The sequence below is a fragment of the Sphingorhabdus sp. genome, from assembly GCF_044239665.1.
In the GTDB taxonomy this organism is placed as follows: Bacteria; Pseudomonadota; Alphaproteobacteria; order Sphingomonadales; family Sphingomonadaceae; genus Sphingorhabdus_B.
In genome coordinates, this window is record NZ_JBIIBA010000004.1 from 1 (window position 1) to 55,160 (window position 55,160).

Annotated in this window: 63 protein-coding genes (1 of these 63 running past the window's edge); 34 read left to right on the forward strand and 29 right to left on the reverse strand. The window is 54.8% G+C overall.

Translation table 11 applies throughout. The features are described 5' to 3' along the window. The first annotated feature begins 29 nt into the window (after positions 1-29). From rpsH to rplQ, 15 genes are all read left to right on the forward strand, one after another. Positions 30-425, forward strand: coding sequence for a 30S ribosomal protein S8 (rpsH, locus tag ACILP3_RS01890; RefSeq protein ID WP_125229593.1), 396 nt, complete (start codon positions 30-32; stop codon positions 423-425). Beyond that, positions 425-958, forward strand: a complete 534-nt coding sequence (gene rplF / locus ACILP3_RS01895) for a 50S ribosomal protein L6 (RefSeq protein ID WP_395614983.1) — start codon at positions 425-427, stop codon at positions 956-958. Before rpsH ends, rplF begins: the two co-directional genes overlap by 1 nt. Then, complete coding sequence (rplR, locus tag ACILP3_RS01900; protein ID WP_395614984.1) at positions 958-1,311, forward strand: 50S ribosomal protein L18; 354 nt, start codon at positions 958-960, stop codon at positions 1,309-1,311. The genes rplF and rplR overlap by 1 nt, the downstream gene beginning before the upstream one ends. Beyond that, a complete protein-coding gene (gene rpsE, locus ACILP3_RS01905; RefSeq protein ID WP_395614985.1) occupies positions 1,311-2,012 on the forward strand; it encodes a 30S ribosomal protein S5 in 702 nt (233 codons plus the stop codon). Before rplR ends, rpsE begins: the two co-directional genes overlap by 1 nt. A 5-nt stretch (positions 2,013-2,017) precedes the next feature. Continuing rightward, positions 2,018-2,194, forward strand: a complete 177-nt coding sequence (gene rpmD / locus ACILP3_RS01910) for a 50S ribosomal protein L30 (protein WP_125229596.1) — start codon at positions 2,018-2,020, stop codon at positions 2,192-2,194. Between the two features lie 39 nt (positions 2,195-2,233). Continuing rightward, positions 2,234-2,770, forward strand: a complete 537-nt coding sequence (gene rplO / locus ACILP3_RS01915) for a 50S ribosomal protein L15 (protein WP_395614986.1) — start codon at positions 2,234-2,236, stop codon at positions 2,768-2,770. A gap of 172 nt (positions 2,771-2,942) precedes the next feature. Then, the gene (gene secY, locus ACILP3_RS01920) at positions 2,943-4,319 is read left to right on the forward strand and encodes a preprotein translocase subunit SecY (RefSeq protein ID WP_395614987.1); all 1,377 of its coding nucleotides are present in this window, start codon (positions 2,943-2,945) and stop codon (positions 4,317-4,319) included. Positions 4,320-4,355: 36 nt separating this feature from the next. Continuing rightward, the gene (locus tag ACILP3_RS01925; protein ID WP_395614988.1) at positions 4,356-5,000 is read left to right on the forward strand and encodes an adenylate kinase; all 645 of its coding nucleotides are present in this window, start codon (positions 4,356-4,358) and stop codon (positions 4,998-5,000) included. Between the two features lie 118 nt (positions 5,001-5,118). Next, positions 5,119-5,817: a hypothetical protein gene (locus ACILP3_RS01930; protein ID WP_395614989.1), complete on the forward strand. Its 699-nt coding sequence runs from the start codon at positions 5,119-5,121 to the stop codon at positions 5,815-5,817. Beyond that, positions 5,818-6,294: an ATP-dependent zinc protease gene (locus tag ACILP3_RS01935; protein WP_395614990.1), complete on the forward strand. Its 477-nt coding sequence runs from the start codon at positions 5,818-5,820 to the stop codon at positions 6,292-6,294. After that, entirely contained in the window at positions 6,291-7,196 is a 906-nt protein-coding gene (gene rimK, locus ACILP3_RS01940) for a 30S ribosomal protein S6--L-glutamate ligase (RefSeq protein WP_395614991.1), read from the forward strand. The genes ACILP3_RS01935 and rimK overlap by 4 nt, the downstream gene beginning before the upstream one ends. Positions 7,197-7,372: 176 nt before the next feature. Further along, positions 7,373-7,741: a 30S ribosomal protein S13 gene (gene rpsM / locus ACILP3_RS01945; protein ID WP_125229603.1), complete on the forward strand. Its 369-nt coding sequence runs from the start codon at positions 7,373-7,375 to the stop codon at positions 7,739-7,741. A gap of 57 nt (positions 7,742-7,798) precedes the next feature. Next, positions 7,799-8,188: a 30S ribosomal protein S11 gene (gene rpsK / locus ACILP3_RS01950; protein WP_125229604.1), complete on the forward strand. Its 390-nt coding sequence runs from the start codon at positions 7,799-7,801 to the stop codon at positions 8,186-8,188. A gap of 100 nt (positions 8,189-8,288) precedes the next feature. Continuing rightward, positions 8,289-9,350 carry a DNA-directed RNA polymerase subunit alpha gene (locus tag ACILP3_RS01955; protein WP_295489958.1) on the forward strand — a complete coding sequence of 354 codons (1,062 nt, stop codon included), beginning with the start codon at positions 8,289-8,291 and terminating at the stop codon, positions 9,348-9,350. A 168-nt stretch (positions 9,351-9,518) separates the two neighbouring features. Beyond that, complete coding sequence (gene rplQ, locus ACILP3_RS01960; protein ID WP_395614992.1) at positions 9,519-9,932, forward strand: 50S ribosomal protein L17; 414 nt, start codon at positions 9,519-9,521, stop codon at positions 9,930-9,932. Positions 9,933-9,997: 65 nt separating this feature from the next. On the opposite strand, the gene ACILP3_RS01965 is transcribed toward rplQ, so the two are convergent. Next, positions 9,998-10,558 (reverse strand): hypothetical protein, encoded by a 561-nt coding sequence (locus ACILP3_RS01965; protein ID WP_395614993.1) that lies wholly within the window; start codon positions 10,556-10,558, stop codon positions 9,998-10,000. 88 nt (positions 10,559-10,646) lie between these two features. Between ACILP3_RS01965 and ACILP3_RS01970 the strand changes: the two genes are divergently transcribed. The 4 genes from ACILP3_RS01970 (at position 10,647) to rarD (ending at position 15,278) form a co-directional block, all read left to right on the forward strand. Further along, complete coding sequence (locus ACILP3_RS01970; protein ID WP_395614994.1) at positions 10,647-11,705, forward strand: transcriptional regulator; 1,059 nt, start codon at positions 10,647-10,649, stop codon at positions 11,703-11,705. A gap of 111 nt (positions 11,706-11,816) precedes the next feature. Further along, on the forward strand, positions 11,817-13,973 hold the full coding sequence (locus ACILP3_RS01975; RefSeq protein WP_395614995.1) for a prolyl oligopeptidase family protein: 2,157 nt from the start codon (positions 11,817-11,819) through the stop codon (positions 13,971-13,973). Between the two features lie 157 nt (positions 13,974-14,130). Further along, a complete protein-coding gene (locus ACILP3_RS01980; protein WP_395614996.1) occupies positions 14,131-14,352 on the forward strand; it encodes a hypothetical protein in 222 nt (73 codons plus the stop codon). A gap of 29 nt (positions 14,353-14,381) precedes the next feature. Then, positions 14,382-15,278 carry an EamA family transporter RarD gene (gene rarD / locus ACILP3_RS01985; protein ID WP_395614997.1) on the forward strand — a complete coding sequence of 299 codons (897 nt, stop codon included), beginning with the start codon at positions 14,382-14,384 and terminating at the stop codon, positions 15,276-15,278. A gap of 9 nt (positions 15,279-15,287) precedes the next feature. Here the strand turns inward: rarD and pyrC are convergent, their stop codons facing one another. Beyond that, positions 15,288-16,331, reverse strand: a complete 1,044-nt coding sequence (gene pyrC / locus ACILP3_RS01990) for a dihydroorotase (protein WP_395614998.1) — start codon at positions 16,329-16,331, stop codon at positions 15,288-15,290. A 38-nt stretch (positions 16,332-16,369) separates the two neighbouring features. Between pyrC and ACILP3_RS01995 the strand changes: the two genes are divergently transcribed. Beyond that, positions 16,370-17,092 (forward strand): YgfZ/GcvT domain-containing protein, encoded by a 723-nt coding sequence (locus tag ACILP3_RS01995; protein ID WP_395614999.1) that lies wholly within the window; start codon positions 16,370-16,372, stop codon positions 17,090-17,092. On the opposite strand, the gene ACILP3_RS02000 is transcribed toward ACILP3_RS01995, so the two are convergent. Both ACILP3_RS02000 and gyrB read right to left on the reverse strand, forming a co-directional pair. Then, a complete protein-coding gene (locus ACILP3_RS02000) occupies positions 17,085-17,474 on the reverse strand; it encodes a septal ring lytic transglycosylase RlpA family protein (protein ID WP_395615000.1) in 390 nt (129 codons plus the stop codon). The genes ACILP3_RS01995 and ACILP3_RS02000 overlap by 8 nt on opposite strands. 107 nt (positions 17,475-17,581) lie before the next feature. Next, positions 17,582-20,158 (reverse strand): DNA topoisomerase (ATP-hydrolyzing) subunit B, encoded by a 2,577-nt coding sequence (gyrB, locus tag ACILP3_RS02005; RefSeq protein WP_395615001.1) that lies wholly within the window; start codon positions 20,156-20,158, stop codon positions 17,582-17,584. A 193-nt stretch (positions 20,159-20,351) separates the two neighbouring features. Between gyrB and ACILP3_RS02010 the strand changes: the two genes are divergently transcribed. Then, the gene (locus tag ACILP3_RS02010) at positions 20,352-21,908 is read left to right on the forward strand and encodes an AMP-binding protein (protein WP_395615002.1); all 1,557 of its coding nucleotides are present in this window, start codon (positions 20,352-20,354) and stop codon (positions 21,906-21,908) included. 535 nt (positions 21,909-22,443) lie between these two features. On the opposite strand, the gene coaD is transcribed toward ACILP3_RS02010, so the two are convergent. The 6 genes from coaD to ACILP3_RS02040 form a co-directional block, all read right to left on the reverse strand. Then, entirely contained in the window at positions 22,444-22,953 is a 510-nt protein-coding gene (gene coaD / locus ACILP3_RS02015; RefSeq protein ID WP_395615003.1) for a pantetheine-phosphate adenylyltransferase, read from the reverse strand. Beyond that, on the reverse strand, positions 22,954-23,853 hold the full coding sequence (locus ACILP3_RS02020; RefSeq protein WP_395615004.1) for a polyprenyl synthetase family protein: 900 nt from the start codon (positions 23,851-23,853) through the stop codon (positions 22,954-22,956). A 5-nt stretch (positions 23,854-23,858) separates the two neighbouring features. Continuing rightward, a complete protein-coding gene (locus ACILP3_RS02025; protein ID WP_395615005.1) occupies positions 23,859-24,098 on the reverse strand; it encodes an exodeoxyribonuclease VII small subunit in 240 nt (79 codons plus the stop codon). Between the two features lie 169 nt (positions 24,099-24,267). After that, positions 24,268-25,143, reverse strand: coding sequence for a LysR substrate-binding domain-containing protein (locus tag ACILP3_RS02030; protein WP_395615006.1), 876 nt, complete (start codon positions 25,141-25,143; stop codon positions 24,268-24,270). A gap of 356 nt (positions 25,144-25,499) precedes the next feature. Further along, positions 25,500-26,804, reverse strand: coding sequence for an MFS transporter (locus tag ACILP3_RS02035; RefSeq protein ID WP_395615007.1), 1,305 nt, complete (start codon positions 26,802-26,804; stop codon positions 25,500-25,502). Continuing rightward, positions 26,801-27,124, reverse strand: coding sequence for an antibiotic biosynthesis monooxygenase family protein (locus ACILP3_RS02040; protein WP_395615008.1), 324 nt, complete (start codon positions 27,122-27,124; stop codon positions 26,801-26,803). The genes ACILP3_RS02035 and ACILP3_RS02040 overlap by 4 nt, the downstream gene beginning before the upstream one ends. 131 nt (positions 27,125-27,255) lie before the next feature. Between ACILP3_RS02040 and ACILP3_RS02045 the strand changes: the two genes are divergently transcribed. Further along, a complete protein-coding gene (locus tag ACILP3_RS02045; protein WP_395615009.1) occupies positions 27,256-27,882 on the forward strand; it encodes a class I SAM-dependent methyltransferase in 627 nt (208 codons plus the stop codon). Here the strand turns inward: ACILP3_RS02045 and ACILP3_RS02050 are convergent, their stop codons facing one another. Beyond that, positions 27,883-29,124 (reverse strand): phosphatidylserine/phosphatidylglycerophosphate/cardiolipin synthase family protein, encoded by a 1,242-nt coding sequence (locus ACILP3_RS02050; protein WP_395615010.1) that lies wholly within the window; start codon positions 29,122-29,124, stop codon positions 27,883-27,885. Between the two features lie 61 nt (positions 29,125-29,185). Between ACILP3_RS02050 and rpoZ the strand changes: the two genes are divergently transcribed. Then, positions 29,186-29,530: a DNA-directed RNA polymerase subunit omega gene (rpoZ, locus tag ACILP3_RS02055; RefSeq protein WP_295489915.1), complete on the forward strand. Its 345-nt coding sequence runs from the start codon at positions 29,186-29,188 to the stop codon at positions 29,528-29,530. Between the two features lie 87 nt (positions 29,531-29,617). After that, complete coding sequence (locus tag ACILP3_RS02060) at positions 29,618-30,706, forward strand: DUF3667 domain-containing protein (RefSeq protein WP_395615011.1); 1,089 nt, start codon at positions 29,618-29,620, stop codon at positions 30,704-30,706. 79 nt (positions 30,707-30,785) lie between these two features. On the opposite strand, the gene ACILP3_RS02065 is transcribed toward ACILP3_RS02060, so the two are convergent. The 7 genes from ACILP3_RS02065 to ACILP3_RS02095 form a co-directional block, all read right to left on the reverse strand. Further along, a complete protein-coding gene (locus tag ACILP3_RS02065) occupies positions 30,786-31,145 on the reverse strand; it encodes a hypothetical protein (RefSeq protein WP_395615012.1) in 360 nt (119 codons plus the stop codon). 64 nt (positions 31,146-31,209) lie between these two features. Then, complete coding sequence (gene ftsH / locus ACILP3_RS02070) at positions 31,210-33,156, reverse strand: ATP-dependent zinc metalloprotease FtsH (protein WP_395615013.1); 1,947 nt, start codon at positions 33,154-33,156, stop codon at positions 31,210-31,212. A gap of 112 nt (positions 33,157-33,268) precedes the next feature. Beyond that, positions 33,269-34,216, reverse strand: a complete 948-nt coding sequence (tilS, locus tag ACILP3_RS02075; RefSeq protein WP_395615014.1) for a tRNA lysidine(34) synthetase TilS — start codon at positions 34,214-34,216, stop codon at positions 33,269-33,271. Next, complete coding sequence (locus ACILP3_RS02080) at positions 34,207-35,109, reverse strand: tol-pal system YbgF family protein (protein WP_395615015.1); 903 nt, start codon at positions 35,107-35,109, stop codon at positions 34,207-34,209. Before ACILP3_RS02080 ends, tilS begins: the two co-directional genes overlap by 10 nt. A 129-nt stretch (positions 35,110-35,238) precedes the next feature. Then, a complete protein-coding gene (locus tag ACILP3_RS02085; RefSeq protein ID WP_395615016.1) occupies positions 35,239-35,895 on the reverse strand; it encodes a helix-turn-helix domain-containing protein in 657 nt (218 codons plus the stop codon). A gap of 39 nt (positions 35,896-35,934) precedes the next feature. Beyond that, positions 35,935-38,199, reverse strand: a complete 2,265-nt coding sequence (ptsP, locus tag ACILP3_RS02090; protein WP_395615017.1) for a phosphoenolpyruvate--protein phosphotransferase — start codon at positions 38,197-38,199, stop codon at positions 35,935-35,937. Positions 38,200-38,340: 141 nt separating this feature from the next. After that, positions 38,341-38,511 carry a YdcH family protein gene (locus tag ACILP3_RS02095; protein ID WP_395615018.1) on the reverse strand — a complete coding sequence of 57 codons (171 nt, stop codon included), beginning with the start codon at positions 38,509-38,511 and terminating at the stop codon, positions 38,341-38,343. A 147-nt stretch (positions 38,512-38,658) separates the two neighbouring features. Here ACILP3_RS02095 and ACILP3_RS02100 point away from each other — a divergent pair, with 147 nt between their 5' ends. Beyond that, complete coding sequence (locus ACILP3_RS02100) at positions 38,659-38,856, forward strand: YdcH family protein (protein WP_395615019.1); 198 nt, start codon at positions 38,659-38,661, stop codon at positions 38,854-38,856. 27 nt (positions 38,857-38,883) lie between these two features. Here the strand turns inward: ACILP3_RS02100 and ACILP3_RS02105 are convergent, their stop codons facing one another. Beyond that, a complete protein-coding gene (locus ACILP3_RS02105) occupies positions 38,884-40,683 on the reverse strand; it encodes an ABC transporter transmembrane domain-containing protein (RefSeq protein WP_395615020.1) in 1,800 nt (599 codons plus the stop codon). Between the two features lie 146 nt (positions 40,684-40,829). On the opposite strand from ACILP3_RS02105, the gene ACILP3_RS02110 reads away from it, so the two are divergent. Next, positions 40,830-42,062: a polyhydroxyalkanoate depolymerase gene (locus ACILP3_RS02110; protein WP_395615083.1), complete on the forward strand. Its 1,233-nt coding sequence runs from the start codon at positions 40,830-40,832 to the stop codon at positions 42,060-42,062. 76 nt (positions 42,063-42,138) lie between these two features. After that, on the forward strand, positions 42,139-43,137 hold the full coding sequence (locus ACILP3_RS02115; RefSeq protein ID WP_395615021.1) for a dipeptide epimerase: 999 nt from the start codon (positions 42,139-42,141) through the stop codon (positions 43,135-43,137). Here the strand turns inward: ACILP3_RS02115 and ACILP3_RS02120 are convergent. From ACILP3_RS02120 to ACILP3_RS02145, 6 genes are all read right to left on the reverse strand, one after another. Next, the gene (locus tag ACILP3_RS02120) at positions 43,127-43,630 is read right to left on the reverse strand and encodes a pyridoxamine 5'-phosphate oxidase family protein (protein ID WP_395615022.1); all 504 of its coding nucleotides are present in this window, start codon (positions 43,628-43,630) and stop codon (positions 43,127-43,129) included. The two genes, ACILP3_RS02115 and ACILP3_RS02120, sit on opposite strands and share 11 nt — an antisense overlap. An 86-nt stretch (positions 43,631-43,716) precedes the next feature. Further along, positions 43,717-44,010 carry a putative quinol monooxygenase gene (locus ACILP3_RS02125; protein ID WP_395615023.1) on the reverse strand — a complete coding sequence of 98 codons (294 nt, stop codon included), beginning with the start codon at positions 44,008-44,010 and terminating at the stop codon, positions 43,717-43,719. Positions 44,011-44,039: 29 nt separating this feature from the next. Continuing rightward, on the reverse strand, positions 44,040-45,218 hold the full coding sequence (locus tag ACILP3_RS02130) for an acetyl-CoA C-acyltransferase (protein ID WP_395615024.1): 1,179 nt from the start codon (positions 45,216-45,218) through the stop codon (positions 44,040-44,042). 24 nt (positions 45,219-45,242) lie between these two features. Further along, entirely contained in the window at positions 45,243-45,701 is a 459-nt protein-coding gene (locus tag ACILP3_RS02135) for a MaoC family dehydratase (protein WP_395615025.1), read from the reverse strand. A gap of 116 nt (positions 45,702-45,817) precedes the next feature. Then, positions 45,818-46,990, reverse strand: coding sequence for a mechanosensitive ion channel family protein (locus ACILP3_RS02140; RefSeq protein WP_395615026.1), 1,173 nt, complete (start codon positions 46,988-46,990; stop codon positions 45,818-45,820). A gap of 48 nt (positions 46,991-47,038) precedes the next feature. Next, positions 47,039-47,356, reverse strand: a complete 318-nt coding sequence (locus ACILP3_RS02145; RefSeq protein ID WP_395615027.1) for a hypothetical protein — start codon at positions 47,354-47,356, stop codon at positions 47,039-47,041. Between the two features lie 319 nt (positions 47,357-47,675). Here ACILP3_RS02145 and ACILP3_RS02150 point away from each other — a divergent pair, with 319 nt between their 5' ends. Further along, positions 47,676-48,311, forward strand: a complete 636-nt coding sequence (locus ACILP3_RS02150; RefSeq protein WP_395615028.1) for a helix-turn-helix transcriptional regulator — start codon at positions 47,676-47,678, stop codon at positions 48,309-48,311. Positions 48,312-48,351: 40 nt separating this feature from the next. Then, positions 48,352-49,041, forward strand: coding sequence for an MBL fold metallo-hydrolase (locus ACILP3_RS02155; protein WP_395615029.1), 690 nt, complete (start codon positions 48,352-48,354; stop codon positions 49,039-49,041). A gap of 22 nt (positions 49,042-49,063) precedes the next feature. Here the strand turns inward: ACILP3_RS02155 and ACILP3_RS02160 are convergent, their stop codons facing one another. After that, on the reverse strand, positions 49,064-49,462 hold the full coding sequence (locus ACILP3_RS02160) for an MAPEG family protein (protein ID WP_395615030.1): 399 nt from the start codon (positions 49,460-49,462) through the stop codon (positions 49,064-49,066). 199 nt (positions 49,463-49,661) lie between these two features. Between ACILP3_RS02160 and rpmF the strand changes: the two genes are divergently transcribed. The 5 genes from rpmF (at position 49,662) to ACILP3_RS02185 (ending at position 52,627) form a co-directional block, all read left to right on the forward strand. Beyond that, positions 49,662-49,838, forward strand: a complete 177-nt coding sequence (gene rpmF / locus ACILP3_RS02165; RefSeq protein WP_125229645.1) for a 50S ribosomal protein L32 — start codon at positions 49,662-49,664, stop codon at positions 49,836-49,838. A gap of 28 nt (positions 49,839-49,866) precedes the next feature. Continuing rightward, positions 49,867-50,886: a phosphate acyltransferase PlsX gene (gene plsX / locus ACILP3_RS02170; protein ID WP_395615084.1), complete on the forward strand. Its 1,020-nt coding sequence runs from the start codon at positions 49,867-49,869 to the stop codon at positions 50,884-50,886. Continuing rightward, positions 50,883-51,851 carry a beta-ketoacyl-ACP synthase III gene (locus ACILP3_RS02175; RefSeq protein WP_395615031.1) on the forward strand — a complete coding sequence of 323 codons (969 nt, stop codon included), beginning with the start codon at positions 50,883-50,885 and terminating at the stop codon, positions 51,849-51,851. Before plsX ends, ACILP3_RS02175 begins: the two co-directional genes overlap by 4 nt. Before the next feature lie 102 nt (positions 51,852-51,953). After that, positions 51,954-52,244, forward strand: a complete 291-nt coding sequence (locus ACILP3_RS02180) for an integration host factor subunit alpha (RefSeq protein WP_395615032.1) — start codon at positions 51,954-51,956, stop codon at positions 52,242-52,244. Between the two features lie 5 nt (positions 52,245-52,249). Further along, the gene (locus ACILP3_RS02185) at positions 52,250-52,627 is read left to right on the forward strand and encodes a MerR family transcriptional regulator (protein WP_395615033.1); all 378 of its coding nucleotides are present in this window, start codon (positions 52,250-52,252) and stop codon (positions 52,625-52,627) included. Between the two features lie 265 nt (positions 52,628-52,892). Here the strand turns inward: ACILP3_RS02185 and ACILP3_RS02190 are convergent, their stop codons facing one another. The 3 genes in view from ACILP3_RS02190 to ACILP3_RS02200 are tightly spaced (each overlapping or abutting the next) and all read right to left on the reverse strand, a layout consistent with a single transcriptional unit that may run on beyond the window. Then, the gene (locus ACILP3_RS02190) at positions 52,893-53,414 is read right to left on the reverse strand and encodes a GNAT family N-acetyltransferase (RefSeq protein ID WP_395615034.1); all 522 of its coding nucleotides are present in this window, start codon (positions 53,412-53,414) and stop codon (positions 52,893-52,895) included. Further along, positions 53,411-53,956, reverse strand: a complete 546-nt coding sequence (locus tag ACILP3_RS02195; RefSeq protein WP_395615035.1) for a SixA phosphatase family protein — start codon at positions 53,954-53,956, stop codon at positions 53,411-53,413. Before ACILP3_RS02195 ends, ACILP3_RS02190 begins: the two co-directional genes overlap by 4 nt. Next, a protein-coding gene (locus ACILP3_RS02200; RefSeq protein ID WP_395615036.1) for an ATP-dependent DNA helicase crosses the window boundary here: on the reverse strand, positions 53,953-55,160 show its 3' end. It continues 1,528 nt past the right edge of the window; 1,208 of the gene's 2,736 nt are visible here — the last part of the coding sequence; its start codon lies beyond the right edge, outside the window; it ends in the stop codon at positions 53,953-53,955. Before ACILP3_RS02200 ends, ACILP3_RS02195 begins: the two co-directional genes overlap by 4 nt.

The following is a 55,160-nucleotide window of genomic DNA, read 5'->3' on the forward strand; positions in this document are numbered from 1 at the left end:
ACGAAGTCGAGCTGGTAAGGATAAGATAGATGGCAATGACCGATCCTTTGGGTGATATGCTCACCCGTATCCGCAACGGCCAGCGGGCGAAGAAAGACTCTGTAGTCTCGCCAGCGTCCAGCCTGCGTACCCGCGTTCTCGATGTGTTGCAGCGTGAAGGCTATATTCGTGGTTACAGCGAAGAAGCCTTGGGTGCACATAAGGGCATTCGCATCGAACTGAAATATTTCGAAGGCGCGCCTGCTATCCAGCATGTCGCCCGTGTTTCAAAGCCAGGTCGCCGCGTATATTCAGGAAGCCAAGAGCTTCCCGTTATCCGCAACGGCCTTGGTATCACCATCGTTTCGACGCCCAAGGGCGTTCTGTCGGACGCCGAAGCGCGTGCACAGAATGTCGGCGGCGAAATCCTGGCGGAGGTATTCTAATGAGCCGCATTGGTAAGAAACCTGTTCCCATCCCAGCCGGTGTTACCGCCAGCATGGAAGCGGGCACGCTTTCGGTCAAAGGACCGAAGGGCGAATTGAAAATGCCAATGAGCGACCTGATCTCGTACGAGATGCAGGCCGATGGCCTCTTGGTGAAGCCTGCTAATGGCAGCAAGGCAGCCCGCGCGTTTTGGGGTATGCAGCGTACGTTGGTACAGAACCTCGTAACGGGTGTGACCGAAGGCTTTACGAAAGTCCTCGAAATCACCGGCGTTGGTTATCGTGCCAACAGCCAAGGTAAGATGCTGAAGCTGCAACTTGGCTACAGCCATGATGTTGACTTTGCGATCCCTGAGGGCATTGAAATCAAGACACCTGATAACACTACGGTGGAAATTTCAGGTATCGACAAGCAGAAGGTTGGGCAGGTTGCTGCTGAAATCCGCCGTTGGAGGAAGCCAGAGCCTTATAAGGGCAAGGGCATCAAGTACCGCGGCGAGTATATCTTCCGCAAGGAAGGGAAAAAGAAATAATGGCAAAATTGTCTCTCTTTGCACGTCGCCGTCAGCGCGTTCGCTCCAAGTTGCGGGCGCAAGTAGCTGGACGTCCGCGTCTTTCCGTACACCGCACTGGTCGTCATATTTACGCGCAAGTCATTGACGATTCGAAGGGCGCGACGCTTGCGTCTGCCTCAACGCTCGACAAGGACGTGAAGGCGAAGAACGGTTCGACAACTCAAGCTGCCGCCGATGTTGGTAAGCGGGTTGCCGAAGCTGCCAAGAAGGCTGGCATTTCCAGCGTGGTATTTGATCGTGGCGGGTTCCTGTTCCACGGTCGCGTCAAAGCGCTTGCTGATGCAGCGCGCGAAGGCGGATTGGAGTTTTAATGATGGCTGAAAACACTGAAAGCACCGCAGCTGTGACTGACGGCGCAGCCCCTGAAGCAGCCGAAGGCCAGCGTCGTGGACGCGGCGGTCGCGGTGGCGGCGACAATCGTGGCGGCAATAGCGGCGGTGGCCGTGGTCGTAACAATGATCGTCGTCCTGCACAGGAAGAAGATGATGGCACGATTGAAAAGCTCGTACACATCAATCGTGTTTCGAAAACTGTTAAAGGCGGTAAGCGCTTTGGTTTTGCAGCACTCGTCGTCGTTGGCGATGGTCAAGGCCGCGTAGGTTTTGGACATGGCAAGGCGCGCGAAGTGCCAGAGGCCATTAACAAGGCGACGGCTGCTGCCAAGAAATCGATGATCCGCGTTGCATTGAAAGATGGCCGGACATTGCACCATGACGGCAAGGGGCATTTCGGCGCTGGCAAGGTAACATTGCGTTCGGCACCTGCAGGTACCGGCATTATCGCCGGTGGCCCAATGCGTGCTGTCTTCGAAAGCCTTGGCGTTGCGGACGTTGTGACCAAGTCGGTCGGTACGTCGAACCCATATAACATGATCCGTGCTACTTTTGCGGCCTTGTCTGAACAGACCAGCCCCAAGTCGGTAGCGCAACGTCGCGGCAAAAAAATCGCCGACCTTCTTGGTCGCGGTGGCAGCAAAACTGCTGAAGCCGACGCAGAAGCTATTGCGGAGTAATCAATATGGCGAAGATTAAGATTAAACAGACCGGTTCGCCGATCCGCCGTCCCGCTTCGCAGCGCGCAACTTTGAAAGGCCTTGGCCTTGACAAGATGAACCGCGTTGTCGAAATCGAAGATACTGCCGAAGTGCGTGGAATGATCCGCACAGTTCGTCACATGGTCCAAATTCAGGACTAACAACATTAGCGCGAATTAAAGCGAAAGCGAGTGCACGACATGAAATTGAATGATATTAAAGATAACGAAGGCGCACGCCATCGTCGTATGCGCGTTGGCCGGGGTATCGGTTCAGGCAAGGGCAAAACCTCAGGCCGCGGCCAAAAGGGTCAGACCAGCCGTTCAGGTGTTTCGATCAACGGATTTGAAGGCGGCCAGATGCCACTTCACATGCGTATTCCAAAGCGCGGCTTTAACAATATCTTCGCCAAGGACCATGCAGAAGTAAATCTTGGCATGATTCAGAAGTTCATCGACGCCAAGAAAATCGACATTAAGGCTGTCGTTGACCATGCCGCATTGAAAGCAGCTGGCCTCGCACGCGGTGGCAAGGATGGCGTTCGTCTGCTCGCAAAGGGTCAATTGACCGCTAAGGTAAACTTCTCGGTTGCCGGCGCTTCAAAGGCAGCGATTGAAGCTGTTGAAAAGGCGGGCGGCAAGGTTGATGTTTTGACTAAGGTTTCGGCTTCGGAAAAGGCAGCTGCAAAGAAATCTTCGGTTAAGAACGCCGCTAAAGAAGCTGCGGCTAAGAAATAAGACTAAGGCGACGACTTCGCTCTTGTCATGCCAGCCCCGCTTCCCGATATGGGTTGGCGGGGTTTGACATTTCTGGGGACCGTCCGCACAAAGTCAGGCGTAATTTTTGGGATTAAACCGATGCGCACGCAAATTGCGTTCGGCGTCAATCCGGAACCAAGGAACGAATATCATGGCATCTAGGGCCGACCAAATGGCCTCGAACCTCAATCTATCGAAGTTCGGGCAGGCAACAGAGCTGAAGAACCGCATTTGGTTCACCATAGGCGCGCTTATCATATTCCGTTTATTAAGTTTTGTGCCATTGCCTGGCGTCGACCCGGTCGCCCAAGCGGCGCTTTACGCCAATAACGCAGCAGGCGGCGTTCTCGATATTTTTAACACCTTCTCGGGTGGTAGCCTTGAGCGGATGAGCCTCATTGCGCTTGGCGTTATGCCTTATATCACCGCGTCGATTGTGGTGCAGCTTGCTGCATCCCTGTCGCCTACGCTTGCCGCGATCAAGAAAGAAGGCGAGAGTGGGCGTAAGAAGCTGAACCAATATACGCGTTATGGCACAGTGTTCCTGACCGCAGTGCAGGGCTATTTCCTAGCCGCGGGTCTCGAAAGCCTAGCGGCCGCGAATGGCATTGGCGCTGTGGTCGAACCGGGCCTGATGTTCCGCATTGTCGCCACCATCAGCCTTATCGGCGGTACCATGTTCCTCATGTGGCTGGGTGAACAAATCACGTCGCGGGGTATCGGGAACGGTATTTCGCTTATCATCATGGCGGGTATCGTCGCGCAAATGCCGCGTTTATTCGCGCAATTGCTGGAAGGCGGCCGTACAGGTTCGATCAGCGGATTTGTCATCATAGGCTTTATCGCGATGTTCATCGCACTCACGCTGCTGATCTGCTTTATGGAGCGTGGCCAGCGCCGAGTGCTTATTCAATATCCCAAGCGCGCAACACAGCGTGGGATGATGCAGGCGGACCGCAGTCACCTGCCTCTGAAAATCAATACAGCCGGCGTTATCCCCCCTATCTTCGCGTCGTCGCTGCTGCTTTTGCCGATCACGATCACGCAATTGGGCGGGAACAATGTGGCGGGCGAAAGCGCCATGGGTGACTTCGTGATTTCGCTGAACCAATATCTTGCCCATGGGCAGCCAGTATATTTGGCGCTCTACGGTCTTGGCATTGTCTTTTTCTGCTTTTTCTACACAGCGGTGGTGTTTAACCCGGAAGAAACGTCAGAGAATCTGAAAAAGGCCGGTGGCTTCATCCCAGGGATTCGCCCTGGTAAAAACACCGAATCCTATCTGGATTATGTGCTCACGCGGATAACCGTGCTTGGCGCAGCCTATCTAACATTGGTTTGTTTGCTGCCGGATTATGTGATGGCACAGACAGGGCAGCAGCAATTCTTTGCGATTGGTGGAACCAGCCTGCTTATTCTGGTGAATGTCACCATCGACACGATCTCGCAGATCCAGAGCCATTTGCTCGCACACCAATATGGTGACCTGCTGAAAAAGGCGAAGCTGAAAGGTGGACGCGCCCGCTAAACGGTGCGACATCGAGACGAATCGGGGAAACGTTTCATGAATATCATCCTTTTGGGGCCTCCAGGTGCAGGCAAGGGTACACAGGCGGCCTTTCTTGTCGAGAAATACGGCATGGTCCAATTGTCGACCGGCGACATCCTTCGCGCAGCGGTCAAGGCCGGCTCTGATGTCGGCAAAATGGCCGATGAAATCATGAAAGCCGGGAAATTGTTTCCCGACGAGTTGATGGCGGAAATCCTTGGCGAACATATGGATGCCATACCCGCCGATAAGGGTCTCATCTTTGACGGATACCCGCGCACTGCGCCGCAAGTAGCGTTATTGGATGGTTTGCTTTCGGCGCGTAATCGCACACTTGACCATGTTGTTGAACTCGTCGTTGACGAAGACGCCTTGGTGGAGCGCGTGGTTGGCCGCTACACCTGCGCGAATTGTGGCGATGGCTATCATGACATATTCAAGCAACCTGTCGTTGCCGGCACCTGCGACAAATGTGGTGCGCATGAATTCAAGCGCCGGCCCGATGACAATGAAGAAACAGTGCGGACCCGCATGGCGGAATATCGCGCAAAGACCGAGCCGATTTTACCTCTGTACGAGGCTCGTGGCCTAGTCAGCCGTGTTGATGGCATGGCAGCGATTGAGCATGTGACCGACGCCATTGACGCAATCATCGGCTGACGCCATCCTCTCTACATAAGCAGAGGCCCAGTCGCTCACGCAGTACAGCCGGAATTGGCAATTCTGCATAGAATGAACGACGCTTTTATTTCCGTAGAATCGAGGCTAGACCTTTGTCATGAAAAGCGCCTTCTTTCCTGCCGCCCTTCTCGCCGCAATATCCTCTCCAGCCTTTGCTGAAGTTAAAGCGGCATCAGATACAGGCTTCAACTCGGTTCATATTGCGACCGTGAAAGCGACACCTGAGGAAATCTGGACACGTCTGCTGACGCCGAAGGATTATTGGAACAAGGCGCATAGTTGGTCGGGTTCGACCGCCGGATTTTACATCGATGCGCAGGCCAATGGATGCTTTTGTGAGCTGTTTCAGGAGGCTGATGTAAATGGTAAGCTGAATACCGTCGGTAGCGTTGAGCATATGCGTGTTTTATTCGCGCACCCGGGCAAAGTCTTACGCATGCAAGGGGCGCTCGGCCCGCTTCAGTCCGAGGCCGTGATCGGCACGCTTACCGTTGCCATGGAGCCTACCAAGGACAAGGCCGGAACGCGCGTTAGCTTTTCCTATGTAGTGGGCGGTTACATGCGTTACACAGTAGCGGAAATTGCACCTGCCGTTGACAAGGTGCTTGGCGAGCAATTTAAAAACATGCTCTTGCCTTTCGCGCCCGCAGAGACGGTCTTACCGAAAATCGATGGTTTCAAACTCGATATTGAAACGATTGAGGAAGCAGCTGCTGACGCACCGACTGAAGTCAGCACTGCAAAGCCAGCTGCAGATGCTTCCGCAGGCGCGCCACCTCAAACGGAACCAAATTAGTTGTCGACGAAGGCACGCAGCGCGAATTCCAGCAACAAAATCGAAATAGGCTGGTGCGAGATGGTTGATGTGCCAAGTCTTGGCCTGTTACAAGTGCATGCCAAAATGGACACCGGCGCTGCGACATCTTCCATTCATGCAACGCGGATCAAGCCCATTTCGCGCGACGGCAAACCCTATGTCGAATTCTGGTTCCGGCTGAATGCAGGTGAAAAACCTAAGCGTTATGAAGCCCCCATCATTGACCGCCGCATCGTGCGATCATCCAACGGTGAACGGCAAGACCGTTATGTCATCTCGGCGCAATTTTGCTTTGGTAAGCGATGTTGGAACGGTCAGCTCACCTTGGCGAACCGGCGGACAATGGCATTTCCTTTGCTAATTGGTCGGCGGGCGTTACGGCGCGGCTTTCTCGTGAACAGCGGGCGACGGTGGGTGTTGGGTAAACCCGCCAATCAAGAAAGCACAGGCATATGAAAATCGCGATGCTGGCAAGGAACGCCAACCTGTATTCTCACCAACGTCTTGTTGAGGCTGCGCAAGCGCGCGGCCACGAGATAGACATCTTAAACACCTTACGGGTGACCATGAATATCACCTCACATCGTCCCGAAGCTTATTATCAGGGGACGAAGCTTGGCAAATATGACGCGGTTATTCCGCGTATCGGTGCGTCCATTACCTTTTACGGCCTCGCCGTTTTGCGCCAGTTTGAAATGATGAATGTGTGGTCGCTGAATGAAAGTGTTGCCATTGGCCGTTCGCGGGACAAGCTCCGGTCGTTGCAGATTTTGGCGCGCAAGGGACTTGGCCTGCCTGTGACCGCCTTTGCCCATGACCCGCGCCAGACCGACGAAGTGATCCAGATGGTGGGCGGGGCACCCGTCGTCATCAAATTGCTTGAAGGCACGCAAGGCATCGGTGTTGTGTTAGGCGAGACTGAAAAATCGGCGCGTTCGGTTATCGAGGCGTTTCGCGGTGCTAACGTCAACATCCTGGTTCAGGAATTCATCAAAGAGGCAAATGCGACCGATATTCGGTGCTTTGTCATCGGCAACAAGGTTGTCGCCTCCATGCAGCGTCAGGGCGCAGAGGGCGATTTCCGGTCAAATCTGCATCGCGGCGGTACGGCTTCATCGATCAAAATTACGCCTGAGGAGCGGTCAACCGCCGTGCGTGCCGCGCGCGCCATGGGATTAAATGTCGCTGGCGTTGATATGCTGCGGTCCAATCATGGCCCAGTGATCATGGAAGTGAATAGCTCGCCGGGGCTCGAGGGCATTGAAAAAGCCAGTGGTAAGGATATTGCGGGTAAGATCATCGAGTTCATCGAAGAAAATGCCAGCGATGGCAAAACCAAGACCAAAGGCAAGGGATAGCGCGCCTCTAGCCTTGACAGTCGGCGCGACTCACCGTAAGGCGCGGGTAATTCCGAACATCTGGTGCAGCCAGCAGCGCGTTTATGCGTCCGCTGGTTTTGTGCGTTTCGGGATATCATCAGCGTTGAGATAGGGTTTGTCCTTTCGGGGGCACCTGTGGAGCAGGAGTAAATAAATTGGCACGTATTGCCGGAGTTAACATTCCAACCAACAAGCGCGTGATCATTGCGCTTACCTACATTCACGGTATCGGCCGCACTAAAGCCGTCGAAATCGCGACTAAGCTGGGAATTGATCATAGCCGTCGTGTGCAGGATCTTTCGGACGCCGAAGTTCTGCAAATCCGCGAAACTATCGATGCGGGCTACACCGTAGAAGGCGATCTTCGCCGCAACACATCGATGAACATCAAGCGTTTGATGGATCTCGCCTGCTACCGTGGCCTTCGTCACCGTAAGGGTCTTCCAGTCCGTGGCCAGCGTACGCATACCAATGCGCGCACCCGTAAGGGCAAGTCCAAGGCAATCGCGGGCAAGAAGAAGTAATCATTGGCTTTCGCCTGATTATTTTTTCTTCGCATTTTCGAATAGGATACACATTATATGGCACGCGAACCACAACGCATTAAAAAGCGGGAGCGTAAAAATATTTCGGCAGGCGTCGCGCACGTCAATGCCAGTTTCAACAACACCATGATCACGATCACTGATGCCCAAGGCAACGCGATCAGCTGGTCTTCAGCTGGAACCATGGGTTTCAAGGGTAGCCGCAAGTCGACGCCTTATGCAGCGCAGGTTGCCGCAGAAGATGCTGGCAAGAAAGCTGCTGAACATGGCGTTCGTACTTTGGAAGTCGAAGTTAAGGGCCCTGGTTCGGGTCGTGAATCCGCGCTGCGCGCTTTGCAGGCGGTCGGTTTCACCATCACCTCGATCCGCGACGTGACCTCGATCCCGCATAATGGCGTGCGTCCTTCGAAGCGTCGGCGCGTCTAAGCATTTGTTTCAGGGGCGGCTGTTCAGTCGTTCCTTCTTTTACCCGCAACCCGGCACGGTGCACCAAACTGCCGGTTTTGCAAAACCCAAGGGGAAATCCATGTCCGTCAATATCAAGAACTGGCAGGAACTGAAAAAGCCCAACGCACTTGAACTCAAGTCAGGTAGCGATGCGAAGCGTAAGGCTGTATTTGTTGCCGAGCCGCTTGAGCGTGGCTTTGGCTTGACGCTCGGTAATGCGCTGCGTCGCGTATTGCTCTCATCGTTGCAGGGCGCAGCGATTACGTCGATCAAGATCGAGAATGTGTTGCATGAATTCTCGTCGCTCGCTGGCGTGCGCGAAGATGTTACTGACATCGTACTAAACATTAAGCAGGTCGCGTTGAAGATGGAGGGCGAAGGTCCAAAGCGTCTTCAACTTTCGGCCACTGGCCCAGGCGCTGTAACCGCTGGCGACATTGCCGTGTCGGGCGACATCCAAGTGATGAACCCTGACCTCGTCATCTGCCATTTGGACGATGGTGCGACGTTGAACATGGAAATCACTGCCGACAGCGGCAAGGGCTATGTTCCTGCGGTTGCCAATCGCCCTGCGGATGCGCCAATCGGCCTTATCCCGGTCGACAGCCTGTATTCACCCGTACGTCAGGTTGCGTACAAGGTTGATAATGCCCGCATCGGTCAAGAATTGGATTATGACAAGCTTTCGCTGACGATCGAAACCGACGGTACTGTAACTCCAGAAGACGCCGTGGCTTATGCTGCACGTATCCTTCAGGATCAGTTGCAGGTATTCGTACATTTCGAAGATTCAATGGCTGCATCTTCGCCGATGATCGGCATGGCTGCACCTTCGGCTTCTTCCGAAGAGTCGGATGCGAACCAACTCAACCGTTATCTTCTCAAGAAGGTCGACGAGTTGGAATTGTCGGTACGCAGCGCAAACTGCCTCAAGAACGACAACATCATCTACATTGGCGACCTCGTTCAAAAGAGCGAAGCCGAAATGTTGCGTACGCCTAATTTCGGTCGCAAGTCGCTGAACGAAATCAAGGAAGTATTGTCGTCGATGGGCTTGCGCCTGGGCATGGACATTCCTGGATGGCCGCCAGAAAACATCGAAGAAATGGCCAAGAAGCTCGAACAAGAGCTGCTTGGTTAAGAATATCTGGGCCGAAGCAGTGCTTTGGCCCAACCTACAGGGAAATGGCCGCCCTTAAACGGCCAGGATCGGGGTACCTGATACGGCCCCCCTACGAACGACCGATCCCTTCAGGGAAAGTGGGAACCGGTTTCCCGCCCGGAAGGGTCGGCAAGAAAGGAATATAATATGCGCCATAAAGTTGGCCACCGTAAGCTGCAGCGTACCACGTCGCACCGCACCGCGATGCTTCGCAACATGGCGGCGTCGCTGATTAAGCATGAACAAATCAAGACGACTTTGCCAAAGGCGAAGGAACTGCGTCCTTATATCGAAAAGCTGATCACGCTTGCGAAAAAGGGTGGCCTGTCCAACCGTCGCCTTGCGATGAGCCGTTTGATGGACGACACGCAGTTGGTGAAATTGTTCGACGAACTGGCGACACGCTATGCCGACCGTAGCGGTGGTTATAGCCGCGTTGTTAAGGCTGGCTTCCGTGGTTCGGACGCCGCGCCAATGGGCGTCATTGAGCTTGTTGACCGCAATGTTGATGCCAAGGGCCAGGACAGCGGTCCAGTCGAAGTGTTGGACGACAGCGAGTAAACGCGTCGCACCTGAGAAATTCAAAAGGGCGGTATCCGGAAAGGATGCCGCCCTTTTTGTTGGCCTTAAGCGTTGGCGTTCCGGCTTTGACGCGCGCACCAGAATAACAAGCTTGCGATAAACCATGTCACCGAGAGCATGATCGTAAACCTCCCGCCGTGCATATCAGTCCCCAATATCCCGGCAAAGGTGCCAATGCCGATTTGTAATGTGCCGGCCAGGAACATGGCTGGGGCCAAGATGCTGGCGCGAAAACGTGCGGCGAGGCTGCCCGCAATGGCAATAAACAGAACCGCGCCGAACCACAGATTCACGGGGTTGTCTTCATTACCAATCATACCAACGGCTAAATTGGCCCAAACGATCATGAACCCGGCGAGGACTGCGCACATCGCCCCGATACGGAAATACCAATTGGATGATAAGCGTACGGCAAGTTCGATGAGGCCGCCGACGATTCCAAAGATGATCGTTGCGACAATGAAGTCTGTTTCGTCCCAATCGACTTCGTTGGTGAACTGCATCGCGACCAAAGGCGCGAGGATAAGCGCAATGGCGCTGCTCCAGCCAATGACGCGCCAGGGATTCAGACGTCGGCGCTGAGCTTGTTCGCTGGTGATATTCATAACATTGCCCTTTTCGATAAATGGAGGCTATGCATTTAGGGCTAAACGACATTGCAAGCATGAGCAGGATATGAGCATTTGGTGAAAAATGAAGTCAGATAGCTTTCGCTTTGGGCCTTTCACGCTTGATGTAGAAAGCAGGCTGCTGACCCGAAATGGCGTGGTTTTGGAAGTCTCCAGCCGCTATTTTGACGCGCTGGTATTGCTTGTGCGGAACGCTGGTGGTCTCGTGCCCAAGGATCAATTCATGGATGATGTCTGGCGCGGCGTGGCAGTTACAGATGAGGCGCTGACGCAATGCATCAGAAGCTTGCGCCGCGTCTTGCAAGATGACGCCACGCGGCCCAGCTTTATCGAAACAGTGCCAAAGCATGGCTATCGGTTCATAGCGGCTGTCAATGTCGGTGATGCGGTGCCAGTGGCAGGGGTACCTTTGGCAAACGCATCAAAGCTGGATTGGCGGACATTTTGGGCCTTGGGCGGAGCTGGCATCGTGGGCGGTGGCATCGCTGGGCTGCTTGGAGGCATCTTCTACGGATTTGCTGGCGGGGCACAGGGCATGGGCGGCGCGTCCATAGTCTTGGTACTCACCGCGCTGGCTGTGCTCATCGCGTTAATTGGTGCTGCTGGCGTCAGCTTTGGGATGGCGGCGGCCGGTCTGTGCTACCCCCGCAATAGCACGTCAATCATAATGGGCGGCGCGGCGGGTGGATTCCTCGTAGGCGGGGTTGTGAAGCTACTTGGGCTCGATGCGTTTAATCTGCTGCTTGGGCAGTCGCCAACCCACATTACTGGCGCGCTTGAGGGAGCCGTTTTAGGGACTGCTGTGGGGCTTGGATTATATGCGGCCCGTCAAATATCATCCACCCACAACTTGTCACGTAGAATGCTTCCAGCGGCGGCTGTGGGGGCGGTCGCTGGCGCAGCGATTCCTGCTGCTGGTGGACAATTGCTTGGTGGCAGTTTGCATGCGTTGGCCGAGATGCTTCCGCAATCACAACTGCGGCTCGATGAGATCGGAGCATTGTTTGGCGAGGATGGCTTTGGACGGATTAGCCAGATGGCAACTGGCGGTCTTGAGGGGATGTTATTCGCCGCCTGCATGACCGGCGGGATTTTGTTGGCGCAGGGTCAACTCGCCGAATGATTTCGACAAAAATGCGAAATAAACCTGCGGGCGTCGCAGAAGATGGTTGGTGTTCATTCACGCAAGTTATAGTCGTGAAATATAGTATCCGAGAGTTGGGGAAATGAATTTATGCGAAGTGTATTTTTGCTTGGGGCTGCGGTCATGATGACGCCAATTTCTTCAGTGGCTATAGCCAAGGGCGCGGCAACCGCCGACGTCACGGCCGAGCTGACTTATCCCAAGACCAAGACCGTCAATGTCGTCGATGAACAATTCGGCGTGAAGGTGGCTGACCCCTATCGCTGGCTTGAGGATGATGTCCGCGTGAATGCCGAAGTCGCCAATTGGGTAAAATCACAAAACGCCGTCACGGACGCTTATCTGGAAACTTTGCCGGGCAAAAAAATCCTTGCCGACCGGATGAAGAAGCTGTTCGATTATGAACGCTTTGGCTTGCCTGAAAAGGCCGGTGGCTATTATTTCTTTAACAAAAATGACGGGCTCCAAAACCAGTCGGTTTTATATGTGCGTAAAGGCCTAACAGGCGCTGACCGCGTGTTGCTCGACCCGAATGGCTGGGCAAAGGATGGCGCGACGGCGCTGGATAGCTGGGTGCCTTCGCAAGATGGCAAGCTGCTCGCTTATGCGATTCAGGATGGTGGTTCCGACTGGCGCACGATTAAGGTGCTCGATACCAGGACTGGCAAAGTTTTGGCCGATGAAATCAAATGGGCCAAATTTACCAACATAAGCTGGGTCGGCAATGAAGGTTTTCTCTATTCCCGTTTCGCCGAACCACAAGAAGGCGCCGCCTTTCAACAACTGAATTATAACCAAACGATTTACTATCACAAAATCGGCACGCCACAGTCGGAAGACAAAGCGATTTATGCCACGCCTGATAATCCCGAATATGGGCATAGCGCGCAGGTGACGCATGATGGCAAATGGGCGGTGATTACCACCTCGTCCGGCACAGATGAGAAATATGAGCTGCACATCATGCCTCTGGGCAAAAACCCGACTTGGAAGGCGCAGCCTTTGGTAAAGGGTCTCGAGCATGACTGGGGCCTAATCGAAGGCATGGGCAATAAATTGTGGTTCACCACCAACAAGGATGCGCCAAAGCTGAAGGTGGTGAGCGTAGATCTTGGGGCGAAGACGCCCGCGTTTACCGACGTTATTCCGGAGCGTGCAGAAACGCTGTCGCGGGCGCAAATTGTCGGCAATCGTATGATTCTGTCGTACATCAAGGACGCCAAATCGATGGCATTGATGACGGACCTTGCAGGGCAGCCTGTTCAGGAAATCCAGCTCAACGCGATTGGCACTGCCAGCGGTTTTTCGGGCACACCGGGCGACGCAGAGACATTTTATGGTTTCTCCAGCTTTAATCAGCCGGGCGCCGTCTACCGATTTGACAGCAACAGCGGGGCATCGATGCCATTTGCGGAGCCGAAGTTGAGCTTCAACCCGCAAGACTTCAACGTCAGCCAAGTGTTTTACCCGTCAAAGGACGGCACGAAGATTCCGATGTTCATCGTCCATAAGAAGGACCTTGATCTGTCCCACGGCGCGCCGACATTGTTATACTCTTATGGTGGGTTCAACATTTCGCAGACGCCCACTTACTCGGCAACGCGAATGGCATGGCTTCAGTCCGGCGGCGTGTTTGCGCTTGCGAATATCCGCGGTGGCGGCGAATATGGCAAGCCATGGCATGATGCAGGCCGCCTGATGAACAAGCAGAATGTCTTTGACGATTTTGCAGCGGCTGCGGAATATCTGATTGCCAGTGGCATTTCGGCCAAGGGCAAAATTGCCATCGAAGGCCGCTCGAACGGCGGCTTGTTGATCGGCGCATCGCTGAACCAGCGGCCTGATCTATTTGCAGCGGGACATGCGGCCGTGGGCGTGATGGACATGGTTCGCTTTGACCGGTTTACCGCAGGTCGTTACTGGGTCGACGATTATGGCTATCCGAATAAGGAGGCCGATTTCAAAATGCAGATGACATACTCGCCCTATCACAATATCAAATCTGGATTGGAATATCCTGCTGTCATTGTGTCGACCGCTGACACGGATGACCGCGTGGTCCCAGGCCATAGCTTTAAATATATCGCCGCCCTTCAAGCCGCGGAAACCGGAAGCAAACCGAAAATCATCCGTATTGAAAGCCGTGCGGGTCACGGATCGGGCAAACCAACCGACAAGGTGATCGACGAATATTCGGATATTTACGCATTCCTGGCAAAGTGGACGGGTCTTACATTGACCCAGTGATTGTTCATAAAAATGTCGGTTTAGATGAACGGATGCTGGTGGGTCAATCCAGCATCCGGTCAAGCCGAATTGGCTAGGCCTTAGCCCCAAGGCGCTTGTCATTTTTTGCCACATCGCTTTACTTGCCACCCCGCCTAAAACCCGCCACAGTCTGTATATGGCAAATGTGATCGCATTCCTTCTGGGCCTCATTGCCCTTATTCTGGCTTTCATCGGGTTCATTCCGTTTCTGGGATGGCTGAACTGGTTCATCATTTTGATCGCCGGCGCTGGTGCGTTGTTCGGGTTTATCTCCGAGAAAAATGGCGGCCGTAATTTCTGTCTGGTGGTTATGGCTATTTGCGCCCTTCGCCTCTGGATTGGCGGCGGGATTATCTGACCCTCAATTGAGGGCGGGGGCTTTAAAATATGGCAGATGATAAACAAACCGAGCAGGCCAGCGGCCTGCCTTATGCCATATCGGCCTATCTGATCTGGGGCTTCGTGCCTGTATATTTTAAGCTTTTGAGCCATGTGCCGCCAATAGCCATCGTGGCGCAGCGGATCTTATGGTCAATCCCCTTGCTGCTGGTCATCATGGCGTTTCGTAAGCAGTTGCACGAATATGGCGCGATTTTCCGGCATAAGGCGCACTTACGAAACCTGCTCGCTTCCGCGACGTTGATTGCGATCAATTGGCTCATTTATATTTGGGCGGTGTCTACCGATCACATATTGGCCGCTAGCCTTGGCTATTATCTTAATCCCTTGGTGAATGTACTTCTCGGGCGGCTTTTTCTAGGTGAGCGGCTTCGTCCGCTGCAAATGGTCGCTGTCGCGGTTGCCGCCATTGGCGTGGCGATTCTTATCGGCGATGCGCTCGACACATTATGGGTCTCGGTATCCTTGGCCCTCAGCTTTGGCTTATACGGTCTCATCCGCAAGATAACGCCGGTTGGCTCTGTACCGGGCCTTGCCATTGAAACGACGTTGCTTGCACCCTTATCGCTCGGCGCGGTGCTGTGGTATGCGCAGGCGGGCACGGGCGGGTTCGGGGATGATCTCACCACCTCTGGGCTGCTGATCCTTGCAGGTGCGGTGACCGCTATCCCGCTGCTCATGTTCGCAACGGCGGCGCGGCGGATGAGTTATGCCAGCCTCGGCTTCGTGCAATATATCGCGCCGTCAATTGCATTTTTATTGGGCGTCTATGCCTATGGCGAACCGTTGAGCACGACTAAGCTGGCGTGCTTTATCCTGATCTGGGCCAGCATTGCGATATTCTGCGCAGATGCGATCAAAACCTATAGGGCCGCCAAGGCCTAAGCCTTGACCCTAAGCCCGATACCGCCAGCGTAAAGTTTCACCTGCGTGAAAGGGCACGACCGAAACGCCATCCAACGCAAGCAACTGGGGAACCGGTGTGTCCATACGCTCCAGCGTCACGCGGTCTTCATTTAGCGGCAGCCGGTAAAAATGCGGGCCGTTTTCTGAGGCGAAGGCCTCAAGCTTGTCCAAAGCGCCCTCTTCTTCAAAAACCGCAGCATAGCTTTCCATTGCAAATGGCGCGTTAAATATCCCGGCGCAGCCGCAGGCGCTTTCCTTGGCGGATTTGTCATGCGGCGCGCTGTCGGTGCCAAGGAAATATTTGGCGCTGCCCGATGTCGCGGCCTTGCGCAGCGCAAGCCGGTGCACTTCACGTTTGGCCACGGGCAGGCAATAAGCATGCGGGCGGATGCCACCTTCGAACATGGCGTTGCGATTAATGTGCAAATGCTGCGGAGTGATTGTGGCGGCGATGTTGTCGCTGGCATCGTCAACAAAGGCGACTGCATCTGCCGTGGTGATATGTTCAAAAACGACGCGCAGGTCTGGCAAATCGTGCACCAGCTTTGACAGAGTGCGTTCGATGAACACTGCTTCCCGGTCGAATATGTCGACATGTGAATCGGTAACTTCGCCATGAATGAGCAACGGCATGCCGATGCGCGCCATATGTTCAAGCGCGGGCATGATGTTGGCGATGTTGGTCACGCCATGGGCGCTTCCGGTCGTTGCATGGGCGGGGTATAATTTCGCTGCGGTAAATACGCCCTCGGTAAAGCCTCGCGCCAGTTCTTCGCCGCTCGACGTGTCGGTCAGATAGGCCGTTATCAAAGGCGTAAAGCTTATCCCTTGCGGCACAGCTGCCAATATACGATCGCGATAGGCTGCGCCTGCTTCCACCGTTGTTATCGGCGGCGACAGATTGGGCATGACAATAGCACGCGCGAATTGCGCTGCCGTATAGGGCACAACGCTGCGCATCACTGCATTATCGCGCAAATGGACGTGCCAGTCGTCGGGACGGCGGATGGAAAGAATCATCTGGTCGGTCATGACTTTCTTTTAAGCATCTGAACCCCTATCTGTCACCTATGCGAAACACCCGTCTATTTGACCGTCATGTCGTCCGTTTGTCTTCCACCGAAACCGGTGAGGATGTGCGGCAATTCCTGCAAGGGCTGGTAACGCAGGATACTGCAGCTGTGATGCCCTCATGGGCTGGCCTGCTGAGCCCGCAGGGCAAGGCGTTGTTCGAATTTCTGTTATGGTCAGATGGCGATGATGTGCTCATCGATTGTGAGAGCATGCAGGCAGAGGCTCTCGTTCGGCGGTTGTCAATCTACCGGTTGCGGCGCAAGATTTCGATTGCGATTGATCCGACCCGCGCGGTTTTTTGGAATGCAGACGGTAGCGGTGATCCGCGTCATCCGGATATGGGTGAAAGGTGGCTTGGAACGCCTGCGGATGATGATGCGGACGTCAGCGCAGAATATCGCGCGCATCGGCTGGCCTTGGGTATCACCGAAGGTGTGGCGGAGCTTGGAAGCGAGCAAACCTTATGGTTGGAGACGAATGCCGTGGAGTTAAACGGTGTGTCTTTTTCAAAGGGATGTTATGTCGGTCAGGAAAATACGGCGCGCATGAACTGGCGGCAAAAGGTCAACCGGCGACTGGTGGTCGTCCCGTTGGAACAGGCCGACCTTAGCCGACAGCGGTGCGCATATCCTGAACTTGGCCTATCGGTGGAGTTACGCCGTGTCGAGGATATGAACGCGCTCAATCTGCCCGAATGGCAGCGCGCTGCGATTATTTAGGGTCAGGACTATTTAAATCCAGCAGCTCAAGCTTCACTTTGGCAGTGCCAGTGCGGTGCATGCCAAGTTGCTTGGCTGCGGCGTAGGACACATCCACAATGCGTGATTTGCCCCAAGGGCCACGGTCGTTGATACGGACAACGACTTCCTGACCATTGGCCAAGTTTGTAACGGCAACGCGGCTGCCGAATGCCAAGGTGCGGTGGGCGGCTGTCATGGCACTAGGGTCAAAGCGTTCGCCGCTTGCCGTGCGGCGTCCACCCAGTTCGACGCCATAATAGCTGGCTATGCCAGTGCCGATTTCGACACGATTGTCGCTGGCCTGCGCCAAGACCGGCAATGCCAGCAATGCCATCATGAAAATACGGTGTCTGTGCATCATGCCTCCCCCATAAGGGAAGGCACATATACAAGCCATTTCAATATTCGAACGGGCAAGCGCTATGCTGCCCCAAGTTTGCGGTCATCCGAAAACTTAAAATCCTGACCCTAAACATCCAGATTGGCGACATTGAGGGCGTTTTCTACGATGAAATCGCGCCGTGGTTCAACGACTTCACCCATCAGCTTGGTGAAAATGTCGTCTGCGAGGTCGGCCTGATCAATCTCCACGCGCAGCAGCGAACGGTGATTAGGGTCAAGCGTGGTTTCCCACAATTGTTCGGCATTCATTTCGCCAAGACCCTTGTACCGCGAAATCGACAGTCCCTTGCGGCCGGCAATCAATATCGCCTCCAGCAATTCGGACGGGCGCGTAATTGCGCCCTTGTTACCGACGCTCACCGCTGTGGTTGCCCGTTTGGCTTGATCGCCAACCGCGTCGGGTGCATCCTCATCGCTCTCCACCTCGTCAATCGCCTCGGCAGCAGCAGCGGAAACTTTAACGAGCCGCGCCGGGGTTTCATAGCTTGCGGTCTCTTCGCTCGCCAACTTGTGCAGTTTACGGGCTTCTGCGGACATCAGGAATGCGGCCTCAATGATGTGATGATCGGTCACCCCGCGCCAGAGGCGTTCGAAATGATAGCCGCCATCTTCGGACACGCGGCCGGACCATTTGCCCTCCACATCTTGCGCGGCCATCCAAGCAGCCGCCTTGGCAACGGCGGCGGTGCGATCGGTAGCCTCGGGGTCCAGCGCGCTCGTGAGCGCCATAGCCTCGACAATCGTTGGGTCATAACGGCGCGGGACAAAGGCCATCAGGCTGCGCATACGGCGTGCATGGTCAACCAAAGCGCCTAAGTCTGCACCAGCGCGTTGCCCGCCTGCACCCTCCAATACAACGCCATTAAGGCCAAGCTCGGCCAAATGATCGTCCAATGCCTTGTCGTCTTTCACATAGATTTCGCTGCGGCCCTTCGCGACCTTGTACAAAGGTGGCTGCGCAATGAAGAGATGCCCATTTTCGATGATTTCGGGCATCTGGCGGTAGAAGAATGTGAGCAACAATGTCCGAATGTGCGAACCGTCAACGTCAGCGTCCGTCATGATTACGATCTTGTGATAACGCAATTTTTCAATGTTGAAATCTTCGCGACCAATGCCAGTGCCCATCGCCTGAATCAGCGTGCCGACTTCTTTGGACGACAGCATCCGGTCAAAGCGTGCGCGTTCCACGTTCAGGATTTTACCCTTTAGCGGCAAAATCGCCTGATAATGGCGATCGCGGCCTTGCTTGGCCGATCCGCCTGCCGAGTCACCCTCGACCAGGAAAAGTTCGGATTTGGCGGGGTCTTTTTCTTGGCAGTCGGCAAGTTTGCCGGGCAGGGACGCAACGCTCATCACCGATTTGCGGCTGGCCTCACGGGCTTTTCGCGCGGCCTCGCGGGCCGCGGCGGCGTCGATGACCTTTTGAATGACGGTACGCGCATGGCCGGGATTTTCTTCTAACCACTCGCTCATCCGGTCTGCCATCAGGCTTTCCAGCGGCTGACGCACTTCGGAAGAGACCAGCTTGTCCTTCGTTTGTGACGAGAATTTTGGATCAGGCAGCTTAACCGACACAATAGCAGTCAGCCCTTCACGCATGTCATCGCCGGTAAGCGTGACTTTCTCTTTCTTTAACACGCCCGATTTTTCGGCATAGTTGTTCAACGTGCGCGTGAGCGCCGAGCGGAACGCTGCCAAATGGGTGCCGCCGTCACGTTGCGGAATGTTATTGGTGAAGCACAATACGTTTTCGTAGTAGCTGTCGTTCCACTCCAACGCGACGTCAATACCAATGCCGTCGCGGTTGGATGTGATCGTGATGGGGTCGGCTAGCAATGCCGCTTTGTTGCGATCCAGATACTTTACGAATGCGCCAATACCGCCTTCATAATAAAGATCATGTTCTTTGACATCCGAATGCCGCTTGTCGCGCAGCAATATGCGAACACCCGAGTTCAAGAACGCCAGTTCGCGGTAGCGATGTTCAAGCTTATCAAAGTCAAATTCCAGCACGTTTTTGAACGTGTTTGTGGACGCCATGAAGGTTACGCGGGTGCCCTTTTTGGGCTTGCCATCGACCACTGGCGCGTCACCGCGGACAATCAAGGGGCCTACGGCATCGCCATGCTCAAAACGCATCCAATGCTCTTTACCCTCACGCCAGATGGTGAGTTCCAGAAACTCGGACAGCGCGTTCACCACCGACACACCAACGCCGTGTAATCCGCCGGAAACTTTATAAGCATTATCGTCGGACGTATTCTCGAACTTGCCGCCAGCGTGCAGCTGAGTCATGATGACCTCAGCTGCCGAAACGCCCTCTTCCTTGTGCATGCCGGTTGGAATGCCGCGGCCATTATCTTCAACAGAAACCGAACCATCGGGGTTCAGTTCGATCAGTACAAGGTCGCAATGCCCCGCCAACGCCTCGTCGATGGCATTGTCGGAAACTTCAAACACCATGTGATGCAGGCCGCTACCGTCATCCGTGTCGCCGATATACATACCAGGGCGCTTGCGCACCGCATCGAGGCCCTTCAGAACCTTGATGCTGTCGGCACCATATTCATTCTGATTGGGGTTGGCTGCGCTGTCCGCAGAAGGATTAAATTGCGGGGTTTCCGTTGTTTCTTCAGTCATCCGCGCACTGTAGGCCCAAAGCCTAAGAAGCCCAAGGAAAAGCGGCCTAAAGTCGCCGTTTTTCCACAGTCTTTTGTGGTTGGCGATAACGGAAATTTTAACCCCAGCATCGGTGTCAAAAATTAGGCAATGAAACTTTTGTATATGGCGCTAAGTCTGCAGAGCAACCGGCGAACGGGAGAGTGGATTTTACATGCTTATCGATACCGAATTAGAAAAATCATTTGGTGATTTCGGCGCGCTCATTGGTGCTTGGGGCGAAGAAAAGCCTGATGCGCGTGCGCTTGCCGATAGCAGCTCTGAACTGTCGTGGTGCGAAGTTGCGCACGCAACAGGGCGCATAGCCGCACAGCTACAGCGCGACGGGCTAAAGCGGGGTCAGGCGGTTGCCATATTGGGGACCAGCAATATTAACTATGCGTTGACGTATCTTGCCGTTGTGCGCGCAGGGGGCTGCGCTGCTCCATTGACCACTTCTGCAACGCCCGCGCAGTTGGCCGCGATGTTCAAAGATTCCGGCGCTATGCATCTGTTCGTCGATGCCGCGAAACTGGCTGATCTTGAAGGGGTCGTACTGGGCGATGTCAAAATCATCATGCTCGACAACGCCGTTGGCGACCATCCGGCGCTGACCGACTGGATGGCAGAGGAAGGTGCAAGTTTTGACGCGCCGCCGCCCGCCGCGACTGATCCGTTCAACATCATTTATTCGAGTGGCACCACGGGAACACCCAAGGGCATTATCCATTCGCACGGAATGCGTTGGCACCAGATGGCAGGTGGTTTCAAGTCAATTTACAACCGCGACACGCGGTCGTTGGTCTCGACGCCATTATATTCGAACACGACATTGGCGGTATTTCTGCCAACTATTTGTCATGGTGGTTTTGTCCGGATCATGGAGAAATTTGATGCGCTGGCCTATCTTGACCATGCGCAGATTGATCAGACCACGCACACCATGCTCGTGCCAGTGCAATATCAACGGCTCATGGCACATGCCGAATTTGATCGGTACGATCTCAGCAGCTTCATTGTCAAATTCTGTACCAGCGCGCCTTTTGCTGCGGAGTTGAAGGCTGATGTGCTTCAGCGTTGGCCGGGCGGCCTTGTCGAGATTTACGGTATGACCGAAGGGGGTGTTGTGTGCATGCTTCAAGCGCATCACCATCCCAACAAACTGCATACCGTGGGGCAGCCCGTCACGGGCCATGAACTGATCGTATTGGACGAGGACGACAATCGCCTCCCCGTCGGTTCCAAAGGCGTGCTTACTGGCCGTTCGCCTACCATGATGTCCGGTTACAAAAACCAACCAGAAAAAACACGCGAGATGGAGTGGCGTGACGAGGATGCCAATGTCTGGCTGAAAACCGGCGACATTGGCATTGTCGATGAAGATGGCTTTGTATCCATCGTGGGCCGCGCAAAGGATATGATCATATCCGGCGGCTTCAACATTTACCCAAAAGACCTTGAAGAATTGTTGGAAGCGCAGCCCGAAGTGGCCGAAGCTGCCGTGGTTGGCATGCCTTCAGACGCTTGGGGTGAAACGCCCGTTGGCTTTGTGCGGTTGACGGACGCGGCAGCATCGACTGAATCCATTCTTACGCGTGTGAACGGGCAGCTTGGCAAGACGCAGCGGATTTCGGTGCTTTACACCATTGACGAAATGCCGCGCAGCCATATTGGCAAATTGCTGAAAACCGACTTGCGCGCCTTGGCGGCAGAGAAGCAAAATGGACGGTAAATTCGGCCCTGATCTTGCCGCCGTCATTTCTGTTCTGCAGACGGGAATTCCGGTGACAGGTGCGTCATCCCCGAAATAGGGGTTTATCCAACTCCCTCACCCGTCACCCTGAACTTGTTTAAGGGTCTTACTTTTTCAACCTCCGAGAATTAAGATCCTGAAACAAGTTCAGGATGACGAAAGAGTGGCCAATTACCGTGACAATTGCGATAACCCCTAAATAGGTTTCGCTTGCAATGTAGGATTTGTTTTGAGATTCTGTGCGTTAATCCCGCATTTGTTGCGCGACTGGCTCTTTGAACCTGTTGAACCCCACTCCGGCTTTCGGACCCGGTAAGCCAACCTCGAAAAGTGGCGGTAAGTTTACAGAAATACCGCCTTTTGCGTATATGTTTGTAAACTTAGAACCCCGATGACATCTGCGTCATCCCCGAAATTATCGCTTCTCTGGTTTTCGTAAGGCAGGTTATATGGCACGTCTTCCGCTTATGGTCCTGACCCTAAGGAACGCAAGCGACGCAAGCTGATTTAACGCTTAACCGCCTTTTTTGCCTAACTTTTGCACGCGTGCAACGACTTCGTCGCGAATATTGGGGGTCACAAACTTCCCGATTTCGCCGCCGTAAATCGCAATTTCCTTCACCAGCCGCGAGGCAATGGGTTGTAGCGACACATCGGCCATTAAAAACAGCGTTTCGACGCGATCGTTCAACTGGCGGTTCATGCCCGTGAGTTGATATTCATATTCGAAATCCGTGACGCCGCGAATGCCGCGAATGACGGTGCTTGCGCCCTGCGCTTCGGCAAAATCCATCAGCAATGAGTTGAACCCGACAACGCGAATATGCGCCGAACCTATGCTGGCAACTTCGCGCTCGACCATGGCAATCCGCTCATCATCCGAAAACATCGGGGATTTGGCCGCGTTCGTGGTTACGCCGATGATCAATTCATCCACCAATTTTGCACCGCGCCGGATGATGTCCATATGGCCTAAGGTGATTGGGTCAAATGTGCCGGGATATACGCCAATCCGGTGTGTCATTTAGCGATCCCTTTCGGTGATGTAATTTGCAATGGCGCGCAAAAGATCAGCTTCGGCACCATAAGTCGACAGATGGTTATTGGCCTGCTGCACAAGCATGTCCGCCTGCTGCTTGGCGCGTTCGAGGCCCATGAGAGATACAAAGGTGCCTTTATTGGCCGCCGCGTCTTTTTGAAGCGCCTTACCTGCTAGTTCAGGATCACCTTCAACATCCATGATGTCATCGGCAATCTGAAAGGCGAGGCCAATGTCCCGGGCATATCCCCGCAAATGCGTTCGGCCTTCCGCTGGGATATGCCCTAATATCGCGCCCATTTCGACGCTGGCGGCAATCAGAGCACCCGTCTTCAGCGCTTGCAGGCGCATGACGGTTTGCAAATCAACAACGGATTTCTCGGCCTCTATATCCATCATCTGCCCGCCAGCCATGCCTTCCGGGCCGCTTGCTAAAGCCAGTGTTGATACCAGTTCGCCGCGTACGAAAGGATCGCCATGCGTTTGTGGGCTCGCCAGTATCTCGAATGCCAAAGCATGGAGAGAATCGCCCGCCAGAACCGCCGTCGCGTCATCGAACGCGCGGTGCACGGTCGGCTTGCCACGGCGCATGTCGTCGTCATCCATGCAGGGCAAGTCGTCATGCACCAAGGAGTACACATGAATAGCTTCGACAGCCGTGCCAACGCGCAAAGCCACTGCGCGGTCCACATGGAACAAAGCCGCGGTCGCAGTCACAAGCAACGGCCGGAGGCGCTTGCCGCCGCCAATCGCGGCATGGCGCATAGCGGCATATAGCCGGTCCCGCGCGTCGCCGGGTAGCGTCAGAAGCGCATCAAATTCGCGATCAATGTCCGCCGCAATTTGCGCGAGTGAGTCGTGTAACAATGATGGTTCGGCAGCCATAATGTTTATCCGGCGTCGAATGTTGTTGTACCTGTTGGCGCTCCGTCCGGCCCTTGCACAATAGCCTCAATGCGCGCTTTCGCCGTATCAAGCCGTTGTTGGCACAAGGCCCGCAACGCATTACCGCGTTCGTACAAGGCGATGGATTCATCGAGCGGAGCTTCACCGTTTTCCAACTTATGGACGATGTCTTCAAGCGCCCGCAGCGCGGTTTCAAAATTCATATCGGCTACGTCTTGATTCATTCACCTGCAATGACGCCCGACGCCGACTGGGTCAAGTGCTTCGCTTTGTCGCCATCGGTTGATGAAGAGGGTTGCTAGTCCGGAAGTGCAAATCAGAATGGCGAGAAACGGGACGGCAGAAGCAAACCGCGCCGAAGGCTAGGAATAGGCGTTAAGGGGTTGCGCGCATTTACACGCCAGCCTTCAACAACCAGTCGTGAAAGATTTTCACAGCTCTCTGCTTCAGCGCGCGGGGGCGGCACACGAAGTAATAGCTGTAGGGGCTCTCAACTTCTGTATTGAAAAGCCGCGTCAGGCGCGGGTCGCGCGCGTCGGAGAAGTGGCTTCCGTGCATGATTGCAACGCCAAGACCATTTGCGGCAGCCTCCAGCATCAATGCGCCACTATCAAGACTATCGATCGCCGCCGGCTTCAGGCGGGGTGCCCCCATAGCCTGCCGCCAGGCGTCAAAAATCATAGGCATGTCACTATGGACCATGACCGTATGCTTTGCGAGGTCCTCAGGCTTTTCGACCTTATGCTCCTTTGCCCATTTTTCAGAGGCGATGGCGTAAACAAGATTGCGGTCTAAGCGGACACTATACAGCTTGGGGTCGACGTCTGCTGAAATGATGATAGCTGCGTCGACGACATCACCCAGCAGATTTTCGGCATGACCAGATGTGTCCACGTCGATATGAAGCTTCGGAAACGCCTTTCGCAGTTCAGGCAAACGCGGAATGAGCCTTTGCGAACCAAAAAGCGGCAAGAGCCCCAAGCGCAGGCGATACTCCCCGCCACGGCCGGCCAGCTCGTCAACCGCCTCTGCCATTGCGTCCATCGCTGGTTCAACGGCCGCCAGAAGTGCCTCACCATCCGCATTAATGACCATTGCTTGCGCGCGGCGGTCAAACAGGGATTTGCCAATGAAGTCTTCCAGCGCCTTGATCCGGCGGCTGAGCGCGGGTGGAGATAATGCGAGTTCGCTCGCGGCAGCTTTTGCCGAACCGAGCTTAGCGACGCGCAAAAATGCTTCCAAGGAGCGTAGGGGGGGCAATCTGCGCATATCATCTCCTAATTTGCCGCACTGCAGCAAAAATTGCCAGCTCTCACGATCGTTCAAATGTCGCGAAATTCAGCTTAAACGTATAAATAATAGTTGCATCATTTGCAACAGCTATTGCACTGTTCGCACTTGCACAAAAAGTGAAACTTAGCCATACGGAACGAGCCTTTTAGGCATCCTCTCCTAAAGACTTTTTCAGGGTCGGCCTCGGTCGGCCCTTTTTTTGTGCAAATTCAGCGCATCGATCATTCTTTTGTCGCCACAGCTTTCTAACAATTTTGCTCCGACCAAGGGGGTTTTGGGGCAGAGGCGTCGATGCCAATGATAGCCCCGCCCCCTCATTCGCAACAATGCCGTCAAATATCTGGTGTGACCAACGCCTTTCGTCCCCAAATAATCAGGAACAATAACGATGCCGCGATGAGGATGAACGTCGCTGGTTCCCAATAATTGAATAACGCAACGCCAACGGCCGGAGCGACGATATATGCAGCACCGCTGATCGAAGCAATCTTTCCTGCAACGTCCCCTTGCTCGTGCCGTCCGACCGCCAAGGATGCGCCGGCAGTAAAGCCTGGCCGAAAAAGCCCAAAGCCAAGTGAGGCAATCGCAAAGCCTGTGCTAATGCCGTAAAAATCGTGACTAAAACCGGTCAGGATGGTCCCGATTAAAGCAAGGATAGCGCCAATCAACACGGAGCTGCGCGCGGCAAGCGAGAGTATGGGGATAAGGCCCCATTGCGCCAGCAAGGTCGCCATAGCGCCGATGAGCATGACGGATCCGCTCGCCTGCACCGCCTCCCATGGGCGGTCATGTAGCCCAAGCCGGTCACGCACGAGAAAACCTACAACGCCCAGCATGATGGCCTGTGCATGGCCGCCGATAAGCCCCGCAATGAGCCAAGACGCCATCCTTCCGTCGCGCCATGGCAGGCGGACCTCAGTTTTAGGCAATACTGACCCTAAAGCATCGCCAGCGACCTCTTCATCGTCGGGCGCATTAATCGACGCTGAATTGGGATAAGCCGCAACGGCGCCGCGCGCTTCAAAACGTGGGGTGTCATTGGGTAGCTGAACATGCAACGCAATCAATACGGCCACACCAAAGGCTGCAAACATGATGAGCGGTCCAGCCAGACCGAAAGGCGGAAACAGAAAATAATGCGCGGTGGCGGGGCCGATCACGGTGCCAACGCCAAAAGACGAGGCAAGCATCGATAGCGCCTTGGTACGTTCTGCGCGTTCAGTTCGGGCGGCGACATATGCCTGAACGGCGGGTGGAGCAGCCGAACCAAAACCGCCGTACAGGCTGCGGAATAACGCAAACAGGATAAAGGTCACCACTGGACCGATCAGGCCAGCCAGCCCAAGCCACAGCACCAGCCCGCACATGCCCATTGAGGCAACAAAGCCGATAACGCCGATACTCATCAATTGTTTGCGGCCCCGGCGGTCCGACAGGCGGGCCCATTTGGGTGCAGTGATAACCCATAACAACGCAGACCAGCTAAAGGCTAGGCTGACCCACACGTCGGGCATATCCAATTCGCTGGCGATTGCGGGAAGGGCGGACTGCATCGCGGTGTTACCCGCCGCGGCAACGAGCATCACGAGGAACAGCACGACAACGCGGCTATTGGGAATAGTTTGAACCGTGCTCATGGCTTTTTCCAATCATAACTGCGCGTCACTTGCGCGACATGCAGGCTGTAATGCGCATACCATCGGTTCCGGCCAGCATCGCGCATTGCGGCGTGCTCGGGATGATCGCGCCATGCATTTGCGCTGGCTTCGTCGGTCCAATAGCTGACCGTTATACCAAGGCCATCTGCGCCACGCACTGAATCTATGCCGATATAGCCAGCTTGTTGCGCGGCCAGTTCATCCATCAACGCGGCAGCCTGAGCGTAACCGTCGGGGTCCAGATCCGTGCGCTGTGCTACAAAGATTACTGAAATTGTGCCGTTGTTTAGCTTTGCCATGATCGAGGCATAAGACTGATTTGATGTGCAATGCAAGCTAGGTGGAACAGTTAGTTGGTAAACGCGGTTGCACGAATGGCATCAATTTGCGATTGTGACTGTTTCGTGACAACTTCCCCTGGAACCATCCTATGATCTCTTCAAGCGTGGCTAAAACGACGGTGCTCAACCGCATCAAAAGCCGCGCAAGCCGCTTTTTTGGCCAATGGGGTGTTTTCTTTAAGGGCTTTATCAAACATCCAGTGATGGTCGGATCAATTATCCCGTCATCGTCCTTCACCGTGAAAAAAATGCTGGCTCCGGTGGACTGGGACAATACCAAATTGTTTGTGGAATATGGTCCGGGCATTGGCACTTTCTGCCAACCCATTCTGGATCGCATGCGCCCCGATGCCACATTGCTGGTCATCGATCTGAACGAAGATTTCATTAAATATCTGCAGTATAATTTTCGGGATAGTCGTTTTGTCGCGGTGCATGGCTCGGCGGCGGATGTGAATGCAATCATAAACAATCTCGGGTTTGCACATGCCGACTATATTCTCTCCGGCCTGCCCTTTTCGACGCTCCCCAATAATCTCGGCCCTGTGATCGCTGAGGAAACAGCGAAGGCGATCCGGCCCGGCGGGGCATTTCTGGTCTATCAGTTCCGTGCCCGTGCGCGTGATTTCATGATCCCGTATTTCCGTAAGATCGACAATGGCTATGCCTTATGGAATGTATTGCCGTGCCATTTGTTCTGGGGCTGGAAAGAATGATTATTTGTTACGGATCAAACTGAATTTGATCCGCCGGCCAATGGTGTAATCGACCGAATTGACCAAGAAATAGGCAAGGCCTGACTTAAACCGGCTCCAAATAGTGTCCCGCCTCTTTAACAACACCCGTGTCTGCTCTTCCGATTGGGAAACAAGTCCTTCAACCAATGTGCGCATATGCAAAGCAAGGCCTGCGTCCTTGATGCGCACCATAATCTCCAGATTGATGAACATGCTTCGGATATCCAGATTGGCTGAACCAATATAGACCGTGTCATCAATGACCATCAGCTTCATGTGCAGTGGGCGCGGTTGATATTCGAAAATCCGAGCCTTGCGGCGCATCAGATAGCGGTAAAGCACACGCGCAGCGGCAATCGTTGCGCCATTGTCGGTTTTTCCGGCCATGACGAGGCGCGACCCTTTGTTGCGCCTCGCTGTCTTGGCAAGGCGTCGCAATATGGTTTGGGACGGCGAAAAATAGGCGGAAACAATGTCAAATCTTTTGCCCGCGTCCAATGATCGCTTGAACGTGAGTGCCCATGGCGAAATGTGGTTTGTTGGCCCGCCCAACAGCCATTGTACTTGACCAATGCCCGGCCGCCATTGTCGAATGATATTGCGGATCTGTCGAAAGCTGACGTTGCCGCCGTTCGACGCTTGCGCCATATCCTCAAAATAATCGCTCAGCCGCCGCGCCTCGGGACCAGACACGATTATGCCGAGATCTTCCCAGCTATCGTCACCTGCACGCCCGAAATAGGAATCGGCGATATTGAAACCGCCCACAAGCGCATGGGCGCCGTCGATAATCAGCATCTTTTGGTGATTACGGATCAGGTAGCCAAGTCCCTTGCGGGTGCTGAAACTGTGATAGTTGCCGCCAGCGTCAAGCAAAGTATCAAAAAATCGATTGCTCACCTGGGTTGATCCAAAGCTGTCTATAATCAACTGCACGTGTACACCGCGTGTCGCCGCAGCAACGAGCGCATCGCGCACTTCCCGACCGGTTTTATCGGCACAAAACATATAGAAAAACATGTGAATCGATTTTTGCGCCATCGCGATAAGCTGCAAAACGGCTTTGAGTCGATCTTGCGGTTTATGAACCACGTGCAAGTCATGGCCCGCAACTTGAAAGTGCGTTCCGGGGAACCCGGGCTTGCCTGATTGCACTGTCATGTTGCTAGCGATACCGCTTTGCGCAGCGCACGGCAAGCGACCAGCCCTTTGCATTGACATTTTGGCCCATTATCTCTAGGCGCGGTCAACTTCCCGTATATCCGAAGAATCAGGAGCCAAGATGGCACGCGTTACTGTTGAAGATTGCATCGACAAGATCACCAACCGGTTTGACCTTGTATTACTCGCCGCCGAACGTGCGCGCGAAATCTCTGGTGGCGCTGAACTGACCATTGATCGTGATCGTGATAAAAATCCGGTCGTTGCTTTGCGCGAAATCGCTGAGGAAACTGTTCGCCCTGACCAGTTGAAAGAAGGCCTCGTGCAGTCGCTGCAGAAGGTTCAGGTTGATGAGGATGAAGAAGCAGACGAAGTCGGCTCGATCAGCCTGTCCGCCGAAGCCCTGCGTTTGACCGCCGCTGCGCCAGCGCGCGGCGCAGGCGTGCAGCGCGATTACGACCGGTAATTTCACCCATCTGGATCTGTGAAACAGGCCCGGCTCGTCCGGGCCTTTTCTTTTGGCTTTCGCGCACCGTGCTGATAAACTCACGTTATGAACGGGGATTTGGAGGGAGCAGCAGATATCGTCACTGGGGTAGCCTTTGCCGGGGCTGTAGAACCGTCAATAGGCGGGGGGCCTGGCCAATCCGGAACATGCCTGAATTGCGGCGCTGATCTGCTTGGAGCATATTGCCATGCCTGCGGACAAAAGGCGGCCTTTCATCGGACTATTGGCGCGTTTGGACATGATATCTTACACAGTGTGCTGCACTTCGATGGCAAAATTTGGCGGACCTTGCCATTGTTGTTTTGGCATCCCGGCAAGCTGACGCGGCGTTATGTCCATGGTGAGCGGGCGAAATTTGTCTCTCCATTGGCGCTGTTTCTGTTCACTGTTTTCCTTACCTTTGCAGTGGTGAACCAACTGGTACCTGATGATACGAGCGTTAGTGGCGCCGATCATGCCCCCATCCAAGCGACAATTGATGGTCCCGATTTCGCGCTTGAACGACAACAACTGCAAGCAAAAATCGCGCGGTTGGAAAACGAAATTATGGATGCGCGTAAAGCGGGCAAGCCAACGGCCGTGCTTGAGGAAGAGCTGAGCTCCGATAGGCTCGGTTTGCGGCTTATGGGCACTGCGGCCAGCACATTTGGCAAGAATAACGGCGATATCGACAGCCCAAGCCTTACCGACAGCGATTTTCGAGGTGCAGCAGCGCTTAAAAAAGCTGCTGAAACCGCGACCAAAAACCCGCAATTGCTGCTCTACAAAATACAGTCCAATGCATATAAATACAGCTGGGCCCTAATTCCGATTTCGGTACCCTTTGTTTGGCTGCTGTTTTTCTGGCGACGGCAATATAAGATGTTCGACCATGCCGTATTTGTGACCTATTCGCTGACGTTCATTATGCAATTGGGGGTGATATGCGCTTTGTTGATCAGCCTCCCTCAGACCGAGGTCATGGGCGTATTACTGCTTAGTCTTTATCCACCCATCCACATGTATCGGCAATTGCGAGGGGCTTATCTGACATCACGATTTGGCGCATTCTGGCGTATGTGCTTGCTGTCTATTTTTGCGATTACGGCGCTGACCCTATTTGTCGTTCTCGTCGTTACCCTTGGCGTTACTTGAGAGCATATAGGGCGGGTGCCCATATTTGGATGAAAATATGATCTGCGCGATTGCTTGCGCGTAGTTTGGATAGATTAATTTAGCAGGGAAAGCGGCGGATGACTATTTCGCGCCACGCATCGCGGACTGATTGGGCCTGTCGGCGCTCTTTGGGGATCCGGCTGAACTCGCCGATGAACTGCTCTGCATTCAGCCGGTATTTCTTGGGTGCGCAGAATAAAGGGGATCCTGCGGTGCGCGCGGCCTCATTCTCCGCCTTTACTGACTTCGCTGCGTCTTCAAAAACGCGGATCATCGGCTTCAAATCTTTTGCAAAGACGGCGCCTATGCCCTTTTTCTGCAAAGCAACCGCTTTTACAAAAAAGGTTTCAGCGTCCATCGCGTTTGCAGGAGCGGCCCACAACAGCGCGCCCATGACCACAAGCACCGCATATTTCATTTTGTGACCTCAACTCTCTCTTTATCAGGGATAGTAGGTTGAGGTCGCCAATAAAAGCTGAAAACTAGGCGCCTTGTGGCGTTGCGCCTCCGACCGGCGTAGATTTGCCGCGTCCCGCCTTTGGTATGGCTGTACCCACCGTTGGAATGGACGACGGTTTAACGACCTTACCATCGTCACGTTCGAATTTGCCCGTTTCTAATAGCTGGTTGATTTCGTCGCCCGAGAGCGTCTCAAATTCTAGAAGCGCGTTGGCCAGCAGGTGCAATTGCTCGTTATGCGTGGTCAGCAATTCGGTCGCGCGCTTATGTCCACCTTCAACCAACTTGCGGATTTCGGCATCGATCTTGCGCGCTGTTTCGTCCGACATAGCCGACCGTTGCGACATACCATAGCCAAGATAGCCTTCTTGACGCTCTTCATATTGGAGCGGGCCCATCGCATCGGACATACCCCATTGCGTGACCATGTCGCGCGCAAGGCTGGTGGCGTATTGGATGTCGCTGGATGCGCCTGAACTGACCTTGTCATAGCCGAAGATTAATTCTTCAGCCACGCGTCCGCCCATGGATACGGACAGGTTGGCGTGCATTTTGTCGCGATGATAGCTGTAATTATCCCGCTCGGGCAGACGCATGACCATACCCAAGGCGCGCCCACGGGGAATAATGGTTGCCTTGTGGATCGGGTCAGATGCGGTTTCATGGATCGACACGATTGCGTGGCCGGCCTCATGATAGGCAGTCATTTTCTTTTCATCTTCGGTCATGACCATCGACTTGCGCTCGGTGCCCATCATCACCTTGTCTTTGGCATCTTCGAATTCTTGCATAGCAACCAACCGCTTGCCACGACGTGCGGCCAACAAAGCAGCTTCATTCACAAGGTTCGCAAGGTCCGCGCCGGAGAAGCCAGGCGTTCCACGCGCGATCACGCGGCCATCAACGTCTGGTGCCAACGGCACTTTCTTCATGTGTACGGCAAGGATTTTGACGCGGCCGTCAATATCGGGGCGCGGCACAACTACTTGACGATCGAAGCGACCGGGACGCAACAGGGCTGGGTCAAGGACGTCAGGACGGTTGGTCGCGGCAACGATGATGATGCCCTCATTGGCTTCAAAACCGTCCATTTCGACCAACAACTGGTTCAAAGTTTGTTCGCGCTCGTCATTCTGATTACCAAGGCCGGCACCACGGCTGCGACCCACGGCATCAATTTCGTCGATAAAGACGATGCAGGGTGCGTTTTTCTTCGCCTGTTCAAACATGTCGCGTACGCGGCTTGCACCAACGCCCACAAACATTTCGACAAAGTCAGAACCGGAGATGGAGAAGAACGGTACGCCAGCTTCACCAGCAATCGCGCGGGCGAGCAATGTCTTACCTGTGCCGGGCGAACCAACTAGCAACGCGCCCTTGGGAATCTTGCCACCAAGGCGGCTGAACTTAAGCGGGTCTTTCAAAAATTCGACGATTTCCTGAAGCTCTTCACGGGCCTCATCAATGCCGGCCACATCATCAAACGTTACCTTGCCATGCTTTTCAGTCAGCAATTTTGCCTTTGATTTGCCAAAGCCCATAGCTCCGCCAGCGCCGCCGCCCTTTTGCATTTGCCGCAAAACGAAGAATGCGATGCCAAGGATGAGCAGGAACGGCAGGGCTTGATATAACAGGATCAGAATGAGGCTCGGCTGTTCTTCGGCCTTGCCTTGAACATCGACGCCCTTTTCATCAAGCAAAGGATATAGGCTATTGTCGCCCGGAATTGGGACGGTAACGAAAGTTTCGTCATTTTGCAGCTTGCCGCTGATACGCTCTGGCGCAATCGCGACGGATTTGACTTCGCCTGCCTCAACCTTGTCGCGGAACGATGAATAGCTGATGCCCTTCGCCGTTTCTGACGAACCGCTAAATATCGAAGCGACAAGCAAAAGAGCCACAATGATCGCTGACCAAATGGCCAAGTTGCGGAGCATCGGGTTGCCTTTGGGTTCTTGGTCGTCGTTCATGATCACTGCCTTGTTCTGTGCCCGCGCTTAATACGTGGATATATACAGCTAATGTAAGGGCGAATGCGTGAATGACAATATAGCGATTGGCAAAATTACATCCTGATTTTTCTTATCCGCGTCGGGGCGGCGCTTTGGAAAACTGCCAATCTGCTCCGCCGACGCATTTGATATTTCCAATCATGGCCGTCCGCCCATTTTCGAGATCGGCTAACAAGCGGTCGATTGCGTCGCCGCGCGGAGCCAGATTGACGTCCATCGTCCTGAGGCAGTGGATTAATAGCCGCCGCTTCAATTCACTAGGAAGGCCGCTTGCCGAACAGATGATCACATCATTTTGGCGGCTTACCCTCTGCGCGGCCAACATGTCCGTCATCCAGACCAGCGCATCGGACGCGTCGGCCAACGCGCTTGCCGTGCGCAGCGCGCGGCTTGCAGTCAATGGATGCTGCGTGTCGGCTAGCCAGTTTCGTATCGCAACTCGGTCAAAATCGACGTTTGCGTTGCTGGGATCGTTGACCGATTGAATGCCAGTGCTGGAACAGATGTCGATTAGTTCCGCTTTTGTGAACTCCAGCAGTGGTCGGACCACGCGTCCATTGCGGGCGCGAATGCCGGACAACCCGTCGACGCCACTGCCACGGCCCAGCCGCATAAGCAGCGTTTCCAATTGGTCGTCGGCATGATGCGCTGTGGCAATATGTTGGCAATCTTGCGCATCTGCCGCACGTTCCAGCAAAGCGTAACGGGCAGCGCGCGCCGAAGACTGGATATTACCTGATATTTTTTCGTCGGGTGTCAAAATGATATGCGGCACGCCAAGATTACTGCAGATTTGCCTCACAAACTCTGCTTCGTCCGCAGACTCTTGCCGCAATTGATGATCTACTGTTGCGGCAACCAATCTGCCTGGCACAATTTGCTGCGCCAACAACAATAATGCAAGGCTATCGGGGCCACCCGATACCCCGCATAATAACCGATCATCATCAGCACAATCTAGCCTGCGAAGTGCAGCTCTAAATCGGTCGAGAATGACCGGCGTTAGCGTTACTTGCACTTTGCCCTTTTTTTGCCGGAACTGATCCGTTCGGCCAAGCGGCCAGTCGCCGCGTCTGGATATGCCCTTGCCAGTTCACCAAAAGATTCGCATGCCTCAGCCGTCTTACCAAGGTCAGTCAAAGCCGATCCCAAGAAAAACAAGCTGTCGGGCGCGCGGTCACCTCGTGGATCAGTAACATAATTTTCGTAGAAAATCTTCACCGCAGTTGCGGGTTTTTTGTCATCTAACCATGCTCGGCCAAGCAAATTCCGTGCATAGCCAGCGCGTCTGTGTTTGGGAAATTTTGCTAAGATTTCTTCAAGCGTTGCTTGCGATTCCGGATAAAATTTGGCTTCCCACAGGCGATAGCCATAATTGTAGCCATCTTCGAAGACATTGCCAGTGGCGGGACGTTCGATCGCGGCCACTGCGGCGACGCGGGCCGGATTCGGCTTAGTGGCGGTCCCAGGCTTTGTCGGAACTAGGCTGGCTTTGGGTTTCGGTGCTGCCGCTGTGGGCGTTGCCGTTGCCACCACCGCTTCAACGGACGATTCTGGCTGGGTTGCCGGTCGTGTTTCGAGGGCCTTCAGCCTGACTTCAAGTCGGCGCATATCATTGCCTTGCAATTCGACCTGCCCGGTTAGGGTCGCAAGCTGCGCCTCTAACGCATCCACACGTGCGGTCAGATCGACCGTTGTCGTGGTTGAACTGGTCGTCGTGCTTGCCGCTGTGGGTGGCTGGATATCAGGTTCGATAAATTTGCCGGCACCATTGGGGAATACCTGCCGCTGAACCGCCCGCATTTCCTTCTCGAGTTTGACCACACGCCCGTCAATGTTCGCGTCCTGCGCCATTGCGGGTGCGCTGAGCGCGAAAGCTGCGCCGCCAAGGATAACGCGCCGAAAATACATTGGGTTATTTCCCTTTACTAAAATCGAGTGTCCAGCATAGCTTACTGCAAGTGCACGATAAAGGACAACGCTGCAATTCGGTACAAAAAAATTGAAAATTACCGGAATTTCGGACCGTAATGACTGGGCTTACTGATTTGGGATGGCTACCACTGATGTGCCGGACGGAGGAGCTTGCTCGCCCATGCCGACATTCGCAGTGTTTGTATCATCATTCAGAGTAGCGGCCGGCTGGAGCGCCGGCGCCTCTAGTGCGGGTGTGGGAACTGATGTCGGCATTGGGGGCTCTGTACTTGTCACTAATGCGTAGCTTCTGAAAATCAGATAAGCGGCCAAAACCAGCACCGCAACTGCCGCAGCGGTCCATGCCAAGGTCTTGGAAGGAACGCGCGCAGGATCCGCTGGCTCGTAATTCTGCAGGGGGGCCTCATATCTTTTATGCCCGCCGCTCGATAATTCGGCGCGCAGCGCATTCACTATCGCAATATCGTCTAATGCGACCGCACGGGCGTAAGACCGAACAAACCCAACCGTATATGTATGTCCCGGCAATGCGCTGAATTCGGATCGCTCAATGGATTCCAAATGTCGCACGGGTACGCGTGTCTCGGCGGCGAGGTCGCACAAGCTCATGTCCATCCGCGCGCGCGCGGCCTTGAGTTCTTCACCTACAGTCATAGGCTCTGCTTCCACATGAGGAATTTCGTCCACTGCAATCTCCACGACCCGCTCCCCCACATCTGCGTGCAGTTGGACGGATAATGGCCACCAATTGAATAATGTCAATGTTAATCGGGGATAATCAAATAATTAACGCAAGGTTATTTATCCGATTTCAATGCCTTGATCAATTGCCCAGCTTGTCAATTCTTCACGCAAATGCTCTGTAGGATTGTTGAGTAACTCTTCCATTTTTGCGCAGATATCAGAATGGCTGGTTGAGCGGACCATGGCCTTGATAGGCCCAACGGCGGCTGGTGTGATCGACAATCGACGAATGCCAATGCCCATGAGGGCAAGCGCCTCAAGCGTCCGTCCACCCATTTCGCCGCACACCGCTACGTCAACGTCGTGGCCTTCGGTAGCTTTGACGACCCGCCGAATGAACCGCAGGATAGCGGGGCTCAGCCAGTCATAGCGCTCGGCCAAGCGGGGGTCAGCCCGGTCCGCAGCAAAAAGAAACTGGGTCAGGTCGTTCGTGCCAATAGACAGAAAGTTAATCTTGGGCAGCAGGATGTCGAGTGTCTCAGCCAGAGCAGGGACCTCAAGCATCGCGCCATAACGGATTTTGTTGGGTAATATCTTTTTCTGCCGCCCGAGAAATTCAATCTGCCCATCGAAAATGGCCTTGGCCGCATCAAATTCCCATGGCTCAGAGACCATCGGGAACATGACGTTCAGCGTGCGACCGGCGGCCGCCTCAATCAACGCGCGCGCCTGCGCCTTCATCAAGCCGGCGTGATCAAGCGACAGCCTTAGCGCACGCCAACCCAGCGCGGGATTTTCCTCTTCGTTCCTTTCATCCTTGAGGTAAGGAAGCGCCTTGTCTCCGCCGATATCCAGTGTGCGGAAAATGACTGGCTTGTCGCCAGCCGCGTCCAAAACGTCGCGGTAGAAGCGTTGCTGCCGCTCGCGTTGGGGTAAGGTCGCCGAAATCAGAAACTGGAACTCGGTCCGGAAAAGGCCAACGCCTTCCGCGCCGGTTGTCGCCAAAGCCGACATGTCATCGCGCAAGCCAGCGTTAATCATCAGCGTAATCGGCACTCCGTCTTGAGTAACAGATGCTTCATCACGCATCGCGGCATAGCGCGCCTTTTTCTTCTGCCGATCAACAAGATCATGTTGAAATATTTCTTCTGCCGCAGACGAAGGACGCACGATGACGCTTTTGTCATCAGTGTTGAGCAACAGCATGTCGCCGTCGCGCACCTTGTGGCGAATGCCGCGCACCCGGCCAAGAACTGGAATGCCCATAGCACGTGCCACGATCACCACATGGGCCGTAAGCGAGCCTTCTTCTAAGACCACACCGCGCAGGCGCCTTTTGTCATATTCCAGCAATTCTGCGGGACCCAAATTGCGCGCGATCAGGATGGAATCTTTTTTCAAACCCAGCTGCGCGGCGGTGCTCATTTGCCCAGAAACGATGCGCAGCAATCGGTTCGACAGGTCCTCCAGATCGTGCATGCGATCGGCAAGCAGCGCGTCGTCAATCTGTCGCATGCGCATGCGTGTGCGTTGTTGCACCCGTTCAATTGCGGCTTCGGCGGTTAGGCCGCTGTCAATGGCTTCATTGATCCGGCGGCTCCAGCCTTCATCATAAGCGAACATTTTGTAAGTCGCGATGACCTCTTCATGTTCTCCGCCTGTGCCAAAATCGATCTGGCTCGTCATGCGGTCGATTTGCTCACGCATTTTATCGAAAGCGGAATAGACACGCTGGCGCTCGGCTTCGATATCCTCTGCAACTGTGTGCTCGATGCGCACATTGGGCTGGTGAAAAATAGCGACACCAGCCGCCGCACCTTTGACCAGTGTTAATCCTGTGAGGCTAATCGTGCCGGTCTCATTGCTGCCCCGGCCAGTGGGTTCGTCAATTAGATCGGCGTTGGCAATGAGTTCCGACAACACCATGGCAACGGTTTGCAGGGCCTCAATCTCAACCTCTTCATATTTGCGCGGCTCGACATGCTGGACCGCGAGCACGCCGACGGCCCGCTCGGAACGGACAATTGGCACACCGGCAAAACTGTGAAAGCGTTCTTCACCCGTTTCCGGTACGTACCGGAAATTGGGATGTGCTGCCGCTTGATCTAGGTTCAGCGTTTCGACATTCTCGGCAATTGTCCCAACGAGACCTTCGCCTAGACCCAAGCGGGTAATGTGCACTGCGGCTTGGTTCAGCCCGCGCGTAGCAAACAATTCAAGTGCGCCTTCGCGCAACAAGTAAATCGAACACACTTCGCTCGAAAGTGCTTCGCCGATGATGTTGACCACATGATTCAGCTTAGCCTGCGCATGGTTTTTCGAGGCCATCACCTCGTGGAGACCAGTCAGGATATTGCGGGCAGAACGGGTGGCGCTTTCCATAGTCCGCACCTAGCAGAGACCGAGAGGGCAAGCGATACCCCGTATCAAATTATTCTTAGGGTCAGGACCACTTAAATCCACCTTCGCGGTTTGAGGCCATTTTGACGCCGCGAAGGTGGATTTAAGTGGTCCTGACCCTAGTCAACCAGTTGACGCCGATTCATGCAGTATAACGTCTTTAAGATGTAACTTTTGTTTTTTTAGATCGAGTATCGTGCGGCTGTCGGGGAACGGCCTGTTTTCTTCCCGCTCCAGTTTTTGTTCCAGTTCGGCATGCTTGTTACGAAGCGCGGACAGATGATTATTGTGCACATCATTCTCCTTCAGTCTGAGACTCGGCGATCTGAACCACGGAGTAAATCATGAATTGCGATTGGAGTCTTGCCGATAATTATTGCCGGGGCGCGGGCCCGTTCTTTTAACGATGACTTGTTCGCCTTAGTCTGTTTAGAAAGGGGCATGAACGATGATGGCTATCAGCAGCAGCTTGCACAACTAAAGATTGAGCATCGCGATCTCGACGACGCTATTCGGGCGCTCACTGCTCAAACGTTGATTGACCAGCTTCAAATCGCCCGACTGAAGAAGAAAAAGCTGATTTTGAAGGATCAGATCATGCGTCTGGAAGATCAATTGGTACCCGATATCATTGCTTAAATTAGCGCAATGAGAGTTTTCATCCTGTTAAGCATCAAATTGCAGGCTGGCGAGGCGGGCATATAATCCGCCCGCGGCGCTCAGTGTCGTATGATCGCCTTCTTCCACAATTTTGCCTTGGTCCATGACGATGATTCGGTCGGCAGACCGCACGGTTGCCAGCCGGTGTGCAATCACGATTGTGGTGCGCCCAACCATCAGGCGCTCCAGCGCGTCTTGCACCAATTTCTCGCTTTCGGCGTCCAATGCGCTCGTGGCCTCATCGAGTAACAAGATTGGCGAATCGCGCAACAAGGCGCGGGCGATAGCGAGCCGTTGTCGCTGGCCGCCGGAAAGCCGCGCGCCGCCCTCGCCCAAATAGGTTTCCAGACCATCGGGTAGTTCACTGAGGAAACCCGCCGCGTTTGCTTTTTCCGCTGCCGCCCAGATCGCGTCGTCGCTCGCGTCCCATTGGCCGTAACGCAGATTGTCGCGCGCGGAGGCCGCGAACAACACGGTGTCCTGCGGCACTAACGATATCCTGCGGCGGAATTCTGCGGGGTCTGCGCTAGTCAGGGAAACACCGTCAATGCGCACGGTACCGCTTTCGGGGTCGTAAAAACGTTCCGCCAGTTGAAATAAAGTTGATTTGCCTGCGCCTGACGGCCCGACAACAGCAACCGTTTCCCCCGGCGATACTTTTAGGCTGAAATCGTCGAGCGCCGCGACTTCAGGCCGTGTGGGGTAACGGAAGCGGACATTTTGGAATTCCAACTGCCCGCGCGCTGGCGGCATGATTACTGGGTTGGCAGGGGGTGCAATTTCAGGCACTTCGTTCAGCAATTCGGCCAAGCGCGACGCTGCGCCCGATGCGCGCACAAGATCGCCATATACTTCCGTCAGCGCGCCAAATGACCCTGCGACCAATGCCCCGTACAAGACGACTGCGAACAAGGTTCCGGAGGATATGACGCCTTCCTTAACTTGGTCCGTGCCTTCCCAAACGAGCAAGGTGATGCCGCCAAATATAAGCGCCATCACCAATGCGGTAAGAAACGCCCGCAACCGGATACGTTTTTTCGCGGCATTGAACGTGCCTTCAACAGCATCGGCAAATCTTACGCCTTCGCGGCTTTCCTGCCCGAAAGCTTGAACGATTTTGATCGCGCCAAGCGCTTCTGAAATGATCGTGCCGACGCTGGCGACATTATCTTGGCTATTGCGCGATGCCTTTTCCAGTCGCCGTCCCAAAAATACAATTGGCAAAACAACCACCGGAATGCCCGCGAGTAACCATATGGTCAGGCTTGGCGCGAGACCGAAGAGCAAGGTAACGCCGCCCACGCCAATAAAGATATTACGCAATGCAACGGACACGGTGGTGCCAACAATCTGTTCGATAATCGCGGTATCAGCGGTCATGCGGCTGGCGATTTCCCCGGGGCGGTTTTCTTCGAAAAAGCGCGGGGCCAAACGCAAGAGATTTTGCTGCACCGCAACACGAATATCGCCCACGACGCGCTCGCCTAGCCAGCTGACAAAGTAAAAGCGAAACGCCGTCGAAACGCCGATGATAACCACGATGCCGAGCAGCAAATAGAAATAAGGTGCCGGATCCCCGCCATTTTTGACAAAGCCTTCATCGATGATCAGGCGCAAGCCATAAGGGATGGCGAGTGTAGACGCGGCTGCTGCAATCAGCGCGAGCAGGGCATAGGTTATCTGGCGGGGATAGCGGATCGTGAAATGCCCAATCATCCGCAAGCTGCCAAAATTAAGCTTAGGCTTGGCGGGCGCCGCTTCTTCGGATGTCGTTATGGCCTGCGTTTCGGAAATATCGTTTGTCATCGCGCTCGCCTAGCAGTGCGTCGAACCGGTAACAATCCGCCACGAAGAATGTAAACGCTTTTCCTATGGTGCAATGCACAATAAATGCGTAAAGCCACAGTTGATTGCGGCAGAATATTGCCGATGGAAATATTAAAGGCCTCAACATGCTGTACACCGGATATGACCTTCAACGCGGCTGGCTTGCCGGTGCAGGCTGGGTGGCGCAAAAACAGGCGGAATGGCTCAATGCGCTGCCTTCGCCGTTTAACTATGGCGGAATGGCCCCCATCGCGGCTTCTGCATTGGAAGTGTTTGCCCATTCGGTTCTGCCGCGTGGAAAGCCAGCGTTCGGATTGAATGAAGTGGTCATCGACGGCAAAGCCTTGGTGGTTCAGGAAGAAAATCTTGCGTGCAAGCCATTCGGCCAGTTGAAGCGTTTCGTCTATGAAGGCAGCAGCGAAAAGCCACGGCTTCTTATCTGCGCGCCCATGTCCGGGCATTTTGCGACGCTTTTGCGCGGCACAGTCGAGCGCATGATGGTAACGCATGATGTCTACATCACCGATTGGAAAGACGCGCGCGATGTGCCGTTGACGGGTGGCGGGTTCGACCTTGAAACCTATATTGATTATCTCATTGAATGGATTGAATTTCTTGGCCCCGACGCAGGCGGGCGCGGCGCGCATATGCTGGCCGTCTGCCAGCCGTCGGTTCCGGCTTATGCCGCCGCTGCGGTGATGAGCGCAAAGGATCATCCACTGCGTCCGCGCACATTGACGATGATGGGCGGCCCCATTGATACGCGCGAGGCGCCGACCGTTGTGAACAACCACGCGACCCAGCGTCCGCATGAATGGTTTGTGCAAAATGTGATCGCGACTGTGCCGCCTTATTACAAGGGTGCTGGCCGCCGCGTATATCCCGGTTTTCTGCAGCTTTCAGGCTTCATGTCGATGAACTTGGGCAACCATATGATGAGCCATTGGTCGATGTTCTCCGACCTGGTCAAAGGCGATGGTGAGAGTGCCGACCGGCATAAGGAATTTTACGACGAATATCGGGCGGTTTGCGACATGACCGCGGAATTCTATCTGCAAACCGTCGATACGGTGTTCCAGCGTCATTTGCTGCCAAAGGGCGAATTCAACTATCGCGGTAAGCTGGTTGATCCTGCGGCTATCACCGACATTGGCTTGCTCGCCATTGAAGGTGAGCGCGATGATATCAGCGGATTGGGCCAGACACAGGCCGCGTTGAACATTGCGACAAGCCTGCCTGCGGCGTTCAAGAAATATCATATGGCCCCAGAAGTTGGCCATTATGGCATTTTCAACGGCAGCAAATGGCGCGAAAAAATTGCGCCCGTCGTCGAAAACTGGATATCTAACCACAATTGAGCGGCGATATGTCCCCTGCTGTCTGGACCTGCTTAATAGCATTTTGCGCAGTACGGATTCCTGCGGGTTTTCAGCGATGACCTTGCATATTAACGCCTCAGTCGAACGCTGGCCTGTGGATGGCCATTTCACCATCGCGCGCGGGGCAAAGACATTTGTCGACTTGCTCGTGGTTGCCGTCAGCGATGGCACTTATATCGGACAGGGTGAGGGCACGGCGATTTATTATCGTGGTGAGACCGCCGAAGAATGCCTGCGCCAGATTGCGCGGGTCACCGATGCACTAGCCGCGTCCACCGCCCCAATGGCCCGCGCGCTTTTGCAAGCCGAGCTCCCACCCGGCGCGGCGCGTAATGCGTTGGATTGTGCGCTGTGGGATTTGGAGGCCAACCAGACCGGACAGCCGCTGTGGCAATTGATCGGCATAAAATCCCCGCCCATGCCGCTCGAGACTGCCTTCACCATATCCTTGGGAACGCCCGATAAGATGCATGCCGATGCGCGGACTGCGGCCGAGGGCGGCTATGGCGTACTGAAGCTTAAATTGAACGGCGATGCTGACCGCGACCGTGTTGCTGCGGTGCGCGCAGGCGCACCCAAAGCGCGGATCATTGTGGACGCTAATGAAAGCTGGGGCGCGATGGATATTGTCGCCGAAGCGGAAATGTTAAAGACGCTGGGCGTTGCCATGATTGAGCAGCCCTTGCCCGTAGGTCAAGACGCCGCGCTTGCCAGCATAACATCGCCCTTGCCCATTTTTGCCGACGAAAGCTGCCATGTTGCAGCGGACGTCCCACGATTAGCGGACCTATATCAGGGCGTGAATATCAAGCTGGATAAAGCAGGCGGCCTGACCGAGGCTCTGGCGCTCTGTAAGGCTGCTGAGAGCGCAAAGATGGATGTGATGGTCGGTTGTATGCTGTCGACCAGCCTTGCCATTCAGGCGTCGTTTCTGGTGGCGCAGACGGCGTCTTGGGTTGACCTTGATGGACCAGCCTTATTGCAAAATGATCGGCCGGGCGGGTTCGTCTTTGCAGACGGACACCTGTCCCCGGCCACACCGCTTACAAGGTGACGCGCGCGACCTTGTCTTTCATGTCTTTTGTCGGATCCATCCCCATCAGCATCTTTATGCCGGTGACCATGCTGGATGTGTTAACCCAGATTTCGGCATTTTCGGGGTCAAACCGGATGAGCGCGACTTCGGGGTCGTCCTTACCGCCAGTGTACCAAGCGGCAACGAAGCGGTTCCATAAACGGTCAATCGTCGCCTGATCGGTGGATTGCGATAGATTGCCGTGCACCGTTGCCCATATATCATGCCCCTTGGACGCGAAGTGCGCCATGGCGCGGGCACCAGAGCCAATGTCTTGATACAGGCTGCCGGAGCGCCCCGTGAAGAACCATATCGGCCCGTCATATTGGCCCTGCTTAAAGCCGTCATCACCCAATTGCGCCGTCATCGGACGCGCATGGCCGTCTTTGCCTTCGGCTAGCCCCAAGAACATGGTCCTGTCCGATTTGAGTGACTTCCAGAATTTTTCTTTGATGTCCGTATCGTGCGTCATTTTTTCACTCCTTGTTGGAAGTGAAGCAAACGAGCGATAGCCGCGCCTGTTCCGGTGGGGACGCCACTTAATGCGGCGTATCCGCTTTATAACGCGTCGAGATACTCGATATCGGGCGCACCGGCGAGGCAGGGGCCAAGCTTGGGGCCAGCGGCCTTGAAATAGTCGCTGGCGCCATGTGCGGTCAGCGCGTCTTGATCGACATATTGCTCAAGCACTTTGTACACTTGCGGGTTGGACCGTGACCGGGTGAGCGTATAAAATACGTTCCCCGGTTCATTGGCCCGAACCGCTGCAGACAATTCTGCAAAAACAGCCTCAAAATCTGCGTTCTTGCCTTCGGCAACGGTTAACGTCGCGATAACTCCAATGGCGGACATGAGGCTGCTCCTTATTTTCTTATTTGCGATTAAAAGATTTCGAACAGGCCAGCGGCACCCATGCCACCGCCGACGCACATGGTGACGACACCATATTTCGCACCGCGACGCTTGCCTTCGATCAAGGCGTGGCCGGTGCAGCGTGCGCCCGTCATGCCATAAGGATGGCCAACCGAAATCGACCCGCCATTGACGTTCAGCAATTCGTTTGGAATGCCCAATTTGTCGCGGCAGTAGAGAACTTGCACGGCAAATGCTTCGTTCAGTTCCCAGATGCCGATATCGTCCATCTTCAAGCCGAAACGCTGCAGCAATTTGGGGATTGCGAATACAGGACCAATGCCCATTTCGTCGGGCTCTGTGCCTGCAACCGCCATGCCGACATAACGGCCAAGCGGGTTGAGGCCCTTTTTCTCGGCCAGCTTTGCTTCCATCAGGATGGAGGCGGATGAACCGTCGGAAAGCTGGCTTGCATTGCCGGCGGTGATCGTCATGTCAGGGCCAAGCACGGGCTGAAGCGCTTGCAGACCGGCCAACTGCGTATCGGCGCGATTGCCTTCATCCTTGGCGATGGTCACTTCCTTTTGGCTGACTTCGCCCGTTTCCTTGTTCACGACGTTCATCATCGTGGTTACGGGAACGATTTCAGCATCGAAATAACCGGCGGCTTGAGCAGCGGCGGTGCGTTGCTGCGACTGCAGGGCATATTCGTCCATCGCATCGCGGCTGACATTGTAACGCTTGGCCACGACTTCAGCGGTTTGCAGCATCGGCATGTAAATCGAATTATGCAGGGCAACCAATTCAGGGTCGGCCTGAACGCGCATTTCCTTAGTTTGCACCAGCGAGATGGACTCCTGACCACCAGCTGCCATCACGTCGATATTGTCGACGATGATTTGCTTGGCTGCAGTTGCGATGGACATCAGGCCGGAAGAACATTGGCGATCCATGGTCATGCCCGAAACAGAAATCGGCAGGCCAGCGCGCAATGCAACCTGACGTGCAAGATTGCCGCCCTGTGTGCCTTGCTGAAGCGCGGAGCCCCAAAGGACGTCATCAATTTCGCCGCCTTCAATGCCAGCGCGCTCCACAGCGGCCTTCAACGAATAGCTGCCGAGCGTCGCCCCAAGCGTTGCGTTAAATCCGCCGCGATAGGCTTTGCCAATGGCGGTACGGGCGGTTGATACGATTACTGCGTCACGCATGGTAATGGTTCCTTGAATTGAAAATTATACGAAAAACTGGCTGATCCATTCAGCCTGAAGTGCTGGTTTGTCTTCACCCTCAATCTCGACGGTGAACTCAAGCGTCTGTTGCCATTGGCCAGGGCGCTTTTCAACGAGTTCAAGAAGCTTGAAATGGCCGCGCACGCGCTTACCCGAACGAACAGGGGCGAGAAAACGGGTTTTGTTGCCGCCATAATTGACGCCCATTTTGACGCCCGCCACCTTGGGGCAATCGGACTTGGCGCTCATCACCGGGAACAAAGACAAGGTCAAAAAACCATGGGCAATAGTGCCGCCGAACGGCGTCTGCTTGGCCAATTCTTCGTTGATGTGAATGAATTGATGATCGCCTGTTGCATCGGCAAATTTGTTGATCATGTCCTGATCCACCAAAATCCATTCCGATACGCCAATATTTTCACCGACTTTGGCGGCGAGTTCGGCGGGGGTAATTGCGGTCATATGGAGTCTCCTGCTTCCTAATTCGCGCGTATCGTGGCGGTTTCAAACGCGCAATACAAGCCCCGCCTGTTTGCCGTTACGGCATGCTAGCGGCTCTTTGACCTCTCAGCTGCGAATCAGCTTTTTGAAGGCGCCTTGGCTGTTTTGGGCGGCGCGGCATAAGGCATCACCATCGTGCCATCGGGTGCGGCGGTGAAAGTTGTCTGCGTGGGATAAGCAAAAGATATGCCTTCGCGGGCGAAGCTATCGATAATCGCAATGCCAATATCGTGGCGCGCCTGAAACATCTCTTCGACATCATCGCTTTCAATGTCGAACACCAGATGGAAATCGAGCGAGCTTGGGGCAAAATTGTTAAATCCGGCGCGGATGAATTGCGCTCCATTGGCCTCAACTGCTGCACGCAAGATATCCGGCACACGCCGGGCAAGGGCAGGGGGTGTTTGATAGACAAGCGTCAGGACAAAAGTGACCCGCCGATACAAGGTCAGGGTGTTGTTGGTGATTTCCTTTTCCAGCAATTTGCTGTTGGAAATAATCTTCTCTTCCCCTGTGAGCGCGCGCAGTCGCGTGCTTTTCATGCCGATGACTTCAACCCGCGCTACCGTATTGTCATAGGACACTGTGTCGCCGCGCCGGAATGGCTTGTCGAAAATGATCGAGATGGCCGCAAACAGGTCGGAGAAAATACCTTGCGCGGCCAAGCCAATCGCAATGCCGCCAACGCCAAGGCCGGCCACGAGACCCGTGACATTGACGCCCAGATTGTCGAGCACGACAATGGCCGCGACCGCAAATAAGGCGAAGCTGACGAGCAGGCGAATGAGGACCATCGCGCTTTGCAAGGTTTCATGTTCATGAATGCCTTCGCCTGCGCGCCGTTCAATCAAGCCCAAGATGATTTCGCGCAGCCAGATGGCGACTTGAATGACAATTGCGATGGTGAACAAGATATCGACGGTCTGGGTCAGTGCCGCAGGCGCATTGGCTATCTGGTTGACCAATTCTATCGCCACCATGACGCGGAAAAATTTGCTCGTCCGTGCCAAGGTGCGGGCGATGATCGATTTCAAATGTGCGCGGTGCTCGCTGGCGCGCGCGATTTTTGCAGCAATTCTTTTCAGCCAGCTCAGCGCCACAAACACGATGATGGCCGCCACCACGGCAATGCCCAGTTCGACATAATTGGTCTGCACCCAGATGGTCAGGGCGTCCCAATAGCTTTGCAGATGCGTGCCAATGGCTTCCGGTGCGATGCGCGGTAAGGTCGATGCGGTTTGTGTTGTCATGCCCCTTGTTTACGGTCGATGACGACGGTGCACAAGTTCTGCAGTGCATCAGCCATCCAACAACAAAGCATCGATGATCAGACATTGCGCGCCTTTGGCCATTACTGCCCCTGTTACCGGCCCATTTACCACAATGTCGGCGACGATCTGGTGCGGCAAATCAAATTCATGTTCTGCCAAAAACTGCGATAACGCCTCCACGTCGCTGTGCGATGCGCCATCCTGCATCTGCACCGACAGGCCTATTTGCGTGCCAGAAAAAGTGAGGCTGTGCCATGGCCGTTCGTGCAATATGCTGATGTCGGCCGCAGGGATGAGCACGCGCAAGGCGTGTATGAGCGCCCCCTTTTGAGTCCGCATGTTCATATGCCTTTCCTGCCGTGGGTGTGTTGGCCATAATTGGAGATGAACTGTCGCAGTTTTGTCTCCATTTCGGGTCTAATTTCCCGCCCCATGCGAATATCCAGCACAAGCCGCGGATCCCCCGCTGCCAAGCGCCCAAATTTGGTGGGTGGCAGGTCTTGTTCCCGAAGAAACCTCTCAATAAGGCGCGTGATGTGCATGTTGTCTCCTCCACGTTCGACCCGGATTGGCTTGCCCGAATCAGTAAGAACAAATATAGAACAAGGTGTTAGGATAAATCCTACAAGTCTAGGAAATTTCCAACCGAACCGGAGGGAACAAAATGGGGGAAGACCCAAGGGCTGCTTTGGCGCGCTTGATTGCGGAAAATGCAGAAGATTTTGCGGGGCTATCGAAGCTGGTGGGCCGTAATCCCACCTATATTCAACAATTTATCAAACGCGGATCGCCCAAAAAACTGCCAGAGACGGAGCGCGGGATATTGGCACGATATTTTGGTGTGGATGAAAGCGTGCTGGGTGGGCCGGATGCGGGTGCGACCAGAAACGGGATCCGGCTTATTCCCAAGCTTGCGGTCGGTGCATCGGCGGGGGCCGGTGCGATTGCGAGTAGCGAAACGCTCGCTGGTAAAATCGGTTTTGACGAAAAATGGTTGCGTAAGCAGGGGCTGGATCCCGCAACGCTGTCATTGATTCAGGTAGAGGGTGATTCGATGTCGCCCACGTTGAACCATGGCGATGACATCATGGTCGACAATCGCGCGGCGGCGGGGCCGTTGCGCGACGGCATTCATGTCATTCGGCTGGAGGATGCCTTGATGGTCAAACGGCTGGCCAGCCGACCAAAAGGGGGCTTGTCGGTGTTATCGGACAATCCCGCCTATCCCGGTTGGCCAGATGTGGACGGCGCTGCCATTGCCATCATCGGCAGGGTTGTTTGGGCAGGGCGGCGGCTTTGAAGGCTTGCCTCCGCTGCGTGCATGCGGCACATGAATAGATATGTCAGATGTCACATCCACGCCCAATATGACCCCGCCGCTGAAGGCCGCGATCATTCCCGTCACCCCATTGCAGCAGAATTGCACGCTATTTTGGTGCACGCAAACGAACAAGGGCGCTTTGGTTGACCCCGGCGGTGACCTCGACAAATTAAAGGCTGCGGTGGCGCAAACGGGCGTCGAGCTGGAAAAATTATTGGTGACGCACGGCCATCTTGACCATTGTGGGCAGGCTGGGATGCTGGCGCAAGAATTGGGCCTGAAGATTGAAGGCCCGCATGAGGACGACCGTTTCTGGATTGATAAGCTCGACGATGACGGCGCGCGTTATGGCATGGAGGCGCATAGTTTTGAGCCTGACCGCTGGTTGGTCGACGGCGACACTGTAACCGTCGGCAATCTGACGCTTGATGTCATTCACTGCCCCGGCCACACGCCCGGACATGTCATTTTCCATCATCAACCCAGCCGTCTGGCGATTGTGGGCGATGTTCTGTTTCAAGGGTCGATTGGTCGCACGGACTTCCCGCGCGGCAATCATGCCGACTTAATCCATGCGATCACGACGAAGCTGTGGCCATTGGGGGATGATGTCACTTTCATCCCCGGCCATGGCCCAACCAGCCAATTTGGCTATGAACGCAAGCACAACGCCTTTGTCGCAGACGATGTGCTGAGGGCCAGACCCTAACGGCGCGCTAAGCAGGATTAAGTTAAAGAACCGCTGCGTACACGTTCCACAAGGCCCAGCCAGCAAGGCCAAGCAACGTAATCATGGTGGTCAGCGTGCCGACCATACGGCCCTTGCCAAGGGGTCCGCCATCCATGCCCAAGCCATGGGCGAAGCGCCCGATGATATAGACAAGGCCAAGGCCCCACAGCCAATTATTGGTTCCGCTTGTCGCTTCGAGCGCGGCAATCAGGATCAAAATGAACGGCGCGCTTTCCACGAAGTTCGCGTGCGCCCGCATCCGGCGGATGACAAATTCATTGCCGCCATCGCCAATTGAGACGCTTTCCTTGGTGCGCGCTTGACCGCAACGGATCATCAGCCAGATATTCACAAATGCGGCCCCTGCGGCTATTGTCAGGGTGACGGGTAAACTCAACATATATTCTCTCCCAGTTTGTGCAGCCGGACCCTAACTGCTATCTCTCGGCTTGCAAAGCACCGAAAAACAAGTATAGCGCGCCGCTCACACAGACATGTGCGGACGAAAGAGGCCGATTCTGGCGATTACTTGCCACGACCATCTCTTTCGCCTATCATGACCTAGAACTTATTGATTTTGAAATGGAACAGGTGCCGAAATGGCTGTCCCCAAAAGAAAAACATCCCCTTCGAAGCGCGGCATGCGTCGTAGCCATGATTCGCTTAAGGTTGCTGCGTACCAAGAATGCGCCAATTGCGGCGAATTGAAGCGTCCACATCATCTGTGCGATGCCTGCGGCCATTATAATGGTCGTGAAGTGGTGGCAGTAGCCTAATCCTGTTCAAGGAGAATAGCTGGTGTCGATGAAACCGCGTATCGCCATTGACGCGATGGGCGGTGATGAAGGCGTTCCTGTGATGATCGCAGGCGCGGCTTTGGCCCGGCACCGGCATGAAAACTTCCAATTTCTTTTGGTAGGCGACGAAACGCAGATTAAATCTGCGCTCGATAAGCATCCCAATCTGCGCACGGCCTCCGAAATCCTGCATAGCGATGTTGTCGTTACAGCCGATGACAAGGTCAGCGCGGCCTTACGCAAGGCCAAGACCAGTTCCATGGGCATCGCCATCAATGCGGTGAAGTCCGGCCATGCGAGCGCCGCCGTGAGTGGCGGCAATACCGGCGCATTAATGGCCACCGCCAAACTTGCCCTTCGCACGATGCCCGGCATCGACCGGCCGGCGCTGTCTGCCTTGCTGCCGACGCTCGAAGACACAGATGTGGTGATGCTCGATCTGGGCGCAAACACCGAGTGTGAGGCGAAAAACCTTGTCCAGTTTGCCGTCATGGGTGCGGCCTATTCGCGGATCATCTTCGGCTTTGAGCGCCCGCGTGTCCGCTTGCTGAATATCGGTACCGAGGAAATGAAGGGCACCGATCAACTGCGCGACGCGGCGCAACATTTACGCGACGCGACCGGCCTCCATATGGATTTTCAAGGCTTTGTTGAGGCCGACAAGATTAACCGCGGCGAATGCGATGTCGTGGTTTGCGATGGTTTCACGGGCAACATCGCGTTGAAATCGATTGAAGGTACGGCCCGTTTCGTAACCGATCTTTTGCGCCGGGCCTTTACCAGTTCCATCCGGTCAAAATTCGGATTTCTGGTTTCGCGGCCCGCCACCGAATTGCTGCGTCACCATCTTGACCCCAATAATCATAATGGCGCGGTGTTCATGGGCCTGAATGGCGTGGTCGTCAAAAGCCATGGCAGCGCGAACATCAAGGGCGTGGCCAATGCCGTCGAGGTGGCTGCCAGATTGGTTGAAGAAGATATTACCGCACGCATCACGCAAGATCTTGCGCGGATACAGGCCGCATGACCGAAGTCGCTCTTCGTGCGGTCATTAAGGGCACTGGCTCTGCGCTTCCGCGCAACCGCGTATCGAACGCTGATCTGGCCAATAAGGTCGATACGACCGACGAATGGATTACCGAGCGGACCGGCATAAAGTTTCGGCACATTGCCGAGCCTGATGAAACAACCTCCAGCCTAGCAATCGAAGCATCGCGCCGGGCGCTGGACGCGGCTGGCATGTCGGCCTGTGATATTGATCTGATCATTTTAGCAACGGCAACGCCTGACCAGACATTCCCTGCTTCTGCCACCATTGTGCAACATGCGCTTGGCTGCAATGGCGGCGTTGCTTTTGATGTAGCGGCGGTTTGCTCGGGCTTCCTCTATGCCTTTTCGGTTGCCGAAAGCATGATCCGTGCAGGGTCCGCCCATAATGCATTGGTCATCGGGGCCGAAACATTTAGCCGCATATTGGACTGGGAAGACCGCACGACTTGCGTATTATTTGGCGACGGCGCTGGCGCGGTTGTTTTGTCAGGCGAAGTGGGAACGCGCGGCGCGCTGGCGACCAAATTGCATGCCGATGGACAACATAATGAATTATTATATGTCGATGGCGGCCCATCCACCACCGGCACTGTTGGCAAATTGCGGATGAAGGGGCGGGAGGTGTTCCGTCATGCCGTGACCAATCTCACCAATGTCTTGCATGAGGTGCTGGCCGCGACAGAATTGACGCCAGCCGATATCGACTGGGTCGTTCCGCATCAGGCCAATGCCCGGATTATTGAGGCAACGGCCAAGAAATTGGCGCTTGATCCCAGCAAAGTTGTCCTCACCGTTGACCAGCACGCAAATACATCGGCAGCATCGGTTCCTTTGGCCTTAGATGTCGCGGTGCGTGACGGCCGGATCAAAAAAGGCGATATTGTCGTTTTGGAAGCAATGGGTGGCGGATTCACCTGGGGCGCATCCATCATACGGATGTAATAGGCCCTGACCCTCAGTTTCCGACAACATCACTATTTTACAATTTGAAATTCTATTGTATGACATTAATCTGACAATATAAGTTAAGACCCGGAGACGAATATGGCAGAAGCAGGAACATTAACACGTGCCGATTTGGCCGAGATGCTTAACCGTCAAATCGGTTTGTCGCGTGCTGACGCCGCGGCGATGGTTGAATCGATACTGGGTCATATGACCACTGCTTTACTCAACGGTGATAATGTCAAAATTTCGGGTTTTGGCACCTTTGTTCTTCGGGACAAAAGCGAGCGTATCGGGCGCAACCCGAAAACGGGCGTAGAAGTGCCAATCACGCCGCGCCGGGTTCTTACATTCCGTGCAAGCCAAGGCATGCGCCAAAAGGTAAAATAACTTTCATGCGTGAAAAATCGGCCGATGCCTTCCGTAATATTGGTGAAATGGCAGAGGCTTTGGGCGTTCGCACGCACATTTTACGTTATTGGGAAGAACAATTTCCCATGTTGAACCCGCTTACGCGGGCGGGTGGTCGGCGGCTGTATCGCCCCGAAGATGTCGCCCTTTTGCATACGATCCACCGCTTATTATATGAAGAAGGCTATACGGTGAAGGGCGCGCGCCGTTTTCTGACGGAAGGCGGGGCACAGCAGGCGCCCGCGCAAGCACCTACGCCAGCGCCCATGCAATCGGCTATGCAAGCGCCCGTTGCGGCGTTCGATTTTGGCGCTTTGCAGGCAGTACGCGACCGGTTGGCATCTGCTTTGGCCGCGGCCTGAATAGGCCGTGAACCCATAAATATCACCTTTGCGGCGTCAAAATGGCAAAGATATCGAAGTAAAATGTCCGCCGCAGGCAGTCATTCTGCCTGCAAGGGCATTTTGATTTGAGATCGAAGCCATTTTAACGTCCTTCGGATTTGACCCATTTTGTCCATTGCTGCGTTGGCAAGCTTGGACTTAGAACCACTAAGTCCTGCGCTTACCGCCTTGCACTGAACAATATGGCCTCAAACCGCGAAGGTGATATTTATGGGTTTACGGCCTAACCCATATTCCGGGCGTAGACCAAGTCGCGGAATGGCACTGGGCCGACCATGAAAACGGTTTCACCAATCGCCGCAAAGCCGGCCCGTTCGTAAAAGCCAATGGCGCGGACATTTTTTTCGTAGACGGACAGCAATAGGCGCTGTCCCTTGCGTTTTTCTGCTACCGCAAAAACCCGTTCTAACAGGTCTTTGCCGTTACCATTGCCCTGCCAAGGTGCCAGCAAATAGATGCGTTTCAGTTCGATGTCGCCAGCTTGCTGCAGCGCAGGATGGGACGGCGGCGTGACCATGGCATAGCCGACAGGCGCGCCAAGCGGGGTTTCGCCCAGCAAGACATCATAAGCCGGATCGCAAAGCGCGGAGGCATAATATTCGGCGCTATGTTCTTGTCGCAAATGTTCCATCATCGGTTCGCCGGGATGGTCAAAGGCGAAAGTTGTCATGAAAGTCGCCGCACCCAGATATGCGAGCGCTTCGGCATCACCGGCATCGGCCGTGCGCCACAAAATGGGTGTCATTCGTCCTCGGGTCCGAGTTCGGGGTCGAGATCACGGGGCCGGATGAAGTGTGTGAGCTGCCCACATTTGCGATCAACATCGGCCCAATGCGTGATGTTCAACGCCATCCGCGCAATGGCGGCTGTGGGATATTTCTCCCACACCAAATCGCGTAACGGCGAACTGCCATCATCGGGGCAAATGTCGAATACCAGATCCTCTAACCCCGGATTATGCCCGACCATCAACAGATTTTTATGTTCGTCGGCCTGATCGCGCAGCACGTCCATCAACGTCGCAGAGGACGCCAGATAAATCCGGCGGTCCCAATTGGGCTCCATGCGTCCGCCTGTGCCCTTCACAAATTGGTCAATGGTTTCAATCACGCGCACGGCGGGGCTTGCGACCACATGGTCAAAGGTCAAACCATTGCGTTTTACCCAGACGCCCATCGTGATTGCCGCCCTTTCGCCGCGCTTATTAAGCGGTCGGTCAAAGTCGCGCGGGACGGCGTCATCCCAGCTCGATTTGGCATGGCGGAACAAGGTAAGGGTGAAGGTCAAATCGGGTTGCTCGCTTCCAACGTGTCTGACGCGTCCTGCCGTAAATTTGTGTCAGACGAAAGACCTGATTTCACAGAATTCACCGCTTCCTCCAACGTCACCCGGCGAATGGGTGTGCCCGGCGGGAATGCCGACAACAGCCGGCTTGGTACCGCCGATGACAGCAGCACAAAATGGCCTTTGTCATTGGCGCTGCGGATGAGGCGGCCAAAGGCCTGCGCCATTTTTGCGCGGATGATGCGATCATCATAATCCATGCCGCCATGTTTTAAACGCCGCGCGCGGTGCAATATGTCGGGGCGGGGCCACGGAATTTGCTCCATCACCACCAGCCGCAACGAATGGCCCGGAACGTCCACCCCGTCGCGCAGGGCGTCGGTGCCAAGCAAGCTTGCATGTGGGTCATCGCGGAATATGTCGACCAGTGTTCCGGTATCAATGGGGTCCACATGTTGCGCATATAAAGGCAGGCCGTCGCGGGCCAAGCGGTCGGCGATGCGCGCATAGGTCGAACGCAAGCGCCGTATCGCGGTAAATAGGCCGAGCACGCCGCCGCCAGATGCGGTAATCAACGCCGCATAAGCCCCGGCCAAAGCGGCCGCATCGCCCTTTTTAATGTCGGTGACGATCAGGACTTCGGCCTGCGCTTTATAATCAAACGGGCTGATCGCCGAAAAATGCGTCGCTGGCTTATCCAGATGACTTGCCCCTGTCCGCGCCTCGGCATTTTGCCAGTCGCCGCCGCTGCGCAAGGTTGCTGAGGTGGCCAACACGCCATGGCTTGGCTTCAGCACGATTTCCGCCACGGGTTTCATGGGGTCGAGCCATCGGCGGTGCATGCCAATGTCCATTTCGCGCCCTTCAAACCGCTCAATCGCCAACCAGTCGACATATTCGGGGTCAACAGGGCCAACGGCGCGCGCCAACATCGATATCCATGCGCGCAACGTGTCGATGCGCCAGCTTAGGCTTGCGGTTGCCCCCTCCACGCGCGCACGGGCGCTGCCATCGAGCCAATCGGGCGGGTCGGCAATCATCGCCTCCAATCGTTGCCCCAACACCGTCAGCGGCCTTGCCAGAGCTTCTAACGCGGTGGCGGCATCGGCGGCGGCGTCAATGACGCGCGGGTCAGGGTCGGCAAGCTCGGTCTCCAGCCCATAGCCGCTTTCAGTCGCATTGCTTTCGTCGCGGGCAAATACCATCG

Coding starts and splice junctions, on each gene's coding strand:
- rpsH (WP_125229593.1), top strand. CDS start 30: ATGGCAATGACCGATCCTTTGGGTGATATGCTCACCCGTATCCGCAAC.
- rplF (WP_395614983.1), top strand. CDS start 425: ATGAGCCGCATTGGTAAGAAACCTGTTCCCATCCCAGCCGGTGTTACC.
- rplR (WP_395614984.1), top strand. CDS start 958: ATGGCAAAATTGTCTCTCTTTGCACGTCGCCGTCAGCGCGTTCGCTCC.
- rpsE (WP_395614985.1), top strand. CDS start 1,311: ATGATGGCTGAAAACACTGAAAGCACCGCAGCTGTGACTGACGGCGCA.
- rpmD (WP_125229596.1), top strand. CDS start 2,018: ATGGCGAAGATTAAGATTAAACAGACCGGTTCGCCGATCCGCCGTCCC.
- rplO (WP_395614986.1), top strand. CDS start 2,234: ATGAAATTGAATGATATTAAAGATAACGAAGGCGCACGCCATCGTCGT.
- secY (WP_395614987.1), top strand. CDS start 2,943: ATGGCATCTAGGGCCGACCAAATGGCCTCGAACCTCAATCTATCGAAG.
- ACILP3_RS01925 (WP_395614988.1), top strand. CDS start 4,356: ATGAATATCATCCTTTTGGGGCCTCCAGGTGCAGGCAAGGGTACACAG.
- ACILP3_RS01930 (WP_395614989.1), top strand. CDS start 5,119: ATGAAAAGCGCCTTCTTTCCTGCCGCCCTTCTCGCCGCAATATCCTCT.
- rimK (WP_395614991.1), top strand. CDS start 6,291: ATGAAAATCGCGATGCTGGCAAGGAACGCCAACCTGTATTCTCACCAA.
- rpsK (WP_125229604.1), top strand. CDS start 7,799: ATGGCACGCGAACCACAACGCATTAAAAAGCGGGAGCGTAAAAATATT.
- ACILP3_RS01955 (WP_295489958.1), top strand. CDS start 8,289: ATGTCCGTCAATATCAAGAACTGGCAGGAACTGAAAAAGCCCAACGCA.
- rplQ (WP_395614992.1), top strand. CDS start 9,519: ATGCGCCATAAAGTTGGCCACCGTAAGCTGCAGCGTACCACGTCGCAC.
- ACILP3_RS01965 (WP_395614993.1), bottom strand. CDS start 10,558: ATGAATATCACCAGCGAACAAGCTCAGCGCCGACGTCTGAATCCCTGG.
- ACILP3_RS01970 (WP_395614994.1), top strand. CDS start 10,647: ATGAAGTCAGATAGCTTTCGCTTTGGGCCTTTCACGCTTGATGTAGAA.
- ACILP3_RS01975 (WP_395614995.1), top strand. CDS start 11,817: ATGCGAAGTGTATTTTTGCTTGGGGCTGCGGTCATGATGACGCCAATT.
- ACILP3_RS01980 (WP_395614996.1), top strand. CDS start 14,131: ATGGCAAATGTGATCGCATTCCTTCTGGGCCTCATTGCCCTTATTCTG.
- rarD (WP_395614997.1), top strand. CDS start 14,382: ATGGCAGATGATAAACAAACCGAGCAGGCCAGCGGCCTGCCTTATGCC.
- pyrC (WP_395614998.1), bottom strand. CDS start 16,331: ATGACCGACCAGATGATTCTTTCCATCCGCCGTCCCGACGACTGGCAC.
- ACILP3_RS01995 (WP_395614999.1), top strand. CDS start 16,370: ATGCGAAACACCCGTCTATTTGACCGTCATGTCGTCCGTTTGTCTTCC.
- ACILP3_RS02000 (WP_395615000.1), bottom strand. CDS start 17,474: ATGATGCACAGACACCGTATTTTCATGATGGCATTGCTGGCATTGCCG.
- gyrB (WP_395615001.1), bottom strand. CDS start 20,158: ATGACTGAAGAAACAACGGAAACCCCGCAATTTAATCCTTCTGCGGAC.
- ACILP3_RS02010 (WP_395615002.1), top strand. CDS start 20,352: ATGCTTATCGATACCGAATTAGAAAAATCATTTGGTGATTTCGGCGCG.
- coaD (WP_395615003.1), bottom strand. CDS start 22,953: ATGACACACCGGATTGGCGTATATCCCGGCACATTTGACCCAATCACC.
- ACILP3_RS02020 (WP_395615004.1), bottom strand. CDS start 23,853: ATGGCTGCCGAACCATCATTGTTACACGACTCACTCGCGCAAATTGCG.
- ACILP3_RS02025 (WP_395615005.1), bottom strand. CDS start 24,098: ATGAATCAAGACGTAGCCGATATGAATTTTGAAACCGCGCTGCGGGCG.
- ACILP3_RS02030 (WP_395615006.1), bottom strand. CDS start 25,143: ATGCGCAGATTGCCCCCCCTACGCTCCTTGGAAGCATTTTTGCGCGTC.
- ACILP3_RS02035 (WP_395615007.1), bottom strand. CDS start 26,804: ATGAGCACGGTTCAAACTATTCCCAATAGCCGCGTTGTCGTGCTGTTC.
- ACILP3_RS02040 (WP_395615008.1), bottom strand. CDS start 27,124: ATGGCAAAGCTAAACAACGGCACAATTTCAGTAATCTTTGTAGCACAG.
- ACILP3_RS02045 (WP_395615009.1), top strand. CDS start 27,256: ATGATCTCTTCAAGCGTGGCTAAAACGACGGTGCTCAACCGCATCAAA.
- ACILP3_RS02050 (WP_395615010.1), bottom strand. CDS start 29,124: ATGTCAATGCAAAGGGCTGGTCGCTTGCCGTGCGCTGCGCAAAGCGGT.
- rpoZ (WP_295489915.1), top strand. CDS start 29,186: ATGGCACGCGTTACTGTTGAAGATTGCATCGACAAGATCACCAACCGG.
- ACILP3_RS02060 (WP_395615011.1), top strand. CDS start 29,618: ATGAACGGGGATTTGGAGGGAGCAGCAGATATCGTCACTGGGGTAGCC.
- ACILP3_RS02065 (WP_395615012.1), bottom strand. CDS start 31,145: ATGAAATATGCGGTGCTTGTGGTCATGGGCGCGCTGTTGTGGGCCGCT.
- ftsH (WP_395615013.1), bottom strand. CDS start 33,156: ATGAACGACGACCAAGAACCCAAAGGCAACCCGATGCTCCGCAACTTG.
- ACILP3_RS02080 (WP_395615015.1), bottom strand. CDS start 35,109: ATGTATTTTCGGCGCGTTATCCTTGGCGGCGCAGCTTTCGCGCTCAGC.
- ptsP (WP_395615017.1), bottom strand. CDS start 38,199: ATGGAAAGCGCCACCCGTTCTGCCCGCAATATCCTGACTGGTCTCCAC.
- ACILP3_RS02100 (WP_395615019.1), top strand. CDS start 38,659: ATGAACGATGATGGCTATCAGCAGCAGCTTGCACAACTAAAGATTGAG.
- ACILP3_RS02105 (WP_395615020.1), bottom strand. CDS start 40,683: ATGACAAACGATATTTCCGAAACGCAGGCCATAACGACATCCGAAGAA.
- ACILP3_RS02110 (WP_395615083.1), top strand. CDS start 40,830: ATGCTGTACACCGGATATGACCTTCAACGCGGCTGGCTTGCCGGTGCA.
- ACILP3_RS02115 (WP_395615021.1), top strand. CDS start 42,139: ATGACCTTGCATATTAACGCCTCAGTCGAACGCTGGCCTGTGGATGGC.
- ACILP3_RS02120 (WP_395615022.1), bottom strand. CDS start 43,630: ATGACGCACGATACGGACATCAAAGAAAAATTCTGGAAGTCACTCAAA.
- ACILP3_RS02125 (WP_395615023.1), bottom strand. CDS start 44,010: ATGTCCGCCATTGGAGTTATCGCGACGTTAACCGTTGCCGAAGGCAAG.
- ACILP3_RS02130 (WP_395615024.1), bottom strand. CDS start 45,218: ATGCGTGACGCAGTAATCGTATCAACCGCCCGTACCGCCATTGGCAAA.
- ACILP3_RS02135 (WP_395615025.1), bottom strand. CDS start 45,701: ATGACCGCAATTACCCCCGCCGAACTCGCCGCCAAAGTCGGTGAAAAT.
- ACILP3_RS02140 (WP_395615026.1), bottom strand. CDS start 46,990: ATGACAACACAAACCGCATCGACCTTACCGCGCATCGCACCGGAAGCC.
- ACILP3_RS02145 (WP_395615027.1), bottom strand. CDS start 47,356: ATGAACATGCGGACTCAAAAGGGGGCGCTCATACACGCCTTGCGCGTG.
- ACILP3_RS02150 (WP_395615028.1), top strand. CDS start 47,676: ATGGGGGAAGACCCAAGGGCTGCTTTGGCGCGCTTGATTGCGGAAAAT.
- ACILP3_RS02155 (WP_395615029.1), top strand. CDS start 48,352: ATGTCAGATGTCACATCCACGCCCAATATGACCCCGCCGCTGAAGGCC.
- ACILP3_RS02160 (WP_395615030.1), bottom strand. CDS start 49,462: ATGTTGAGTTTACCCGTCACCCTGACAATAGCCGCAGGGGCCGCATTT.
- rpmF (WP_125229645.1), top strand. CDS start 49,662: ATGGCTGTCCCCAAAAGAAAAACATCCCCTTCGAAGCGCGGCATGCGT.
- plsX (WP_395615084.1), top strand. CDS start 49,867: ATGAAACCGCGTATCGCCATTGACGCGATGGGCGGTGATGAAGGCGTT.
- ACILP3_RS02175 (WP_395615031.1), top strand. CDS start 50,883: ATGACCGAAGTCGCTCTTCGTGCGGTCATTAAGGGCACTGGCTCTGCG.
- ACILP3_RS02180 (WP_395615032.1), top strand. CDS start 51,954: ATGGCAGAAGCAGGAACATTAACACGTGCCGATTTGGCCGAGATGCTT.
- ACILP3_RS02185 (WP_395615033.1), top strand. CDS start 52,250: ATGCGTGAAAAATCGGCCGATGCCTTCCGTAATATTGGTGAAATGGCA.
- ACILP3_RS02190 (WP_395615034.1), bottom strand. CDS start 53,414: ATGACACCCATTTTGTGGCGCACGGCCGATGCCGGTGATGCCGAAGCG.